This window comes from Nocardia sp. NPDC058705 (assembly GCF_042749305.1).
Taxonomy (GTDB): domain Bacteria; phylum Actinomycetota; class Actinomycetes; order Mycobacteriales; family Mycobacteriaceae; genus Nocardia.
In genome coordinates this window covers 173,015-216,692 of record NZ_JBHYRN010000008.1, presented here as the reverse complement: position 1 = coordinate 216,692, position 43,678 = coordinate 173,015, and the positions used below count along the sequence as shown (strand labels likewise).

The following is a 43,678-nucleotide window of genomic DNA, read 5'->3' as shown; positions in this document are numbered from 1 at the left end:
GGCGCCGGTGCTTGCTCCTTCGTCGCCTACGCACCGGCGCCTAACCGGCGACCCGGCCGCGACCGGCCACTTCGTGGCCGCTGCTCCCTATGGGTCGCAGGTGGGGGTTGGGTTGTGCGGTCATGGCGGATCAGGGGTGTGGTGCGCGCTGGTAGCGCGGGGCAGTGGTCTGGGGTGCGGGGCTCGCTGGTCGCGTGGGTAGGGCTGCGAGTGTGCGGGGTGCCGGGGGGCCGACGGGCGGCACGGTCAGTGTTCGCGGTGGCGGGCTACTACTGCTGCTACCGCGCCGCCTGCTGCGCCCAAGGCTAGGGCGGTGGGGACGCCGATCTTGGCTGCTTTGCGGCCGGTGCGGAAGTCGCGGATTTCCCAGCCTCGGTTCTTCGCTACTTCGCGCAGGTCGGAGTCGGGGTTGATGGCTACGGCGGTGCCGACCAGTGACAGCATCGGGACGTCGTTGTGGCTGTCGGAGTAGGCGGTGCAGCGCTTGAGGTTGAGGCCTTCGCGGACGGCGAGGGTGCGTACGGCGTGTGCTTTGCCGAGGCCGTGCAGGATGTCGCCGACCAGGCGACCCGTGAACTTGCCGTCGACACTTTCGGCGACCGTGCCGAGCGCGCCGGTCAGGCCGAGGCGTTTGGCGATCACGTTGGCCAGTTCGACCGGGGTGGCGGTGACCAGCCAGACCTGCTGGCCCGCATCGAGGTGCATCTGGGCGAGCGCGCGGGTGCCGGGCCAGATCTTGTCGGCGATGATCTCGTCGTAGATTTCCTCGCCGAGCGCGGCGAGTTCGGCGGTGGGGCGGCCCGCGATGAAGCTGAGCGCCTTCTCCCGGCCCGAGACCATGTCCGAGGAGTTCTCCTTGCCGGTGACCCGGAACTTCACCTGCTTCCAGGCGACATCGACCAGGTCGGAGGTCTTGAAGTACTTGCGCGCGGCCAGGCCACGGGCGAAGTGCACGATCGAGGCACCCTGCACGAGGGTGTTGTCGACATCGAAGAACGCCGCGGCGGTGAGGTCGCGAGGGACCTCGGGACCGGCGTCGGTGCCCTGCTCGGCGAGCTCGGCATCGTGGAGCTCGAGCGCGGCGTCGGCGCTGGCCTCACCGGCCAGATTGGCGCGCAGCTCTTCCTCGCTCGGCCCGAACGGGCTGCGAGGCAGCCGTGCGAACTGTTCCTGCAGTTCCTGACCGAGGCGGCTCGGTTGCCACCGCGCAGGGAACTCCCCGAATCGCCCTGCGACGAATCCGGACCTAGTCACCTTCGAACGTTCCGGCACCAGTACCCTCCGCTAGTCGCGCGAACCATGTCCACAGTAACCGGCGGCACCGACAACTCGCTGAGTGCCCGGGGGATTAAATAGGGCTCATGACTGATCCCACACCGACGGTGACCCTGTTGACCCGCGCAGGTTGCGGCATGTGCACCACGGCACTGTCGCAATTACAGACGATCTGTGGTGATTTCGGTCTCCCGGTGGCGACCGTCGACGTCGACGAAGCCGTGGTCAGCGACCCGGGATTGCGCGCCGAATACGGTGATCGACTGCCGGTGGTCCTGTTGAACGGCCGTGAACACAGCTATTTCGACGTCGATGAGCCCCGTTTACGGGCGGACCTGAGCCGGATCGCTGGTCGCGACGGAAAATGAGGCCGAATTCACCGACTTTGTGAACGCCTGCACAAGCGGTTACGGTGGTGACACGCAATCCGCACCGCCGCACTACGCGGCGGCGGTGGCCGGGTTTGTACCGCCCCTATGGCACCGGTCGCGCTCTCGACATCGCAGCGACCCACACCGGTGAACGAACAGAGGAACCGGACCGTGATCAGGCCCGGAACGAGGAGCCGACGACGTGACAGAGCAGCACGAGACGCCGAGTGGCGTCTCCGGCAAGGCTCTCGTGCGGGACATCCCGCAGGCCACGGTGACTCGTCTGGCTACCTATCTCCGGGTTCTCGCCGGCTTGGCCGACTCCGGTGTTGCCATCGTATCGAGTGAGGAACTCGCTGTCGCGGCGGGTGTCAATTCGGCGAAGCTGCGCAAGGATCTTTCCTTCCTCGGACCCAACGGTGTGCGGGGTGTCGGCTATGACGTAGCCAAGTTGCGCACCAGGATCGAAGATGTGCTCGGACTGTCGCAGGGACATCGGGTAGTGCTGATCGGCGCGGGCAATCTGGGCCGCGCTCTGGTCGGTTACGGCGGATTCGGGGTACGAGGCTTCACCGTGGTCGGGATCTTCGACAACGACCCGGCGGTGATCGGTCAGTCGTACGCCGGTCTCGTCGTGCGCGATGTCGAGCTGCTGACCGCCCAGATTCCGGCGCTGGCGCCGACGATCGCCGTGGTGGCCGTGCCCGACGAGGCCGCCCAGGACGTGTGCGATCGGCTCGTCGACGCCGGACTGCCGTCGATTCTGAGCTTCGCGCCGCTGGAACTGCGCGCGCCCGCCCATGTGCAGGTTCGCCGCGTCGACCTGGCGATGGAACTGCAGATGCTGTCGTTCGACGCCGCCCGCAACGACGCGCCCGAGATCGCCCAGGTGGGCTCCGGCCGCATCGCGCGCCGGGTGCCGCCGCCGAACCACCTCACGCATGCCGCGCCGGTCGAACCGGCTCGCGGCAGGCCGTCGCGTCGCACCGCGCCGCATTCGGCAACCCCCCACTCGGCAACGGAGCCAAGCACCAAGGGATCGGTGATCACGCCATGAGCGAGCGTCGGCGAGCGAATCAGCGACACGGTGAGGTGCGGGCATGAGTGTGCTGCTGGTCGGGATTTCGCATCGGAGCGCCCCGGTATCGGTGCTGGAGAAGGTCGCCATCAGTGAGGCCGACCGGCCGAAACTGGTGGATCGGCTGCTCTCCTCGAGCCATGTGTCCGAGGCGATGATCGTCTCCACCTGTAACCGGGTCGAGGTCTACGCGGTCGTCGACGCCTTCCACGGCGGCCTCGGTGAGGTGAGCGAGCTGCTCACCAAGCACTCCGGGCTACCGCTCGGCGATCTCACCAAGCACGCCTACGTGCGCTACAGCGAGGCCGCGGCCGAGCATCTGTTCGCGGTGGCCAGCGGTCTGGACTCGATGGTCGTCGGCGAGCAGCAGGTGCTCAGCCAGATCCGCAGTGCCTACGCCAGCGCCGACGGTCAGCAGGCGGTCGGGCGCACACTGCACGAGTTGGCCCAGCACGGGTTGCGGGTCGGCAAGCGGGTGCATTCGGAGACCGGGATCGACCGGGCCGGTGCGTCGGTGGTGTCGGTGGCGCTGGATCGGGCGCGTGGTGTGGTCGGCGATCTCGCCGGGCGGACCGCGGTCGTCGTCGGTGCGGGTGCGATGGGCGGGCTGGCTGTCGCGCATCTGTCGCGGGCCGGGATCGGGCGCATCATCGTCGTCAACCGGACCCTCGAACGCGCACAGCGGCTCGCCGAAACCGGGCGCACCATGCACGGTGTCGACGCCGAGGCGGTCGAGATGTCGCGGCTCACCGAGGCCATGGCGGGCACCGACATCGTGATCACCTGTACCGGCGCGGTCGGGTCCGTGGTGACCTTGGCCGACACTCATCGCGCGCTCGCGGGCCGGGCGCGCACCGAAGCCGCCGAACGTCCTTTGGTCTTCTGCGATCTCGGCCTACCCCGCGACGTCGAGCACGCTGTCGCAGGCCTGCCGGGTGTCGCCGTCATCGATATCGAATCGCTGCAGCGCGATCCGGCCGCGGGTGCCGCGGCCGACGACACCGCCGCCGCGCGCCTCATCGTCGCCGACGAACTCGCCAAATACCTTGCCGGGCAACGCATGGCGGAGGTCACCCCCACGGTGGCCGCGCTGCGTCAGCGGGCCGCCGACGTGGTGGAGGCCGAACTGCTCCGCCTCGATTCGCGGCTGCCCGACCTGGCCGACCCGGCCCGCGACGAGGTGGCGCGCACCGTGCGCCGCGTCGTCGACAAGCTGCTGCACGCGCCGACCGTGCGCGTGAAGCAGCTGGCATCGACCCCGGGCGGCGACAGCTACGCCGAGGCGTTGCGTGAGCTGTTCGAACTGAAACCGGGTGCGGTACAAGCGGTTGCCGCACCGATGGAGGTCGCCGCGGCAGAGGCTGCGCTGGCCGACGATTTCACCGCAGGCCACTTCGGCGACGGGCCGTCACGCTTGACCGAGTCAAGACCCGACACAGGCAGTATGCGAAACCACGCAGCGCCGCTCGGGCATGCGCAGGAGGAAACCGCATGACCACGACAGTGCAGGAAGAGGACACCGTGACCGCAGGCAGCAGCAGTGCGCCGTGGCGGATCGGCACGCGCGGCAGCCTGCTCGCGCTGACACAGGCGGGCACCATCCGGGATGCGCTGATCGCGGCGGGCCAGCCCGCCGAACTGGTGGTCATCAAGACACCGGGCGACCTGTCGTCGGATCCGGTGCAGAAGATCGGTGTCGGGGTGTTCACCTCCGCGCTGCGCGACGAGCTCGCCGCGGGCGGTATCGACATCGCGGTGCACTCCTATAAAGACCTCCCCACCGCGCAGGACCCGCGCTTCACCATCGCCGCGATCCCGCCGCGCGAGGACCCGCGCGATGCGCTGGTGGCTCGCGACGGCCTTGTCCTCGGCGAACTACCCGCCGGTGCCCGCGTCGGCACCTCGGCCCCGCGCCGCGCCGCGCAGTTGCGCGCGCTCGGTCTCGGCCTCGACATCCTTCCGCTGCGCGGCAATATCGACTCGCGCCTGCGCAAGGTGAGCGAGGGCGAACTCGATGCCATCGTCATCGCCCGCGCCGGCCTGTGCCGGATCGGGCGCACCGACGAGATCACCGAGTCGCTCGAGCCGGTGCAGATGTTGCCCGCCCCCTCGCAGGGTGCTCTGGCGGTCGAATGCCGCAGTGACGACCCGCAATTGATCGAGGTACTCGCCGGTCTGGACGATGCCGCGACCAGAGCCGCAGTGCTCGCCGAGCGTTCGCTGCTCGGTGAGCTCGAGGCAGGCTGCACCGCGCCGATCGGAGCGCTCGCCGAGATCGTCGAGTCGATCGACGAGGACGGCCGGATCTTCGACGAACTCTCGCTGCGCGCCTGTGCCGCCGCGATCGACGGCTCCGACGTCTTGCGCGCCTCGATCGTCGGCGCGCCGAAAGACGCGGCCGAACTCGGTCGCACGTTGGCGCGCGAACTGCTGGACCTGGGTGCTCGCGCATTGCTGAGCGTCACAGACGAACCGGCACCCACCGACTTCACTAATTCCAGCCCGATGGAGAACAACCGATGAGCAGCAGCCGAGCTACCAAGAAGCAACCAGGGCGGATCCTTTTCGTCGGATCCGGCCCAGGCGACCCGGCCCTGCTGACCGTGCGCGCCCGTGAGGTGCTCGAGCGGGCGATGCTGGCGTTCACCGACCCCGATGTCGACAAGGGCGTGCTCGCCCTGATCGGTATCGCCCACGAGGCGGACGAGAACGGCGTGAGCCCGGTCGACGTGCGGCCCGCCCTCGGCGAACCCGCCGAGGTGGCCAAGACGCTGATCGCCGAGGCCCGCAACGGCCACGACGTGGTGCGCATCGTCACCGGCGACCCGCTGACCACCGATTCGGTGATCAGCGAAGTCAACGCCGTCACCCGTTCGCACATGGTGTTCGAGGTGCTGCCGGGCCTGCCCAACGGTTCGGCCGTGCCCAGCTACGCGGGCATCGCGCTCGGCTCCGGGCACACCGAGGCCGATGTGCGCGGCGAGGTCGACTGGTCGGCGCTGGCCGCAGCCCCTGGCCCGCTGGTCCTGCACGCCACCTCCGGCCACCTGGCCGAGACCGCCAGCGCGCTGGTGGAACACGGTCTGGCTCCGCAGACTCCGGTCGCGGTGACCGTGCGCGGCACCACCCGTCAGCAGCGCACCATCGAGGCCACCCTCGCCTCGCTGAACAACGCCGCCTCCGAGCTGGTCGGGCCGCTGGTGGTCACCGTCGGCAAGGAAGTCGACAAGCGCGCCAAGATGTCGTGGTGGGAATCGCGGGCCCTCTACGGCTGGACCGTGCTGGTTCCGCGCACCAAGGATCAGGCGGGGGAGATGAGCGAACGGCTCGTCACCCACGGCGCGATCCCGATCGAGGTGCCGACCATCGCGGTGGAGCCGCCGCGCAGCCCCGCCCAGATGGAACGGGCCGTGAAGGGCCTGGTCGACGGCCGCTACCAGTGGGTCGTGTTCACCTCCACCAACGCGGTTCGCGCGGTGTGGGAGAAGTTCGCCGAGTTCGGCCTCGACGCTCGCGCGTTCTCCGGTGTGAAGATCGCCTGCGTCGGCGAGGCCACCGCGGAGAAGGTGCGCTCGTTCGGCATCAACCCCGAACTGGTGCCGAGCGGCGAACAGTCCTCCGAGGGCCTGCTCGCCGACTTCCCGCCGTACGACGACGTGTTCGACCCGGTCAACCGGGTGCTGTTGCCCCGCGCCGATATCGCCACGGAGACCCTCGCCGAGGGCCTGCGTGAACGCGGCTGGGAGATCGACGACGTCACCGCCTACCGCACCGTGCGCGCTTCGCCGCCGCCAGCTGAGACCCGCGAGATGATCAAGACCGGCGGTTTCGACGCGGTCCTGTTCACCTCGTCCTCCACGGTCCGCAACCTGGTGGGTATCGCGGGCAAGCCGCACGCGCGCACCATCGTGGCCTGCATCGGCCCCAAGACCGCCGAGACCGCGATCGAGTTCGGTCTGCGCGTGGACGTGCAGCCCGAGGCCGCGCAGGTGGGCCCGCTGGTGGAGGCACTGGCCGAGCACGCGTCGCGCCTGCGCGCCGAGGGCCTGCTGCCCCCGCCGCGTAAGAAGAGCCGCCGCAGCAGCAGCCGCTAGGCTCAGTAGATACCCCGAAAGCCCGCCCGCGACGGCGGGCTTTCGGCGTATCAGGGTCACCGGCTGTAGCGCAGCAGCGTGCGCACGAGTCGGCAGGTGGCATCCGAGGGTGGGCGGATGTCGATCTTCTCGGCGGTGCGTCGAATCGTCTCATTGGTGGCTTGATTGGGTAGGTACACACCGGAATCCAGCAGCGCGATCGTCAACCGCATGGCCTTGAGCCGACGATTGTGCGTCACGTACCAGCGACGCGGCCTGCCCGCGGGCAGTCGCTTCTTCTCCAGCGGAACGTACGGCGCGGTGATGAAAGTGGTCTTGGCGGCAATGGCGTTCATGTCGGCGTCCTCCCGTGGCGTGTGGGTTCCGCCCCCGATCGTCGGAACCCTCGAACACGCTTTCGATTATAGCGAGGGGTACCGACAAGTTTCGGCGCTCTCGCGCGGAAGCCATTGAGCTCCACAGCGTTTCGATGTTATCCACAGGTTCGCCGCACTCGGTTGCAGACCTCGCCGAAGCTCTGTGGGTGGCGATTCGCAGGTAACTGTCGGCGAACCGTTTGCGGTTCCGACGCGCTGTAGGCGCTGCGGCGACCGGCGGGGGACAGGCGTATTCTGCGGGCTATGACCGCTTTCGACCGCCCGCGGCGGTTGCGTAGGACACCCGCGTTGCGTCGACTCGTCGCCGAGACCACCCTGCAGCCGCGGCAGCTGGTGCTGCCGATGTTCGTGGCCGACGGGCTCGAGGAGCCGCGCGAGATCAGCTCGATGCCGGGGGTGTACCAGCACTCGCTCGACTCGCTGCGCAAGGCCGCAGTGGAGTCGGTGGCCGCCGGGGTCGGCGGGCTGATGCTGTTCGGGGTGCCGCTGCCCGAGGACAAGGACGCGACCGGTTCCCAGGCCAGCGATCCGAACGGGATCCTGAACCGTGGCCTGCGCGCGCTGGCCGAGGAGGTCGGCGACGCGACGGTCATCATGGCCGACACCTGTCTCGACGAGTTCACCGATCACGGCCACTGCGGCGTGATCGGCACCGACGGCGCGGTCGACAACGACGCCACCCTGCACCGCTACGTGGAGGTGGCGCTGTCGCAGGCCGACGCGGGCGCCGATCTGCTCGGCACCAGCGGCATGATGGACGGCCAGGTCGGCGCGATCCGGCGCGGACTCGACGCGGTCGGCAGCACCGACACCGCCATCCTCGCCTACGCCGCCAAGTACGCCTCGGCCTTCTACGGCCCGTTCCGCGAGGCCGTCGGCTCGTCGCTGGAAGGCGATCGCCGCACCTACCAGCAGGACCCGGCCAACCGCCGCGAGTCGCTGCGCGAACTCGACCTCGACCTCGCCGAGGGCGCCGACATCGTGATGGTGAAGCCGGCGATGTCCTACCTCGACATCCTGCGCGACGTCGCCGACCGCTCGACGGTCCCCGTCGCGGCGTATCAGATCTCCGGCGAGTACGCGATGATCACCGCCGCCGCCGAGCGCGGCTGGATCGACCGCAGGGCCTCGATCCTGGAGTCGTTGATCGGCATCCGGCGGGCGGGCGCGGACATCGTGCTCACCTACTGGGCGACCGAGGCAGCACACTGGCTGTCGTGATCGCTGCACCGAACAAACCCGAAACCCTTCCGATGCCGGAAGACGTCGGCACCGCCCGTCAATTGTGGTGGGCAACCGCCGCCCTCGGTATCGTCTACACCTTCGCCAGCGTCTTCACCATGGCCGGCGAGCGCGGCGAGCTCAGCAAGCAGTTCCTCGACGATATGCGCAAGTCGGACCCGAACTTCGCCGCGTCCACCGCCGACACGATGGTGCTGGTGGGTTTCGTGGTGATCGCGCTGGTCGGCAGCGCGCTGGTGGCCGGGGCCACGGTGGCCTTCGCGCATCAGCTCGGCCGTGGCAAGACCTGGGCGCGCACAGTACTCATGGTGATCGCCGTCTGGTTGGGGCTCGGTGCCGTGACCACGATGTTCACCTTCTCCGCCGTCGCGAATCCCGCGACGATCATCGCGGGTGGCACGGCGATCGTGCAGGGCGTGCTGGCCGCCGGTGCGGCATACCTGAGTTACCGGCCGGAGTCGACGAAGTATTTTCTGGCCCACCGGAAGTGACCCGACACAGTGTATGGTGAGGATTATCACACCCGTTGAGCGGAGGCATTGATGCGCGTGGTGATTCAGCAACCACACAGCCTGCGACGTGACCTGTTGGTCATCGGGTTGATGGTGGTTCTCACCCTCGCTGTCCTCGCGCTACTGCTGCTCCCGAGCCTGGTCGGCTGATTCGATCCTGGCAAGATCGCAGGTATGAGACGCCCGCTGTTCGAACTCGGCTTCGCCGTGCTCTTCGTGGCCTGCGCGGTCCTCAGCTGGCGTGCAGCGCAGCGCACGACCGAATTCGTCGGTACCGAGGAGCATCCCGGTTTCACGGCGGTGCGGTATGTGCCGCCGCTGCTGTTGCTCGCCTGCGCGTTGGTGACGGTGAGCGGGTTACTGGTGATCCACGCCGCCGCCAGGATCTACGCCGGATCTGTAGCGCGCCGCGACGTCGAACCGATGATCTAGCGGAAGCCGAATTCCGATGTGCGCGTGGGGGTTCGGGGCACGAGCTCGCGGTGCGGGCTCCCTCGAGGAGGATTCGATGACCAGACTGACCGCCGGAATCTGTACCGTCGCCGCCGCAGTGGCGACGATCGCCCTGGCCACGGCCCCCGCCCAAGCCGCCCCCGGCCTGCCGCTCACTCCGATGATCGCCGAGCAGGCCGCCGAAGGTTTCGCCCCGGAGACCGGCTCGAGCGCGATCTACAACGGCATCATGTGCCACCTGCACACGATCTCCGCCGAAGTTCCGTGCATGTATACCTAGGAACCCCACTGCTGGTAGACGTCGACGACGCGGCCGCCGCGGGTGCCCGGCGCGTTCAGGAAAACGGAGACGGTGCCGTCGGGATGACCCGCCGCCTCCGTCACCACCTGACGCAGGGTGGCGCGAACGCCGCCGTCGGCGCCGCGGTACAGCTCGGTGTCGGCGTGCAGACCCGCGCCGATCCGGGTGGCGGGCACGAACATCGCGGTGATCGCCGGAATCGGCCCCGATCCGAGCGCTACGGTCTCCTCGTGGCTGAGCTGAACGCCGATCCGATCGGGCTGGGCCAGCGGTGCGAACGCGGTGGCCGAACCCGCGCCGAACAGCACTCCCGCTGTGACGAACCCCGTGCCAAGGGCCGTGCTGGTAACGCCGAAACGCATGAAGAACCCTCTCGCTGATAGCCGAATCACAACCGGCTCAGGTGCTGAGCCGCCCGGAGCGTAGTCGCAGGCCAATGGGCCTAGATCGAATTGTTCGGCCGATAGGGGCGGCGTGTCGGGCGTGTCGTCGGTGGGTCGCTGCGGTCTGGGTCACTGTGTTCCACCCTGTCGTCCGGCGTGCCGAGGCGAACTGAGACACTGGAATCCGTGAGTCTTACGCAGGTACCGGTTTCGGCCCAGCTCTTCGAGCGGGCAGCCTCGGTGATTCCGGGTGGCGTCAATTCCCCGGTCCGTGCGTTCAATTCGGTCGGTGGTACGCCTCGGTTCATCCGCTCCGCGAGTGGCTACACGCTCACCGACGCCGACGGCAACGACTACGTGGATCTGGTGTGTTCGTGGGGTCCGATGATCCTCGGTCACGCCCACCCCGCCGTCGTCGAAGCCGTGCAGAAGGCCGCGACCAGCGGGCTGTCGTTCGGTGCGCCGACCGAGGCCGAGATCGAGCTCGCCGAGGCCATCGCCGCCCGCGTCGATCCGGTCGAACGGGTCCGCCTGGTGAACTCCGGCACCGAGGCCACCATGAGCGCGGTGCGCCTGGCCCGCGGCTTCACCGGCCGATCCAAAATCATCAAGTTCTCCGGCTGCTACCACGGTCACGTCGACGCGCTGCTGGCCGACGCGGGTTCGGGCGTCGCGACCCTCGGTCTACCGACCTCGCCCGGTGTCACCGGCGCGCAAGCCGCCGACACCATCGTGCTGCCCTACAACGACCTCGCCGCCGTCGCCGCCGCTTTCGAAGCGCACCCCGGCCAGATCGCGTGTGTCATCACCGAGGCCGCCGCGGGCAACATGGGCGCGGTCGCGCCGCTGCCAGGCTTCAACGTGGGCCTGCGCGATCTCGCCCACGACAACGGCGCGCTGCTGATCATGGACGAGGTGATGACCGGTTTCCGCGTCAGCGCCTCGGGTTGGTACGGCCGTGAAGGCGTCGCGGGCGACCTCTACACCTTCGGCAAGGTGATGAGCGGTGGCCTGCCCGCCGCCGCATTCGGTGGTCGCGCCGAGATCATGAACAACCTCGCCCCGCTCGGCCCGGTCTATCAGGCGGGCACCCTGTCCGGAAACCCGGTCGCCGTCGCCGCGGGCCTTGCGACGCTGCGCGCGGCCGACGACGAGGTGTACGCGGCGCTGGACCGCAATGCCGATCGCCTCGGTTCGCTGTTCGCGAAAGCCCTGACCGAGGCCGGTGTCGAGCACCAAGTCCAGTTCGCAGGCAATATGGTGAGCGTGTTCTTCGCCGAGCGCCCGGTGACCGACTACGCCGGCGCCAAAGCGAGCCAGACCTGGCGCTACCCCGCCTTCTTCCACGCCCTGCTCGACGCGGGCGTGTACGCGCCGCCGAGCGCGTTCGAGGCATGGTTCGTCTCCGCGGCACTCGACGAGGACGCGTTCGACCGTATCGCCGCCGCTCTGCCCGCCGCCGCCCTCGCGGCCGCGGCCGCAACCCCCGAAGGATCCCCAGCGTGAGCTCCGACCAGCCCGACGCAGAATTCGCCCCAGTCCCGGCGGATAGCGACGAGGCGCCCCATCCTGCCCCCGCCGCCGCGCCGCCCGCCCTCGACGAGGACCCGTCGACCGTCGAAACCATCGTCCACGTGCTGCGCCACGGCGAGGTGTACAACCCCAACGGCATCCTCTACGGTCGCCTGCCCGGCTTCAGCCTGTCGGCGGCCGGTCGCGCGCAGGCCGGTGCGGTCGCGCGGTCGCTGGCCGATCACGACATCTCGATGGTGATCGCCTCCCCGCTGCAGCGCGCCCAGGAGACCGCAGCGCCGATCGCGGCCGCCCACGACCTGATCGTGCGCACCGACGAGAACCTGATCGAAGCGGGCAACACCTTCGAGGGCCTGCGCGTTTCCGTCGGTGACGGTGCCCTGCGCAAGCCGCGACACTGGTGGAAGCTGCGCGACCCGTTCACCCCGTCGTGGGGTGAGCCGTACCTGCAGATCGCCCATCGCATGCTCGCCGCGGTGAACAAGGCGCGCGTCGAAGCCGCAGGTCACGAGGTCGTTCTGGTCTCGCATCAGCTGCCCGTGTGGACGCTGCGCCGGTTCCTGCAGGGTCAGCGGTTGTGGCACGACCCGCGCAATCGTCAGTGCTCGCTCGCGTCGCTGACCTCGCTGGTCTACCACGGCGACACCCTCGTCGACATCGTCTACTCCGAGCCCGCGGGCGCCTCGGATCCGTCGGTACACGGCGCATGACACGCTTCACCTCATCGGGAACCGCCCGTGGCCATCGGCCGCGGGCGCTGACCGCCGTTCTGACCGCGCTGCTGGTGATCGTCGCCGCGGCGGGTTGCTCGACGGGTACCGATGCGGTGGCTACCGGTGGCGGGACCTTCGAATTCGTCTCGCCCGGTGGTAAGACTGATATCTACTACGATCCGCCCGCCGCGCGCGGAACGATCGGCACGCTCTCGGGGCCCGATCTGATGAACGAGGGAAAGACCGTTTCGGTCGGTGATTTCCCGAACCAGATCGTGGTCGTGAATCTGTGGGGACAGTGGTGTGGCCCGTGCCGCGCCGAGTCGCCCGCGCTCGAAAAAGTCTTCGCGGCGACCAGAGATCAAGGCGTCGCGTTCCTGGGCATCAATGTGCGTGATCATCAGCGCGACAAAGCCCAGGACTTCGTAATGGACAACAAGATCGAATACCCGTCCATCTACGACCCGTCGATGCGGACCTTGCTCGCTCTCGGCGGAAACTTTCCCACCAGTGTCATTCCGACCACGTTGATCCTGGATCGTCAGCACCGGGTCGCCGCGGTCTTCCTTCGCTCGCTATTGGCCGAAGACCTTCAGCCCGTGGTCGAGCGCATCGCCGCCGAGGAGAAGCAGTAGTGAGCAGCCGCCGTCGTCCAGGAAATCTGACCGCGTGTCGTCCCCGTCAGGGCGCGCGCCGAATGGGTGCGGGCTGGACGGTCGATGACCGTTGGGCCGGCATCGCGACCGTGCCGCGCAGTGTCGCCGGTGCCGGTCTGTTCGATTTCGGGCCCGCTGAACCGGCCGAGACCGAGCGTAAATTGTCGTTGCCGCGTGACGAGCAGCAGGATTCGGACACCGACGAGTGATGCCGCTCGCCGCAGTCGGGGATTCCTTCCAGCAGACGGCGGCATCGGGTCCGCTTCTGCTGGCGCTGGGAGCCTGCCTGCTCGCGGGCCTGGTGTCGTTCGCTTCACCGTGTGTCGTGCCGCTCGTCCCTGGTTATCTGTCGTATCTGGCCGGTCTGGTCGGTGCCGAGGCGCCGCCTGCCACCAGCAGCCAGGCAGTCCTCACCGCGCAACGTCGTAGCGCGAAGCTGCGGGTCGCCGGTGCCGCCGGGCTGTTCGTCGCCGGGTTCACGGTGGTGTTCGTGCTGGCCACGGCCACCGTTTTCGGCGTGATCCAGACCCTCAATGTGAATCGGGAACTGCTGCAGCGCATCGGCGGTGTGGTGACGATCCTGATGGGTCTGGTGTTCATCGGTTTGGTCCCGGCCCTGCAGCGCGACACGCGGATGGAGCCGCGCAGGCTCACCAGCATCGTCGGCGCGCCGCTGCTCGGCGGGGTGTTCGCGCTCGGCTGGACGCCGTGTCTTGGCCCGACGCTGTCGGGTGTGATGGCGGTGTCCGCGGGCACCGAGGGCACCACCGCCGTGCGTGGGGTGACGTTGATCGTCGCCTACTGCCTCGGGCTCGGGTTGCCGTTCATCGTGCTGGCCTTCGGGTCGGCCGGTGCGTTGCGCGGGGTCGGTTGGCTGCGGCGCAATTCGCGCACCATTCAGGTTGTTGGGGGTGTTCTGCTCGTTGCCGTCGGCATCGCGCTGGTCACGGGGGCATGGGATCAGTTCGTGAGCTGGGTGCGTGACGGGTTCGTCTCCGAGGTGACTCTTCCGATCTGATGACTGACACGCTGACCACTCCGACCACCCCCACCCCGCCCGTCCGGCAATCACTGCCGGGCCGGGCCTGGGCCATGGTCCGGAATTCCTGGCGCGGGCTCACGAGCATGCGCACCGCACTGGTGCTGCTGTTTCTGCTCGCGCTGGCCGCCATCCCCGGCGCGCTGCTGCCGCAGCGCAGTCTCAACACACAGAAGGTCGAGCAGTACATCGCCGACCGGCCGACGTTGGGCCCGTGGATGGACCGGTTCGAGTTGTTCGACGTGTTCGGCAGCTTCTGGTTCACCGCCATCTACGTGCTGCTGTTCATCTCGCTGGTCGGCTGCATCCTGCCGCGCTGCTGGGATCACTACCGGGCGCTGCGCACGCCGCCGGTGCCCGCGCCGCGCAATCTCGGCCGGTTGCCGCATCACTTCAGCGAGACCGACGATCGCACGCCCGACCAGGTGATCGAGGCCGCTAAGGCGTCCTTGCGTGGCTGGCGGACCGAGGTTCGCCCTGGTCAGCGCGATGGCGAGGTGACGCTGTCCGCCGAGAAGGGCTATCTGCGCGAGTTCGGCAACCTGGTGTTCCACCTGTCGCTGGTGGGGCTGCTGGTCGCGATCGCGCTCGGCAAGTTGCTCGGGTACGAGGGCAACGTCATCGTGATCGCCAACAACGGTCCCGGCTTCTGCACCACTTCACCCGCGGTGTTCGACTCGTTCCGCGCGGGCAACACCAACGACGGCACCGGCATGACCCCGCTGTGCGTCAAGGTGAAGGACTTCAAGGCCGACTACCTGCCCACCGGCCAGGCCGAGATGTTCCACTCGAACATCGAGTACCAGGCGGGCGCGGATCTCACGACCGACACCTGGCGCAGTACCGAGCTCAGGGTGAACCATCCTTTGCGCGTCGCCGGTGACCGCGTCTACCTGCAGGGACACGGTTTCGCGCCAACGTTCACCGTCACCTTTCCCAACGGTCAGACCCGCACCGAGACCATCCAGTGGCGACCCGACGACGCCCAGACCTTCCTGTCCAGCGGCGTGCTGCGCATCGACCCGCCCGGCGGCATGTACGCCACCGAGGAGGAACGCCGCCAGAACCAGATCGCGATCGAAGGTCTGTTCGCGCCGACCGCGATGTTCCACGGCAGTCTGCTCACCTCGTCGTTCCCCCGGATGGACGACCCGGCCGTCGCGGTCGACGTCTATCGCGGCAACACCGGCCTCGACACCGGTCGCTCGCAGTCGCTGTTCTCGCTGGACCCGGAGATGATCAAGCAGGGTCGGTTGACCAAGGAAGCGCGCGTCAACCTGCGCCCGGGCGAGTCGACCTCGCTGCCCAACGGGACGAAGGTGACCTTCGACGGGGCCCAGGAGTTCGTCAACCTGCAGGTGTCGCATGACCCCGCCCAGCAGTGGGTGCTGGTCAGCGCGCTGACGATGATGGCCGGGCTGCTGGTGTCGCTGCTGCTGAAACGCCGCCGGATCTGGATCCGGACGTACCCCGCTGATGCTTCGGCAGGTACCGTGGATCAACGACACACCGTAGTAGAAATGGGCGGCCTCGCCCGGAGTGATCAAGCCGGTTGGGGTGCCGAATTCGATCGACTGCGGACACGCCTGCTCGCCGCGGAGAAGGAATCCTGATGCAGATCGACGAAACGCTGGCCCGCTACAGCGACTTCGCCTTCATGTCGGCCATCGCCGTCTACACCCTGGCGACGGTGCTGCTGATCGTGCAGTACGCCTCGGCGCGCGCGAAGGCGGTCGTCGGCCGCGAACAGGGCACCACGGTCGACCCGTCGCAACCGGGCCGCATCGAAACCCCCGCCGGAAAGTCGCGCGCGGAACGCTTCGGCGACATGGCGTTCTCGGTGCTCTCGGTAGGCGCGGTCCTGCACATCACCTCGATCGTGCTGCGAGGTTTCGCCACCCACCGCTTCCCCCTTGGCAACATGTACGAGTTCACCACCATGGCCACCGCGGCCGCCGTGGTGATCGGCCTGATCTTCCTGCGCGACCAGCGCTACCGCTCCATGTGGGCGTTCCTGCTGGTCCCCGTGCTGATCCTGATGTTCCTGGCAGGCACCGTCCTCTACGCCGACGCCGCCCCCGTCGTCCCCGCCCTTCGCTCGTTCTGGCTGCCGATCCACGTCACCATCGTCAGTATCGGCAGCGGCGTCTTCCTGGTCTCCGGCGTAGCCAGCCTGCTCTACCTGTTCCGCATGCGTATACCAGCAGGCGAAGAATCCTCCAACTTCCTCGGCACCATAGCCCGCCGCCTCCCCGAGGCCCGCACCCTCGACCAACTCGCCTACAAAACCACCATCATCGGCTTCCCCCTCTTCGGCGCAGGCGTAATCCTCGGCGCCATCTGGGCCGAAGCCGCCTGGGGCCGCTTCTGGGGCTGGGACCCCAAAGAAACCTGCTCCTTCATCGCGTGGGTCCTCTACGCCGCCTACCTCCACGCCCGAGCCACCTCCGGCTGGCGAGACACCAAAGCAGCCTGGATCAACATCGCCGGCTTCACCGCGATGCTCTTCAATTTGTTCATCATCAACATGGTGATCAGCGGCTTGCACAGCTACGCCGGCCTGAGCTGACCGCATCCAAAGCCGTGAGTCGAGCGTTTGCGCCGGTCTGTAGGACAATTCGGTGTGCCAACGTTGCGAGGGACAGCTGTCCGGTGGGTGTGTGATGACTTCACCTCCGGAGGTGTCATCGAGGTCCAATTTGTCGACGCGGATGACGTCACGCATTCCGTGATCGACAAGCTGCCGTGCTCCTTCGGACCGGACGATAACGCTCTCCGCCCCGACTCACCCTTCCCGATGTCCTGCCCGATCGGAGTGGTCATCGTCGAACACCTCGACAGCGACCGCACCGTCATCGACCTCCGCTGGTCGGAATCGACGAGCGGCCAGGTCCGGTTTACCGTGCCCACCACGAATATCGCGACGTAGTCGGCAAATCGGGGCCTATCCGCGTGGGCCACAAATGCCATGCCAGTCGGTGGTTATGTCGAAATCCCGTGTCCGGAGTGAAGCAGGGTTGTGAGGTGCGCGAGGGCGGTCTGCAGCCGGAGGATTTCGTCGATGGCGGTGCCTAGACGGTCTGCCTGGGTGGCTTGATCCCAGTCTGCGATGCGCTTGTGGGCCTGCTTCTCGGAGTGCCGTAGTTGGGCTGCCAGTTCGAAGTTGCTCGCGTCTACCGCCTGTTCCTTCCGGTGACGCCAGTGGGTGATCTCGGCTAGGACCTCGGCGAGGTCGGTGGGCAGGTTCGCTGTGGGAACGGTGAAAGGTGATGGTCGCGGATCTGCTTCGGCGCATCCGTAACACGTTGTGTCGCCGAGTGCGGAACGTGTGGCTCGGAGCTGATCGAGCGTCATTCCGCTGACTGCGAGCACGTCGGCGGCGGCTGTCCCTGCCATCAGCAGACCGAGCAGCAGGTGATCGGTGCCGAGGGGCCGGGTGGGATTCTCTTGCTCAGCGTGATCGAGGCAAGTGTCAATGGTCTCGGTGGCGGAATCGGCTGATCGCAGGTGGGTGGCGATCGCTCGACGGACTGTGATTGTCGCAGTGTGTCGTTCGAGCAGGATGGCGGCCATGCCTGGGGTGTTGTCATCGATCAATGCCAGCAACAGACCGAGTGGGCTCGTGTGGGCATGTCCCCACTGAGCTGAATATTCGGCGGCGCGGTCCAGTGCGCCGCGTGCGGCTCGGGTGTACGTGCGGCCGTGTTCGTGAGGGGACACGGTTCCAGTGTGCCGGTTCAATTCCGGTGCGAATCAAGGAAATACGTAAGGCCCAGGGCTCGGAAGAGCTTCTGGGCCTTTGACGTGGTGACCGCTGATCAGCAGTAGTAGCAGATTTTGTTGGCGGGGAGTTCTACGTGGCAGTTCAGGCAGACCGGTTTGCGGACCGGTTCGGGCTTGGGGACTGCGGCGGTGCTGCGGCGGGCGGTGGTGGAGCGTTTGACGGCTGCTTCGGCTGCTTCGGCGGTGGCCAGGTCCGCGGAGGTGGACTGGCGGATGGCGGCGACCTTCGGGGGGAGGGTGGGGAGGCCGCCGTCGGCGGGGAGGTCGGTGGCGTAGTGCTGGTAGCACTGCCAGCGGGCGGCGGCGGCGTGCATTTCGAGGTCGTCGGGGATGGGCAGGCCCGCTAGTTCGAGGATGTAGCGGTAGCCGGTGCCGACCGTCTGGTTCTTGCGCACGCACAGGGCGCTCAGGGGTGGCTCGTTGTTCTTGTGACAGTGCTCGGCGACCTTGTCGAGCACGACGGGCAGCCAGTGCTGCCACTTCACCGCGGTCCGGATGCCGGATTCTTCCTGGACCAGTTCGGCCAGCTCGGTGTTGACGATGAAGTTGTTGAATCGGCTGGCGGTTTCGGCCAGCACCTCGTGTGCGGCACGAGTCCACTCCGACCGTGCCTCGGTGAACGTCACGGCGCTGCCGTCGGCCGCGCGCCAGGTGGTCGGGACAGAACCCTGCTGCACATCAATCACCGGAATACGTTATCTACCCAGCTCTTTCGCCGCGCAACGGGGGTATGTGGGTCAGCTCACGGCGACACACAAAATCGAGGTCACTCGGTGGGGCCGGAGTCGTCGCGGGGTTGTTTGCCGAGGCGCCAGAGGAATTCCGGGTCGTCGTCGGGGCCGAGGACCGGTCTGCGCGGGGCGGGTCCGGAATTCGGGCGGGGCCGTTCGGGTCCGAACGCCTTCCAGCACAGCACCGCGATGGCCACGATCGCGATCAGTGCCAACAGGTACGTCACGTCGCTCACCTCCTGCTATCGAGGGTAGCCGTGTCCGCGCCGTGTGCACATCCGCAACGGGAGGGAAATTTTCGGCGAACGCGAGCCCTCGGCGGGCTCGCGTCGGCCTGCGAGTCAGCGGGGTGCTGCCTCGGTGGTGAGCGATCTGAGCAACTGAAGAACCTCGGACTCGCGGAATCGGCGATGTCCGCCCGGCGTGCGAAGCGAACCCAGCCGACCCGCATGGGCCCACCGGGTGACGGTCTTGGGATCTACATGGAACATGGCGGCCACTTGGCCTGGTGTCAGCAGAGTGTCCTGAAGGCCGACGGTGATCGCAGTCATAGCTAACCTCTCCGTTCTCGACAGTTCCCTCATCAGTGGCGTCATCGTCGCACTGCGACCCCCACCTAGTCGAACCACCTACTGTTGGTAAAGGGGAAGTAATAGACAAAAGCCGCGAACGGGGCCGCATCCCGCCAGCGCTAGGCGTACCTCCGCCTTCGCTGCGGCCATGCGCAGCTGATGAACGCTGTCGCGGCGGCGCCCATTAGGCTGTACTCGTGAGTGAAGCAACAGGTCAGCAGGGTTCCGGCGCCGGAAAGCGCCTGGCACGCAATCTCGCGCTCTACACGCTGGCCCGTCTCGGGCTGGTCGTGGTGATCGCCGCGCTGATCGTAGGCGTCGCCAAGTTGATCGGTGTCGAGGTGCCGGTGATCGTCGCGGCACTGTTCGCATTGCTGGTCGCGATGCCGCTCTCGCTGACGTTGTTCAAGAAATTGCGGGTGAAGGTGAACGAGGACATCGCCGTTGTCGACGCGCGCCGCCGCCAGGACAAGGCGCAGCTGCGGGCCCGCTTACGGGGTGACGACGACAGCACGTCGGCATGAAGTACCTCGACCGCAGCGCCCCGCGCGACTGGGTCGACAATGCCGTCCGGCTGATCGACGCCGACACCCAGCGCTCCGCCGACACCCACCTGCTGCGGTATCCGCTGCCCGCTGACTGGCCGGTGCAGCTCTACCTCAAGGACGAGTCCACCCACATCACCGGCAGCCTCAAGCACCGGTTGGCGCGCTCGTTGTTCCTGTACGCGATCTGCAACGGCTGGGTCACCGAGGGGACGACCGTGGTCGAGGCGTCGTCGGGTTCGACGGCGGTGAGCGAGGCCTACTTCGCCAAGCTGCTCGGTCTAGATTTCGTGGCGGTGATGCCAGCCAGCACGTCGCCGCAGAAGGTCGCGCTGATCGAAGCGCAGGGTGGCCGTTGCCATTTCGTCGATCGACCGCCGGAGATGTACACCGAGGCCAAGCGTCTCGCCGCCGAATCCGGCGGGCATTTCATGGATCAGTTCACCCACGCCGAGCGTGCCACCGACTGGCGTGGCAACAACAACATCGCCGAGTCCATCTTCGAACAGCTGGCGCTGGAGAACCATCCGGTGCCGGAGTGGATCGTGGTGGGCGCGGGTACCGGCGGCACGAGCGCGACGATCGGGCGCTACATCCGGTATCGCAGGCACGCGACGCGCTTGGCCGTGGTCGACCCGGAGCATTCGGCGTTCTACGGCGGCTACGAAACCGGTGACGCGGGCTATGAGACCGGGATGCCGTCGCGCATCGAGGGAATCGGCCGTCCCCGTGTGGAGCCGTCGTTCGTCAGCCAGGTGGTCGACCGAATGATCGTGGTGCCCGACGCGGCCTCGATCGCCACCGCCCGCCACGCGAGTACCGCGCTCGGTCGTCGCGTCGGTGGCTCGACCGGCACGAACCTGTGGGGCGCCTTCCATCTCGTCGCCGAGTTGGGGGCGGCGGGTCGCAGCGGCAGCGTGGTGACGCTGCTGTGCGACGGCGGTGACCGGTACGCGGGCACCTACTTCAACGATGACTGGGTGGCTGCCCAGAACATCGATCTGACCGGTCCGACCGAGATCCTGACCGAGTTCGCCACCACCGGCCGCTGGAACGGCTGATCACTTCTCCGCACACCTTTCCGGGACTGTTCGCGCTCGGCGATGTCAATTTTTGTTGACAAACACCTCGGTCGTCAATCAAAATTGACACCATGACCGATGCAACAACGCTCGCCTCAGCGGCAGGCAACCCTGACCCGGCGGTCGGGCTACGCGCGGTGCTCGCACTGCGCAGACTGGCCGACCGACTCGAAACGATCCAGGTAGCCAACGCCAGAGCCAACGGCTGGTCCTGGCAGGCCATCGCCGAGGCGCTCGAGGTGAGCAAGCAAGCGGTCCATCAGAAACACAATCGGAAAGGTGGGACCCGCTGATGTTCGAGAAATTCAGTCGCGAGGCCAAGCTGGCGGTAGTGGGCGCGCAGGCCGACGCCAAGGAATTGGGCGCGAAGCAGATCGGACCGGAACACGTGCTGCTCGGCGCGGTATCCAACGCCGAGCCCGACCTCCGGGCGGTGCTCGACGCGCACGACATCACCACCGACGGCATCCGCACCACGCTCGCCGCCCGCACGGGCGAGCCACCACTTGGCCCCGACGACGCGCAAGCCCTGCGCTCGATCGGCATCGACCTGGACGCGGTGCAGGCCAGCATCGCCGAGAACTTCGGACCGCAAGCCTGGGAGCAGGCCGAACCGGAAGCCAAACGCGGCATGTTCGCCCGCCTGCTCGGCGCCGGGCACATCCCGTTCACCGGCACGGCCAAGAAGACCCTCGAACTCGCGCTGCGCGAGGCGATCCATCGCAAGGATCGCGAGATCTCCTCGACCTACCTGCTGCTCGGAATCCTGCGCGGCGCCGACCCGGCCACCACCGACCTGCTCGGCGGGCGCGACGCGGTGTCGGGTCTACGCACCGACCTCTACGCCATGCTCGACCGCGCCGCGTGAATTGAGCGCGTCGGACCCGCCGCAATGTCCGTTTCCGGGCCTAGCATTGCGTGTATGCAACTAGCAATACGGTTGGTCATCAACGCCATAGCCATCTGGGCCGCGGTCGCGTGGATCGACAAGATCGATGTCATCGTGCCGCCCGAGTGGCAGTCGGAGTGGGGCAACTGGGGCAAGGCGCTGGTCCTGCTCATCGTCGCCCTCGTGTTCACGGCCGTCAACGCCGTGGTCAAGCCGATCGTGAAACTCCTGTCGCTGCCCTTCGTGATCCTCACCCTCGGCCTGTTCCTGCTGGTGGTGAACGCGGGAATGCTGTGGCTCACGGCCAAGATCACCGAGATCACCGATTACGGCCTTCGCGTCGACGGCTTCTGGGCGGCGCTGTGGGGTGGCGTGATCATCATGCTGGTCAACTGGGTGCTCGGCATCCTGGTCCCGGACGGCGACGACTAGCTAGGTCGCAGACGGGTACTCGGGCTGTGCTGATTTGCCGGACGGCGACGACTAGAGGCTCAGCCGAGTCCGACGGCCAGTGCGCTGAGTGCTGACCAAGCCAGCAGTGCCAGCCCGGAATCACGAAGGGCGGGAATCAGTTCCAGCCCGCCCTTGCCGGTGCGCACGGGGGCGTTGGCCCGGATCGCGAGCGGCAACGCGAGCAGTCCGGCCAGCGCCAACGGCGTGCTCGCCACCAGCGCGAGGCTGATCACGAACGGCGCTGCGAGCAGCGCCATGTGCAGGGTGCGGGTGCGCGTGTCGCCGAGTTTCACGGCGAGGGTGACCTTGCCGGACTCGGTGTCGGTGGGGATGTCACGCAGGTTATTGGCCACCAGCACCGCGCTGGAGAACGCGCCGACACCGATCGCGAGCAGCAGCCCGACCCAGTCGACCCGCAGTGCCTGCACGTACTGGGTGCCGAGCACCGCGATCAACCCGAAGAACACGAACACCGCGATCTCACCGAAACCGCTGTAGCCGTAGGGCTTGCTGCCACCGGTGTAGAACCAGGCGCCCGCCAGGCACACTGCCCCGACCACCACCAGCCACCATGCTGTGGTCGCGGCCAGCACCAGGCCCGCGACGGCGCCGATCGCCAGGCTGAGTACCGCCGCGGTGCGAACAGCCTTGGGGGAGGCCAGTTTCGAGCCGACCAGCCGCAGGGGGCCGACCCGTTCGTCATCGGTGCCGCGAATACCGTCGGAGTAGTCGTTGGCGTAGTTCACCCCGACGATCAGTGCCAGCGAAACCAGCAGCGCCAGTGCCGCTTTCCACCACACGGCCGCGTCGAGCGAGGCGGCGGCGCCGGTGCCCGCGAGTACCGGCGCGATCGCGTTGGGCAGCGTCCGCGGTCGGGCGCCCTCGATCCATTCCGCTGCTGTAGCCATGGATCGAAGCCTAATCCGAGAGGGCCGACCCGCGCTCCCGGAGTCCCTTCGCGGCAGCGCCCGAACCGGCTCGGCGCCACTCGGTCTTGCACATTCGGGTCTCCGGCGGGGGAGCGGCGCGGCGTCAGTCCGCGGTGGATTCGGCGATCGTCTTGAGCCGCGCCAGACCCTTGTCGAAGTCCTTGCCGATGAGGTTCTCCATCGGGAACACCTTGCTCACCACACCCATCAGGCCCGAATGTGTGCCCGTCATCTTCCAGGTCACCTCGGTTCCACCGGCAACCGGGGCGAGGGTGAAGGTGACGAAATTGGTGGCTTTGAACGGCTTCTCGAAGCTGAGCTCGACCCCGATCTCACGTTCGGCGTCGGCCTTGATCTCCATCACGCCCGCCCCGGCCTTACGGTTGCCACGCCAGGCGTAGCGGGCGCCGACACCGGATTCCGGTCCGGTGTAGGTGCGGGCGAGCTGCGGGTCGGCGTCTTCCCAGGGCGACCACAGTCGCCACTGCCGGAAATTGTCGATCAGTGCGTGGATTCGTGCCGGTTCGGCGGCGATGGCGGTGCGCCGCGACACCTCGAAGTTGCCCATGTTCGTGAGCCTAATTGCCACAGACACGGCAGCGTTCCTCCCACGCTTGCGCATGGCCGGAGCGAATGCGGAGGTACGCCTAGGGCGAGGTGGGGACAAAATCGCGGGACACTTCGACGGTGGTGCAACCCTGTGCGCGAAGCGGGAACGCGTCGCTGTGCTCGCCTACGATGACTACCGGCATGTCTGTACAGCACCGCGGCCCCGAGGGGCCGCCCTCCGAGGCCCTCTCCCGCGTTGTCGTGGGGGTGCTCGGCGTGATCGCGATCCGCCGCGACGACGTCATGGTCGGGCTCCCCGGGGCCCGCGCCCGGTTGTTGCTCGCCGCCCTCGCGGTGCACCCCGGCCGCGCGCGCAGTGCGCAATCGCTGATCGACGAGGTCTGGGGCGATCAACCACCCCGCGCGCCGATGAACGCCCTGCACACCCAGGTCTCGCGCCTGCGTGCCCTGCTACCCGAGGGCGCACTGGAGATCGGTCCCGCCGGCTACCGGCTGACACTGCCCGCCGACAACATCGACCTCACCGCGGTCACCACACTCGCCCGCAGAGCCGACGAACACCTCGCCGCGGGCAACACCGCCGACAGCCTCGCCGCGATCGCACTGGCCCGCACGCTGTGGCGCGGCGAGCCGGGCGCCGACCTCCCCGATTCCGCCCCCGCCGACGACCTCCGTACGGCGGCCGACGACCTCCGCCGCCACCTCGACCACACCGAACTCGCCGCCCATACCGCCCAGCGCGACTTCACCGCTGCCCTCCCGCTGGCCCGGACGGCCGCCGCAGCCGACCCGTTGGACGAATCCGCCCACACAACCCTGATCCGACTCCTCGCCACCGCCGGCCGAGCCAGCGAAGCGCTCGAAGTCTTCGCCACTTACCGCCTACGCCTGATCGAAGAACTCGGCGCGGACCCGGGCCCGACCCTGCTCGCCCTCAACGCCGCGATCCTGCGTGGCGAGTCGGTCGAACTCCCCGGAACCCGCGCGCAAGGGCCCGATTCGGCGACCACTTCCGCGAACAGCGCCGCCACCGGTTCCGTGCCCGTCGACAGCGATCGGGACGCCGGGTTCTTGGGAGTGCGCGCGGCGGATCCGGCCGGCTCATCGAGGAGATCGACTCGTGTCGATACCGCCGCAACATCCGCCGACCGCGCGGAACTTGGCCGGCAGCGGACGAACACGTCGGCCGACAGCACGCCGAACTCCCCGCCGATTCCCCGCACGGCGGTAGGTCTGCGCGCCGCACCGAATGAATTGCTCGGGCGCACAGCCGATCTCGACGCGATCGAGAAAATGGCGCAGCGCTCCAGAGTGACGACCGTCCTCGGACCCGGTGGTACGGGCAAGACCAGGGTCGCCAACGCGGTCGGCGAACGTCTGGCCCGTTCGGCGCCGGTGGTGCTCGTCGAATTGGCTTCGGTGCAGGCCGAAGCGGAGTCCGGGGCCCAATCGCGCACCGGTATCGAGGTCGCGATCGGGCAGGTGATGGGCCTGGGTGAGGTGGTGCGCGAACCGGGTGCCCTCCGTGTGGGCAGGCACGTCGACGCGATCACCCGTCTGCGGGAGGCGCTCGCGGCGCGGCCGATGGTGTTGATTCTGGACAATTGCGAGCACGTGATCGAGGCCGCGGCCGAGCTGGTCGCCGATCTCGTGGGTAGTTGCGCCCAGCTGACCGTGCTCACCACCAGTCGCTCGCCGTTGGCGATCACCGCCGAATCCGTCTATCCCCTTGCCCCTTTGGCGATCGACCCCGCCGGTTCACCTGCCACGGAACTGTTCTCGGCCCGCGCCAGGGCGGTGCGTCCCGACGTGCGACTCGACCCCGACACCGTCGCCCGGCTGTGTCGCACCCTCGACGGCCTCCCGCTGGCGATCGAACTGGCCGCCGCGCGGGTGCGCACGATGAGCGTCGCCGAGATCGAGACCAGGCTCGAACATCGTTTCGCCCTGTTGCGCAGTGGCGATCGGTCCGCGCCGCACCGGCATCGCACCCTGCACGCGGTGATCGCCTGGAGCTGGAACCTCCTCGAACCCGATCAGCAGGTGACCCTGCGCAGGCTGAGTCGGTTCCCAGCCGGGTTCACCCTGTCCGCCGCCGAGGTCGTCGCGGCGGGACCGGATGTGGCCGCCGCGGTCGACGGGCTGGTCGGCCAGTCCCTGCTCACCGTCCTCGACGACCCCGACGGCGTGGGCATCCGCTATCGCATGCTCGAAACCGTCCGCGAGTTCGGCGCCGAACAGATCACCGCCATCGATGCCGAGTCCGCGGGCGCCGAGTCCGTACTCGTTCGCGACAGAATGTCGTGCTGGGCACGAGAATTCGCGCTGGCATCGTTTCGCACCTACCGCGACGGCGATCAGGTGCCATCGGTGCTCGCGGTGGCCGCCGACCTGGACAACCTGGTCGCGGTGCTGCGCACCGCCGTCGATCGTGGCGACGCGCTCACCGCGTACACGGTCTTTCCGGTGGTCGCGATGGTGTGGGTGATGCGTGGCGCGCACCTGGAATTCACGGGGTGGGCACTGCGATTGGTCGCGGTCGTGCCGCCGCCGTCCTCGGCTGAGACCGCCGACTTGCAGATGATCACCCATCTGCTGACGTTCCTGCACATGCAGTTCCTCAAAGACGCGGGCCTGCGCGCGACGGCGACCGTGCGTCTGCGCGCGCGGCGGCTGATCACCGACCCCGCTCTCGATCCGGGGCTGTCCTTCCTCGGTTCCGTGATCACCGTGCGGCCCGAACGGTTTCGGCTGGGCGCGCTGTTCGCGCGAGGTGCGCGCTCACCGGACCGGCAGGTCCGGATCGCCGCGCTGATCGCGCGGGCCAACTTCTGGGAGAACGGCGGCAACGTCGCGGGCTCGACGCACGATTCCCTGCGCACACTGGACGAGATGGACCCGGCGGAGGTGTGGGGCACGTCGATGGTGTGTCAGCACCTGGCCCAGTTGTCCGGCCAGTCCGCTCACTACAGCGATGCCGTGCACTATTACCGTCGTGCGCTGGAACTGATGGACAAGCTCCGCGTGCACGACGAGATCATGGAGAGTCGCTGTTACCTCGCGGCCGCGCTGGTCGGCAGCGGTCAGCTCGCGCAGGCGCGTGCCGAACTCGATTTCGCTGTGCGACCGGATGATTGCGGCGTCAGCCCTGTCGACGACCCGAGTGTTCGCCGCAACCACCGGCTGGCGAACGCCGCCACCGCCCTGGCCGAACTCGAACTTGCCGAGGGCGATATCGACGCCGGGCTCCGCCATTACCGCCGCGGACTGGAGCTGCTCGGCTGGCCCGATTTCGAACCGACACCCGGTCCGGGTTCGCTGATGGTGGCGGCTGCGACCATCAGCGCACATGTGCTGCACGGCCGGGCAGGCGATGTCATCGGCTTGATGGCGGAGATGATCGAGACCGCCGATCACCGGTTGGCGCAGTACGTGGACCTGCCGCAGATCGGCGCGGTCGCGTGCGCGCTCGGCTCCTACCTGCTCACCATCGAGCCCGGCAGCGCCGAGGGACTCGAACTGCTGACGCTGGCAAGGACATCGGTGGCCAGGCAGGACGGGCCGTCGATGGCGCTGGCCGCGCATGTCGCCCTGCACCGGCGCGCGGTCGGCGCGGAAGCGATGGAGGCCGCGCAGCGTCGCGCGGCGGGGATACGTCGGCTGGATGCCGCGACGCGCATCGTCGAGATCATCGCCGGCCTGCGCGAACACGACAACGGCATCCGACCCGGTGGATCGGATGCCGTTGCGGGAGTTCAGGCCCGGCGCATGTAGGCCCGCACCGCCAGTGGCGCGAAGATCGCGATCACCACGAGCGACCCGACCAGCGACCACACGAGATCGGTGCCGTAACTGTTGGAGTTCATCAGTTCTCGACAGGTGTTGACCATGTAGTAGACCGGGTTGACGTGGTTGAGCCCCTGCATCCAGCCCGGCATGGTGCTCACCGGGGCGAACGCGCCGGACATGAACGTGAGCGGGAACATCACCATCATCGAGATGCCCTGCACCGACGCGGCACTCTTACCGGTGACGCCGACCAGCGCCCAGATCCAGCTGACCGCGAACGAGCACACCACGACCACCAGGCAGGCCGCGACCACACCCACCAGCCCGCCACCAGGGCGGTAGCCCAGTGCCAGTCCGACCAGCACGGTCAGCGTCGAGGCGATGCCGTAGCGGACCATGTCGGCGAGCAGTGCGCCCGCCAGTGCCGAGATCCGGGCGATGGGCAGGGATTTGAAACGGTCGAAGACGCCCTTGTCCATGTCCTCGCGCAACTGAGTGCCTGTGACCACTGACGTCAGCACCACGGTTTGCACGAGGATGCCCGGGATGATCACCGGCAGGTAATCGGTCACGCCGCCCGAGATCGCGCCGCCGAAAATGTAGGTGAACAGCGCGGTGAACAGGATCGGCTGGATGGTCACGTCGAAGAGCTGTTCGGGATTGTGTTTGATCTTCAGCAGGCCGCGATAGGCCATCGTGAATGAAGTGGAGACGGTGTCGCGCAGGCTGATTCGGTCGCTTGCCTGGGGGAGATCGTCGGATTGCGGGGGAGCGGTGAGTACAGCGGTCATGCCGCGCTCCGTTCGGTGTCGTCGGCCGGGTGGCCGGTGATGGTGAGGAAGACTTCGTCGAGCGTCGGCTTGCTGACGGCGATCTCGGCGATCCCGATCTCCCAGTCGCGCAACCGGATCAGCAGGTCGGCGGTGAGATTCGGGTCGGGCAGCGGTGCGGTGAGCCTGCCCGCTTCGGGGCTGATCTGCGCGCCCACGTCGAGGAAGTCGCCGACGATGCGCCGGGCTTCGTCGAGTTGTGCGGGATCGACCAGGGTCAGGTGGACCGAGGCGCCGCCGATGGAGGCCTTGAGCTCGTCGGCGGTGCCGTCGGCGATCACCTTGCCGTGGTCGATCACCGCGATCCGGTCGGCCAGCTGGTCGGCCTCGTCGAGGTACTGGGTGGTGAGCAGCACCGTCGCGCCTTCGCGGACCAGCCTGCGGATGGTGTCCCACATCTGGGCGCGCGTGCGCGGATCGAGGCCGGTGGTCGGTTCGTCGAGGAACAGCAGCGGCGGGGTGGAGATGAGGCTGGCGGCGAGGTCGAGGCGCCTGCGCATGCCGCCGGAGAAGTTCTTCAGCGGTTTGTTCGCGGCCTCGGTGAGGTCGAACTCCTCGAGCAGTTCGACGGCCTTGCGACGGGCGTCGCGGCGGCTCAGACCGAGCAGTCGGGCGAAGATGATCAGGTTTTCGGTGGCGCTCAGCATCTCGTCGACCGAGGCGTACTGCCCGGTCACACCGATCAGCGAGCGCACCGCGTTCGGTTCGGCCACGACGTCGCGGCCGAAGATCCGGGCGCTACCGCCGTCGGGACGGAGCAGGGTCGCCAGCATCTTGATGGTCGTGGTCTTGCCCGCGCCGTTCGGCCCGAGCACCCCGTACACGGCACCGCGCGGCACCGCCAGGCTCACCCCGTCGACCGCGCGCTGCTTGCCGAACACCTTGACCAGCCCGTCCGCCTCGACGGCGAGGGATGAAGTGGGTGTGTAAGTCATGAGCACTACGGTGCCCACCCCGACTTGCACGGCCCTTGCACCGCACTGTCGGCGGCCCTTGCACCGGGATGTCTTTTCCCGTTCTAGGCCTTGGGGCCGAGAACACGCGCGCGCCAGCGCGCCAATTACTCCGCCAGGAGGAGCTTTCGGATCGCGGTGCGGTCGGGTTTTCCGGGGCCGCGCAGGGGGATCTCGTCGAGGAGGGCCAGTTCGCGCGGTGCGGCGATCGAGTCGAGTTCGGCCACCACATGTGCGCGCACGTCGTCGAGTGTCGGCGCGGCACCCACCGCGGGCACGATCGCGACCGCGACCCGCTGACCGAGCCGCTCGTCGGGCAGCCCGAGCACGATGCATTCGCGGATACCGGGATGGTTGGCCAGCACAGCCTCCACCACCTGCGGAATCACGAGCAGCCCGCCGGTCATGATCGCCTCGTCGAGACGGCCCGAGATCGAGAGCACACCGTCGTCGAACGTGCCCGCGTCCTCGGTTCGGAACCAGCCGGGCTCGGCGAAGGCCGGGTGATCGGGCAGATTGCGGTAGCCGCGCGCCACCATCGCGCCGCCGATGATCACGCGGCCGTCTTCGATTCGGATCTTGGTGCCTTCGAGTGGCACGCCGTCGTAGACGCAGCCACCGCAGGTCTCGCTCATCCCGTACGTTCGCACCACGGTGATCCCCGCGTCCTGTGCGCGTTCGAGCACGGGCGCGGGCGTGGCGGCACCGCCGACGAGCACACCGTCGAGTTCGGCCAGCGCCTTGGACGCCACCGGCGAATCCAGCGACTTGATCAGCTGCGTCGGCACCAGGGCGGTATAGCGACGCGGCCCACGCATCGCGCCGACGGCACCGGCCAGCGCTTCGGGCAGGAACCCACCCGACACGTCGAGGACGGTCGGCTCGGTCCCGGCGAGAATGCTGCGCAGCAACACCTGGATACCCGCGATGTGATGGGTCGGCAGCGCCAGCAGCCAGCTGCCGGGCCCGCCGAGTCGTTCGTGGGTGGCATTGCCGCTGGCCCGCAAGGCTTCTGAGCCCAGCAGCGCGCCCTTCGGGATACCGGTGGTGCCCGACGTCGTCACCACGAGTGCGACATCGTCATCGATCGGATCGCCCGGCTTGAGCGCGTCGGAGAGCCTGCGCGCCTCGCGACGATCGGTGGTCGGGATCGGCAACCACGCCGGACCGCTGCCGTCGAGAGCTTGACGCAGGTGGGGCATTACTTCGCTGACCCCGGAACCGGTAGGCATCTGCAGCGTCCGCAGGGTTTTGCTCACGCCTCCGCCTCGCTGGCGCTCGGCTGCGGCGTGTGCATTGCACGCTGGCACATGATTCGCTCGCTGCGCTCACTCATGGCCACCACCTCCGGATACTGCCAGTTGTGCGCCCTCACGGCTTCGATCGTGTCATGCGACCGACAAGACCCGGCCAACGGGTCGGTTTGCCGGGAAACGGGTGGGATATGCCAGACATAGCGACTGCGATTCAGTAGACGGACACAACGCGCGCTGCGGTCCAAACGTCGGTGGTCGGTCGCTTGCTCGCAGTTATCGTGCGCGGCCCCGGCCGCATCGGCAACTCGGCTCGCCCGCTGACACCACCCGCTCACTCCGCTGACCAGCGCGGATCCCGGCGGATCGGATGTTCGGCGGGAACCTGCACAAGCACGATCGCCACCCCGTCGGGATCGCGCACCCACATCTCCCACAGACCCCATGGTTCGAGCATCGGTGGGCGCTCGAGCTGAATTCCCTTCAGCGCCAGCTCCGCCGCCGCGTCGTCGACATCGCGCACCTGCAACCAGATCGCGCCGTCGAAGCTGCCGGACTGCCCGCTGCCACCGTGCGCGGCGACCTCGACCAGCGACTGTCCGGCGAAGAACACCGTGCCGCCCGGGTATTCCCGCGCGATCGCCAGGCCGAGGTCGTCGCGGTAGAACGCCAGCGTGCTTTCGTAATCGCTGGGGCGCAGGATGATCCGGCTGTTGAGAATTTCCATGGGGGTGTCCGTTCTCAGAAGTACCAGGGGCTGGATCAGAAGTACCAGGGGTACGGCGTCCAATCGGGCTTGCGCTTCTCCAGGAACGAGTCCCGGCCCTCGACCGCTTCGTCGGTCATGTACGCCATGCGGGTCGCCTCGCCCGCGAACAGTTGCTGGCCGACCAGGCCGTCGTCGAGCAGGTTGAACGCGTACTTCAGCATGCGCTGCGCCTGCGGCGATTTGCCGTTGATATCGGCGGTCCACTCGAGCGCGACGTTCTCCAGCTCGTCATGGTCGACGACCTTGTTCACCGCACCCATCTGGTGCATCTCCTCGGCCGTGTAGGGCCTGCCGAGGAAGAAGATCTCGCGGGCGAACTTCTGGCCCACCATTTTCGCCAGGTAGGCGCTGCCGTAACCACCGTCGAACGAGCCCACATCGGCATCGGTCTGCTTGAACTTCGCGTGCTCGCGCGAGGCCAGCGTCAGATCGCAGACCACGTGCAGACTGTGCCCGCCGCCCGCGGCCCAGCCGTTGACCAGCGCGATCACCACCTTGGGCATGAAGCGGATCAGCCGCTGCACCTCGAGGATGTGCAGCCGACCCGCGCGCGCCGCGTCGACGGTGTCGGCGGTCTCGCCGTCGGCGTACTGATACCCGTTGCGACCGCGAATGCGCTGGTCGCCACCAGAACAGAACGCCCAGCCACCGTCCTTTTCACTCGGACCGTTGCCGGTGAGCAGCACCGCGCCCACATCGGGCGTCATCCGTGCGTGGTCGAGCGCGCGGTACAGCTCGTCGACGGTGTGCGGGCGGAACGCGTTGCGCACCTCGGGACGGTCGAACGCCACCCGCACCGTGCCCTGCTCGATATGCCGGTGATAGGTGATGTCGGTCAGGTCCTCGAACCCAGGGACGGTCTGCCACAGCTTCGGATCGAAAGTCACGAACACGATTATTGCCCTATGGTCCGACAACGCGGTACGAGGTCGTAACACCGCAGCTCGAGCAGTCGCCGCGTGCGTGCAAGCCTCGATGCGTATAGTTGCGCCTGCTCGTACATCGAACCGATCCGGAGGAACCTGAAAGTGGTTGCAGCACTGTCTGAATCCCTGCTCGACGACGCCAAGCGTCCGGCTTTCCTTGCTGATGCCGTCGAGGTTCTCGACGCCGAGGTCTCGGACAAGGGCGGTGCGTCGGGCCTGGCCGTGAAGGGTGGGTACGCGGCGGTCAAGAAGATCAGCCCGACCATCGTTCCCGACGGCCTCGCCTCGCTGGCGCCGAAACTGCTCGATCAGCTCCAGCCGTACTGGGCCGAATTCACCACCTCCGGCAGCGGCACCTTCGCCGATCTGCTCGCGGCGAAGTCCGACGAGGTCGCCGAGTCGCTGCTGGCCGTCACCGACGCCCGCGCCGAGTCGTCCACCCGGCCGGCGCTGAAGAAGGTGTACTCCTCGATGCGTGGCTCGGCCAAGAAGCACGTCATCGAAGCGCTGCCCCGCGTGGGCGACCTGGTGCAGAAGCACGCAGGCTGATTGTTTCGCGTTTCGGCGGTGAGTCCGGGTTCGGGCTCACCGCCGAGTCGTGAGTGGACGTTCTACAGGCCGCACACCGAGTCGGGTGTGCGGCCTGTAGTGCTTCTGGTCGCGTATCGCTGATCGCTGACTGCCGTTCTGCGGTGTCACATGTCACACATTGACGTTTAACATTCGTAACCTTCCCGGCCCGTCTCCCGGCGACGCTCGCTGCGGGTTTGCCAGAGATATCGCCCGGTGATAGCGGGATTTTCGAATAGTCGGATGCGTACTGATGAATCGGTGAGTTAACGTGCCGTAAATACCCGGGAATCACGCCGTTCACAGTGATTATCAACACGTGTAACGGATTGGAATACTGGTACCTGCATCGATTAGCTTTTGGCTTGTCCGCAGATCGGAGCGGTCATTCGGATCGGTCATATTGCATTCCGCCACATTGCATTACAGCCCTGCGGCGGGCCTGGAAGGAACTCTCATGATTCGCAAGTCTCTCGTCGTCGCTGGTGCCATTGCGATCGCCGTGGCCGGCCCGGCCGCCGCCGCTAACGCCTTCGCCGGCTCGTCCGCAGGTTCGGCCGCTCTCGGCGCCACCGGCTCCGCTGCTCTCGGTGCTGCTGCCGCTGGTGGCACCGGTTCCGCCGCCGTCGCGGCCCCCGCCGCTGCCGGCACCGGTTCGGCTGCCCTCGGCGCCGGTTCCGCCGCGCTCGGTGGCCTCGCCACCGGTTCCGCCGCGCTCAGCGACGGTGTCGGCATTCTCGACACAGGCAGCTCGGCCCTGAACAACATGACCGGCACCGGTGTCAACATCATCGACATCCTGCTCGGCGTGAAGGATCTGAACGCTCCTGCCGAGTAATACCTGGCGGCAAGAGAATTGAAGGCGGTGGCGAATTTCGGTTCGCCACCGCCTTTTTCGTCTGTCCTGACCGCAAGCCTTCAAGATCAATTGCTACACCGATAGCGAATCGATTGCTGGACTTGCATCGACGAGTGTGTGCGAGCTGGGCGCCACGGCAAGGAGTCGTCGTCCGGGGGCGCTCTTTCGGCACAGTCGGGTGACCACGCTCACGTAAGTGGGGGATGCGGTGGCCTCTGTCACTCCGGCTCGGCGGTCAGCGACCAATTCTGTGACCGGTGGTGTGAGAAACGTAACCGCCACGGTTAACGCGGGGAAAATTCCGGGTTGCCGGTAATTCGGCAGATGTTCGCGAGCCGTGCGAGATATTGACAACAGCCCCGCGGTATCGGCTACGTTGCCAATCAAGCGATTCGAATAATTGAATTGCTGACACGCACTGCACAGGTCGAAAGGAAATTCGTTCACATGATCTCTCGTAAGACCCTCGCCGCCACCGGTGCCGCCGCTGCCGCCGCAGTCATGTTCTTCGGTCCCGCCGCCATGGCGAACGCCGAGACCGGTTCCGCCGAGGCCTCCTCGGGCTCGGCTGACGTGCTGACCGGCTCGTCCGCTGGTTCGGGCGTGCTCGAGTCGGGCAGCTCCGCCGCCGACAGCGCCACCTCGGCCGTCCTCAACATCATCGAGTCGGTCACGGGCATCAAGGACCTCACCGCGCCTGCGGAGTGAGCTGAACAATCGTTCGACCAGCCCTTTATCGGGTCGGTATAAATACGGCGGTGGGCCAGCGGGCTCGCCGCCGTATTTCTTTCCACAGTTATTCTCTTTGCGATTTGATGAATATCGGTCGCGCGAGAATTGCGGCGTATTGTCCGTACCTGTCCGCGAGCCGTCCGGCAAATGGTCGTCGGTGCGCGTCGGCCAGGTCCGTGACGCAGGCAACGCGGGCCGGGGGCAGACGGGTGCCCGCTGGTCTGACAGGCTGTGATTGTGAATCCGTCTACTGCGCAGGCACGAGTGGTCGTCGACGAGCTCGTCCGCGGCGGCGTCCGCGAGGTGGTGCTGTGCCCCGGATCGCGCAACGCGCCACTGGCGTTCGCGCTGCAGGCGGCGGATGCGGCCGGGCAGTTGCGGCTGCACATGCGCGTCGACGAGCGCACCGCGGGATTTCTGGCGATCGGGCTCGCGGTGTCGTCGGGGTTGCCGGTCCCGGTTGTGATGACCTCCGGCACCGCGGTCGCGAACCTGGGTCCGGCTGTGCTGGAGGCCAACTATGCGCGGGTGCCGCTGATCGTCGTCAGCGCGAACCGGCCCTACGAGATGCTGGGCACCGGCGCCAATCAAACCGTCGAACAGCTCGGACTGTTCGGTTCGCAGGTGCGCGCCACGATCAGCCTCGGGCTGGCCGAAGGCGAAGCGGGGGAGTCGGCCTATCCGCGCCAGAACAGCGTCTGGCGTTCGACGGTGTGCCGGGTGCTCGCCGCCGCGCGCGGAACCCGGTCCGGCAACGCGGGCCCGGTGCAGTTCGACATCCCGCTGCGTGAACCGCTGGTCCCCGAACTGTCCGACGATCCGCTGCCCGCGGGCCGCGAGGGTGACAAGCCGTGGACGGCAACCCAGTACGCCACGCTCGATGTGCCCCTCGACATCGATCTCACGCCCGACACCGTCGTCATCTCCGGCCACGGCGCGCGTCTGCTGCCCGAACTCGCCGCACTGCCGACAGTCGCCGAGCCGACCGCGCCGATGCACGGGCCCGCCCTGCACCCGCTCGCGCTGGCCCTGCTGAAGCCGACCCAGGCGATCATCACCGGACGTCCCACCCTGCACCGGCAGGTCTCGCGGGTGCTGGCCGATCCGAATGTCACCGTGTTCGCGCTCACCACCGGCCCGCGCTGGCCCGATGTCTCCGGCAATGTCGTCGGCACCGGCACCCGCGCGGTGACCACGGGCGCGCCCCGGCCCGACTGGCTGGCTCGCTGCTCGGAACTGAACCGCCAGGCCGAATCAGTGGTGCGTGACGAGCTCGACATCCACCCGAAGGCGACCGGCCTGCACGTGGCGGCGGTGGTGATGGACGCGCTGCGCGAGGGCGATCAACTGCTGCTCGGCGCGTCGAACCCGGTGCGCGACGCGGCGCTGGTCTCGCATCCGCGCCCCGGCATCCGGGTGCTGTCCAACCGCGGTGTCGCCGGAATCGACGGCACGGTCTCCGGTGCGGTCGGCGCCGCCCTCGCGCACCCGGGCCGCACCGTGGCGCTGATGGGCGACCTGACCTTCCTGCACGACGCGTCCGGTCTGCTGATCGGCCGTGGCGAACCGCGCCCCGACAACCTCACGATCGTTGTCGCCAATGACGACGGCGGCGGCATCTTCGAGCTGCTCGAACAGGGCGATCCGCAGTACGCGGGCGTATTCGAGCGGGTGTTCGGCACACCGCACGGCATGGATCTGGCCGCGCTGTGCGCCGCCTACCGCATCCCGCACCGCCAGGTCGACCCCGGTGAACTGGCCGTGGAACTGGCCGCCGACGCACACGGCCTGCGCGTCCTAGAAGTCGCGACCGAGCGCTCCAGCCTGCGCGAACTACACGCCACCTTGCGCGCCAAGATCGCCGGTTAGGCGTACCTCCGCCTCCGCCTCCGCCTCCGCTCCGGCCGTGCGTGGCTGAGGACGCTGCCGCGTCAGTGCTGGTCAGGCGTATCTCCGCCTTCGTTCTGGCCGTGCGCGGTCGAGGAGCGCTGTCGCTTTGGTGCCGGTCAGGTTTCCTCGGCGACGATGAAACCCTCGCCGTCGTCGAGCGGGACCGGGATGGTCTGTTCGATCACGTCGGCCGGGTTGGCGGTGTCGGCGTCGCGGGTGATATTGGCCGCCATCTCATCGGTGTAGTCGGCGGCGTCGAGGTAGGCCGGGTCATCGGGGTCGCCGTCGCGGAAGGCGGACTGTTCCTGCTCGATGCGATCGGCCTCGGGGACCTCGTCCAGCGGGCGAGCGGCTTCGTAGTCGATCATCGGTGCTCCTGTTCGTCGTCGTTGCCTCGGACGTGGTTGCCTCGGACCTGATGTGTCGCTGATCGGGCCTGCGCTGTCCAGGGTGCGCCGATCCGGTCCGCGCGGCAACCCGCAACCGATGAGTTTCGGGCCACGGTGTCGTCATCATGAGTGCACCCGCCTGTCATCGATGAGGAGTCGCTCATGGAACCGCAGTTCGATTTCGAACCCGCCGCCCGCTCGCTTGCCGCGATCGTCGACGGCATCTCCGACAACCAGCTCGGCGACCCCACACCGTCGGGTGAGTCCACCGTGCGCGATCTGCTCGGTCACGTCGTGGGGCTGACCGAGGCTTTCCGGCAGGCCGCTACGAAGGAAGCGGTCGGCAACTCGGCGCCGCCGTCCAGCGGTGCCGACATGACGCTGCCCGCCGACTGGCGCACCGGCATCGCCGCGCAGCTCGAAACGTTGACGGCAGCCTGGCGGGAACCGCAGGCATGGGACGGCGATACCGAAGCCGGTGGTGTGGAGATGCCTGCCGCCATCATGGCGATCGTCGCGCTCGACGAGATCGTCATCCACGGTTGGGATCTCGCCGTCGCCACCGGACAGAAGCTGCGGGTCGACCCCACCGACCTGGCGATCCTGCACGAATTCCTGCGTGAGACCGATCCCGCGGGTACACCCGGCCTGTTCGGCCCGATCGTCGAGATCCCGGCCGACGCACCCGAATTCGACCGTCTGCTCGGGCTCACCGGACGCGACCCCGCCTGGCGTTCGTCGGCTGTCGCCTAAGTAGTGACGAAAACTCCGGCGGCGGCGGCGACCGTGGTGGCCTCGGCCGAGCGGTCGGCGATGTCCTGATCGATCGGGTCGCCGCTGGCCAGCAATCGGTAGTAGAGCGGGGCGGAGACGGCGGACAGAACAGCACGCGGGTCGGTGCCGACGGGTGCCTCGCCGCGGATCACCGCCTCTTCGACGCACGGCGCCCATTCGTTGAGCCGGGTGTCGTAGAAACTGTGCAGCGCTGCTGCGGTGACATCGTCGCAGGTGGCGGCGGCGATGACGGCACGGAAGAGATTGCTCTGGCGACCGTCGGCGAGGGTCTTGGCGACTAGCCGGGCGTTTGCGGTCAGGTCATCGAGCAGCGAGCCCGTGTCGGCGCGCGGTAGTGACTGCTCGGCCATCTCGACGAGCAGATCGGCGACCAGTCCCGCGGGGGTGCGCCAGCGGCGGTAGACGGTGGTCTTGCCGACCCCGGCGCCGGTGGCGACCTCGGTCAGGTCGAGGTGGGCGAATCCGCGGTCCGCGAGCAGATCGCCTGCCACTTCCAGGACGGACTCGCGCACCCTGGCGGTGCGTCCACCAGGGCGAACAGACCCGGGCCAGGCGATGTCGTGATCCATAACGGAACTCCTGTTTCATTTAGTGCGGATCGGGTGTACTGTCGGTCGCGTTAACGAAACTATAGACCCCTTAGGAGCTCTCATGGAATACCGTCGGCTCGGCGCTTCTGGTCTTCTCGTTCCGGCACTCGGCTTTGGCGCAGGCACGTTCGGTGGCCGTGGTGCCCTGTTCAGCGCGTGGGGTGATACCGATGCCGCGCAGGCCAGGCGCTTGATCGACATCAGCCTGGAGGCCGGCGTCACCCTGTTCGACACGGCCGATGTCTATTCCGACGGTGCGTCGGAGGAGGTTCTCGGCGCGGCGATCAAGGGCAGGCGCGAGCAGGTACTGCTGTCCACCAAATCGGCGCTGCCCACCGGCCCCGGCCCGCACGAGGCAGGTTCGGGTCGCGCCAGGCTCATCCGCGCTGTCGACGCCTCGCTGCGGCGTCTCGGCACCGACTACCTCGACCTGTTCCAATTGCACGCCTTCGATGCGGGCACTCCACTGGCGGAAACCCTCTCGGCCCTGGACGATCTCGTGCGGGCAGGCAAGATTCGCTACCTCGGCGTCTCCAACTTCGCGGGCTGGGAGCTGATGAAAACACTCGCCACCGCCGAGGCGCTCGGCCTGGAAAAGCCGGTGGCGCACCAGGTCTACTACTCACTGGTCGGTCGCGACTACGAATGGGAACTGATGCCGCTCGGTGCCGACCAGGGTGTCGGCTCCATCATCTGGAGCCCGCTCGGTTGGGGCAGGCTCACCGGCAAAATCCGTCGCGGACAACCACTTCCGGCAGGCAGCCGACTACACGAGACAGCGCAGGCCGGTCCGCCCGTCGATGACGAACGCCTCTACGACATCGTCGACGTGCTCGATCGGATCGCCGCGGAAACCGGTCGCAGCGTCCCACAGATCTCCCTGAATTGGCTGCTCACTCGGCCGACCGTTGCCACCGTGTTGATCGGCGCCCGCAACGAGGAACAGTTACGCCAGAACCTCGGCGCCGTCGGCTGGCAACTCGACCCCGAACACCTGGCCGCCCTCGACGCCGCGAGCGTGACCACGCCCCCGTACCCCTACTACCCGTACCACCGGCTGCCCGACTTCGCCCGGCTCAACCCTCCGGCGATCCACGCGGCCTGATCAGTACACGTCGCGCACGTACCGTTTCTCGGCCACGAGCTGCTTCTTGAAGGCCAGCGCGCCCGCCTCGTCCAGCTTTCCGTGTATCTGGGCGATCCGCAGCAGGGTGTCGTCCACATCCTTGGCCATCCGGGCGGCGTCGCCGCAGACGTAGAAGTGGCCGCCGTCGCGCAGCCACGACCACAGCTCGGCGCCGTGCTCGATCATGCGGTGCTGGACATAGACCCGCTCGCGCTGATCGCGGGAGAAGGCCAGGTCCAGGCGGGTGAGGAAGCCGGAGCGGAACATGTCCTCGAGCTCGGTGCGGTAGTAGAAGTTCTGGGCGGCGTGCTGGTCGCCGAAGAACAACCAGTTGCGGCCGGTCGCGCCGATGGCCCGCCGCTCGTGCAGGAAACCGCGGAAAGGAGCGATACCCGTGCCCGGGCCCACCATGATCATCGGGGCATTCGGGTCCAGCGGCGGGCGGAAGTGCGGTGCCCGCTGCAGGAAGATCGGCACCTCGGTGGTGCCACGGTCGGCCAGGAACGTCGAGCACACCCCACCGCGTCGCGAGGACGTGCCCACCGGGTCGCCGTAGCGGACGACACCGACCGTCAGCTGCACCTCGTCCGGAGTGGTCAACGGGCTCGACGAGATCGAATACTGGCGTGGCTGCAGCTTTTTCAGGGCAGCGAGCCAGTCGACGAGATCGGTGCGCACCGGGAAATCACGCAGCACATCGACGGCCTGACGGTCCCAGAGATAGGAGGCGAGCTCGTTGCGGTTGTCGCGGCGCAGCAGCTTGGCCAACTGCGGGTGTGGATTGCGCTCGCCGATGAAGCCGAGCAGATCCTGGCTCACCTTGGTGATGTCGAAATGCGTGCGCAGGGCATCGGTGAGCGTGAGTTCTCGGTCGTCGACTTCGATCATGCGCCGACCGTCGAGGCCGGTGCAGGCGAGCCATTCGTCGACCAGGTCGGGGCAGTTGGCGGGCAGCACGCCCAGCGAATCGCCTACCTCGTAGCCGGCCTCGAGATCGTGGAGGTCGAAACCGAAGCGTCGCACCTCTTTCGGCGAACCCGGCGCACTCAGGATCTCGTTGCGCATGAGGGTGGCTCGGACGGGGGACTGGCGGGTGAACGGCGCGGAGGCGGCCCGCTGGACACGGGCGGGCGCGAGCCGGCGGTCGAGCACGGTAGCGCCACCGCGGCCGACGGGCGATGGCATCGGGCGAGCCGAATTCGTATGTAGGACACCACTATCAGGGAAGGAGCCGTTCGAGACGCCAGCCAAGGTGCCGCCCGGTGAAGTGCTCGTCGGCGCCCTATCTCGACCACGTCGAGCACCATCCGGCGAAGCGGTGCCGCCGAGCGGGAAGTCGCCCGGCGAGCCGTTGCGACCCTGCGCATCGCCAGGGGAGGCATCGGGGGGTCCGCTGGTGATCGCGACCAGGACATCGTCGAGCCACTGTTCGGCGGTGTCGGCGAAATCGGGTTCGCTGTCCACCCGCGGCAGCAGTCGTTTCGCGCCCCGTTCGGCGAACAAAGTGTCGAGCTTGCGGCCGTGGCCACAGAAGTCGTCATAGGAGGAGTCACCGAGTGCGAACACCGCGTAGCGAACACCGTTGAGCCGAATGATGCTGTCTTCGAGTCTGGTCCAGAAGTCGGCACCGTTGTCCGGGGGGCCACCGTCACCGAAGGTACTGGTCACGATGAGGACGTCACCGGTGATCGAGGTCAGCTCGCACGAATCCATGTCGAGTAGCGAGGGCGTGAGGCCTGCGTCGGCGAGCCGAGCGGCGACGGTTGCGGCGAGTTCCTCGGCATTGCCGGTCTGGGAGGCCCACAGGACGGTGATCGGGTGGGGGACCGGGCTGTCGGTGGGTTCAGCGGCGGCGTCGGTATTGCGGGAGTACATGCCTGCCAGCAGGCCGTCGACCCACAGTCGGGACTGTGTCGACAGCGGCGCGCTCACCGGCAGCACCGGCTGCCCGGTCACCGGCAGCGATTGGAGGGCGGCGAGGTAGCCGCCGAGGTAGATGCGCTCGGTCTCGCTGAGCGTGGGCGAGGTACCGGCGTCGAGGCCGAGGATCCCGGCCAGGGGATGCGCGGCAGGTTGCGCCGGCAGCTGTGCGGGTTGGGACGGCGTCTGCTCAGGGGTGGCGGCGGGGCCGACCCGGCGCAGCGCCACCGCGCACGCCTTGAACTCCGGCTGCAGCGAGGCCGGATCCACCGCGTCATTGGTGACCGCGTTGATCGTCAGATATTCGCCCTGTTCGTCATTCCAGTGGAAAGGAGCAAAACAATCACCAGGTCGCACCCGGTCGCTGATCAGCACCGGCAACACAGCACGTCCCCGGCGCGAGGCGATCTCGAGCTGATCGCCCGGCTTCAGGTCGAGTCGCTCGGCGTCGGTGGGATGCACTTCGACGAACGGTGCTCCGTTCAGCTTGGTCAGTTTGGCGACCTTGCCGGTCTTGGTCATGGTGTGCCACTGATGTTGCAGCCGACCGGTATTGAGCAGGAACGGGTAGTCGTCGTCGGGCAGTTCGGCGGCGGGCAGGTGCGGGCGTGGGAAGAACACCGCGCGCCTGCTCGGGGTGGCGAACGCCAGGCGCGGAGTGGTGCCGTCGGCCGCCACGTGCAGTGGCTGGTGGGTTCCGTCGTTGAGATAGCGGATCGGGTTGCGCGGTGTGTCGGCGTCATTGCACGGCCACTGCATCGGGCCATCCGCGAGCCGCTCGTAGCTCATGCCACTCAGGTCATAGCCGGTGGCCGGATTCGTGAACTGCTGCAGTTCGGCGAAAACCTCAGCACTGGAGGCGAATTCGAAGCCGGTAAAACCCATCGCGGTGGCGACCTGGGCGATCAGCAACCAGTCCGGGCGCGCCTCACCGATCGGGTCGACCGACTGCTGCAGCAGGGTGACGTTGCGCTCCGAATTCACCATCACCGCATCGGTTTCGGCCCACAGCGCGGCGGGCAGCAGCAGATCGGCGTAGGCGTTGGTGGCGGTCTCGGCGTAGGCGTCCTGCACCACCACGAACTCGGCAGCCTCGAGACCCGCGATCACGGTCTTGCGATTGGCCACGGTGGCAACGGGGTTGGTGCAGATGATCCACGCGGCCTTGATCTCACCGTCGGCCAACCCGCGGAACATGTCGATGGTGCCGGGGCCTGCCTCGGTACGCAGCGTGCCCTCTGGCAGATCCCATGCGGTTTCGACGAAGGTGCGATCGGCGGGGGAGAGCAGGCTGCGCTGGCCGGGCAGACCGGGCCCCATGTAGCCCATCTCGCGACCACCCATGGCATTGGGCTGGCCGGTGAGCGAGAAGGGCCCGCTGCCGGGCCTGCAGATGGTGCCGGTCGCCAGGTGCAGGTTCACCAGGGCATTGGTGTTCCAGGTGCCGTGCGTGGACTGGTTGAGCCCCATCGTCCACAGCGACATCCACTCGCCCGCCTCGGCGATCATCGTGGCCGCGGTGCGGATATCGACTTCGGCCAGCCCGGTCAGTTCGGCGACGCGGGCAGGCGGGTAGTCGGCGAGGAACTCGGGCATCGCGTCCCAGCCCTCGGTGTGCTCGGCGATGAACGCGGTGTCGATCGCACCGTCGGCGACGAGCAGATGCAGCAGCCCGTTGAGCAGGGCGAGGTCGGTTCCCGGTGCGATCTGCAGGAACAGGTCGGCGCGGGCGGCGGTATCGGTGCGGCGTGGGTCGACAACGATCAGCTTGGCGCCGGCCTTGAGTCGGTCGGCCATGCGCAGATACAGGATCGGGTGGCAGTCGGCCATGTTCGCGCCGCTGACCAGGAACAGGTCGGCGTGTTCGAAGTCGTCGTAGGAACCAGGCGGCCCGTCGGCGCCGAGCGACTGCTTGTAGCCGGTCCCCGCGCTGGCCATGCACAGGCGCGAGTTGGCTTCGATGTGCTTGGTTCGCAGGTAGCCCTTCGCCAGCTTGGTGGCCAGGTACTGGGCCTCGAGGGACATCTGGCCGGAGACGTAGAGGGCGATCGCGTCGGGGCCGTGCTCATCGAGGATCGCGCGCAGGCGGGCGGCCGTTTCGTGCACGGCCTCGTCGACCGGCAGCGGAACAGGCACCTGCCCACGCTCGGGACGCCGGTAGGCCGTGTCCATCCGGCCGGGCGCGGCCATCATCTCCGCGTGGGTGGCGCCCTTGGTGCACAGCCTGCCCGCGTTCGCCGGATGCAGCTTGTCGCCGCTGACCTTCGCGATCAACCGCGCGCCAGACTGATCAGTCTTTGTCTGGACGCTTATGCCGCAGCCGACGCCACAGTACGAGCACTGTGTACGCACAGTGTCCGTGCCGTCCGCTTCCCCTGTCATGACTCGATCATCCGCATTGGTCGTTGCGCTCGATTTACCGAACGTTATGTCCAGGTGACAATCGACCTCACAAGCCAAAATTTCGACGGTGAGGATAAGGCCCGAATATCGCCCCTGATCAGGGCGCATTCCGGGTCGGGCGCACGTGATCGCGCACGCGCCGGGGTGACCGGACTCACCCCGGCCACCGACGGTGTTTCAGCCCAGTTTGTAGCCGCGGTGCAGTGCCACCACGCCACCGGTGAGGTCACGCCACTGCACCGAGTCCCAGCCGGCGTCCGCGATCCGCCGGGCCAACCTGCGCTGGTTCGGCCAGGCGCGGAT

47 protein-coding genes (1 of these 47 only partly in view) are annotated in these 43,678 nt (G+C 67.6%); 29 read left to right on the top strand and 18 right to left on the bottom strand.

All coding sequences use genetic code 11. From position 1 onward, the window contains the following. Positions 1 to 246 precede the first annotated feature (246 nt). A complete protein-coding gene (locus ACFW6D_RS13290; protein ID WP_379327820.1) occupies positions 247 to 1,272 on the bottom strand; it encodes an HAD family hydrolase in 1,026 nt (341 codons plus the stop codon). Between the two features lie 89 nt (positions 1,273 to 1,361). Here ACFW6D_RS13290 and ACFW6D_RS13285 point away from each other — a divergent pair, with 89 nt between their 5' ends. The 5 genes from ACFW6D_RS13285 (at position 1,362) to ACFW6D_RS13265 (ending at position 6,818) form a co-directional block, all read left to right on the top strand. After that, on the top strand, positions 1,362 to 1,643 hold the full coding sequence (locus ACFW6D_RS13285; RefSeq protein ID WP_379327818.1) for a glutaredoxin family protein: 282 nt from the start codon (positions 1,362 to 1,364) through the stop codon (positions 1,641 to 1,643). Between the two features lie 205 nt (positions 1,644 to 1,848). Further along, a complete protein-coding gene (locus ACFW6D_RS13280; protein WP_379232990.1) occupies positions 1,849 to 2,703 on the top strand; it encodes a redox-sensing transcriptional repressor Rex in 855 nt (284 codons plus the stop codon). A 43-nt stretch (positions 2,704 to 2,746) separates the two neighbouring features. Beyond that, positions 2,747 to 4,219 carry a glutamyl-tRNA reductase gene (locus tag ACFW6D_RS13275; protein ID WP_379327816.1) on the top strand — a complete coding sequence of 491 codons (1,473 nt, stop codon included), beginning with the start codon at positions 2,747 to 2,749 and terminating at the stop codon, positions 4,217 to 4,219. Next, complete coding sequence (hemC, locus tag ACFW6D_RS13270) at positions 4,216 to 5,247, top strand: hydroxymethylbilane synthase (RefSeq protein WP_379327815.1); 1,032 nt, start codon at positions 4,216 to 4,218, stop codon at positions 5,245 to 5,247. The genes ACFW6D_RS13275 and hemC overlap by 4 nt, the downstream gene beginning before the upstream one ends. Continuing rightward, on the top strand, positions 5,244 to 6,818 hold the full coding sequence (locus tag ACFW6D_RS13265; protein ID WP_379232996.1) for a uroporphyrinogen-III synthase: 1,575 nt from the start codon (positions 5,244 to 5,246) through the stop codon (positions 6,816 to 6,818). The genes hemC and ACFW6D_RS13265 overlap by 4 nt, the downstream gene beginning before the upstream one ends. 56 nt (positions 6,819 to 6,874) lie before the next feature. On the opposite strand, the gene ACFW6D_RS13260 is transcribed toward ACFW6D_RS13265, so the two are convergent. Continuing rightward, positions 6,875 to 7,153: a hypothetical protein gene (locus ACFW6D_RS13260; RefSeq protein ID WP_379232998.1), complete on the bottom strand. Its 279-nt coding sequence runs from the start codon at positions 7,151 to 7,153 to the stop codon at positions 6,875 to 6,877. 285 nt (positions 7,154 to 7,438) lie between these two features. Between ACFW6D_RS13260 and hemB the strand changes: the two genes are divergently transcribed. The 4 genes from hemB to ACFW6D_RS13240 all read left to right on the top strand — a co-directional run bounded on the left by hemB (position 7,439) and on the right by ACFW6D_RS13240 (position 9,682). Next, positions 7,439 to 8,416 carry a porphobilinogen synthase gene (gene hemB / locus ACFW6D_RS13255; protein ID WP_379327813.1) on the top strand — a complete coding sequence of 326 codons (978 nt, stop codon included), beginning with the start codon at positions 7,439 to 7,441 and terminating at the stop codon, positions 8,414 to 8,416. Beyond that, complete coding sequence (locus tag ACFW6D_RS13250) at positions 8,413 to 8,928, top strand: hypothetical protein (RefSeq protein ID WP_379327811.1); 516 nt, start codon at positions 8,413 to 8,415, stop codon at positions 8,926 to 8,928. Before hemB ends, ACFW6D_RS13250 begins: the two co-directional genes overlap by 4 nt. 195 nt (positions 8,929 to 9,123) lie before the next feature. Then, a complete protein-coding gene (locus ACFW6D_RS13245; protein ID WP_379327809.1) occupies positions 9,124 to 9,381 on the top strand; it encodes a hypothetical protein in 258 nt (85 codons plus the stop codon). A gap of 76 nt (positions 9,382 to 9,457) precedes the next feature. Next, entirely contained in the window at positions 9,458 to 9,682 is a 225-nt protein-coding gene (locus tag ACFW6D_RS13240; RefSeq protein WP_379327807.1) for a hypothetical protein, read from the top strand. Here ACFW6D_RS13240 and ACFW6D_RS13235 read toward each other — a convergent pair. Continuing rightward, the gene (locus ACFW6D_RS13235) at positions 9,679 to 10,065 is read right to left on the bottom strand and encodes a hypothetical protein (RefSeq protein WP_379327805.1); all 387 of its coding nucleotides are present in this window, start codon (positions 10,063 to 10,065) and stop codon (positions 9,679 to 9,681) included. The genes ACFW6D_RS13240 and ACFW6D_RS13235 overlap by 4 nt on opposite strands. A 207-nt stretch (positions 10,066 to 10,272) precedes the next feature. Between ACFW6D_RS13235 and hemL the strand changes: the two genes are divergently transcribed. The 8 genes from hemL to ACFW6D_RS13195 all read left to right on the top strand — a co-directional run bounded on the left by hemL (position 10,273) and on the right by ACFW6D_RS13195 (position 16,956). Beyond that, positions 10,273 to 11,592 carry a glutamate-1-semialdehyde 2,1-aminomutase gene (hemL, locus tag ACFW6D_RS13230; protein ID WP_379327803.1) on the top strand — a complete coding sequence of 440 codons (1,320 nt, stop codon included), beginning with the start codon at positions 10,273 to 10,275 and terminating at the stop codon, positions 11,590 to 11,592. 119 nt (positions 11,593 to 11,711) lie between these two features. Beyond that, the gene (locus ACFW6D_RS13225; RefSeq protein ID WP_379327832.1) at positions 11,712 to 12,329 is read left to right on the top strand and encodes a histidine phosphatase family protein; all 618 of its coding nucleotides are present in this window, start codon (positions 11,712 to 11,714) and stop codon (positions 12,327 to 12,329) included. Further along, entirely contained in the window at positions 12,326 to 12,967 is a 642-nt protein-coding gene (locus ACFW6D_RS13220; RefSeq protein WP_379327801.1) for a TlpA disulfide reductase family protein, read from the top strand. Before ACFW6D_RS13225 ends, ACFW6D_RS13220 begins: the two co-directional genes overlap by 4 nt. Next, complete coding sequence (locus ACFW6D_RS13215; protein ID WP_379233013.1) at positions 12,967 to 13,197, top strand: hypothetical protein; 231 nt, start codon at positions 12,967 to 12,969, stop codon at positions 13,195 to 13,197. The genes ACFW6D_RS13220 and ACFW6D_RS13215 overlap by 1 nt, the downstream gene beginning before the upstream one ends. After that, on the top strand, positions 13,197 to 14,006 hold the full coding sequence (locus ACFW6D_RS13210; RefSeq protein WP_379327799.1) for a cytochrome c biogenesis CcdA family protein: 810 nt from the start codon (positions 13,197 to 13,199) through the stop codon (positions 14,004 to 14,006). The genes ACFW6D_RS13215 and ACFW6D_RS13210 overlap by 1 nt, the downstream gene beginning before the upstream one ends. Beyond that, positions 14,006 to 15,640: a cytochrome c biogenesis protein ResB gene (locus tag ACFW6D_RS13205; RefSeq protein WP_379327797.1), complete on the top strand. Its 1,635-nt coding sequence runs from the start codon at positions 14,006 to 14,008 to the stop codon at positions 15,638 to 15,640. Before ACFW6D_RS13210 ends, ACFW6D_RS13205 begins: the two co-directional genes overlap by 1 nt. Continuing rightward, positions 15,640 to 16,596: a c-type cytochrome biogenesis protein CcsB gene (gene ccsB, locus ACFW6D_RS13200; RefSeq protein ID WP_379327795.1), complete on the top strand. Its 957-nt coding sequence runs from the start codon at positions 15,640 to 15,642 to the stop codon at positions 16,594 to 16,596. The genes ACFW6D_RS13205 and ccsB overlap by 1 nt, the downstream gene beginning before the upstream one ends. 159 nt (positions 16,597 to 16,755) lie before the next feature. After that, positions 16,756 to 16,956: a hypothetical protein gene (locus ACFW6D_RS13195; RefSeq protein WP_379327793.1), complete on the top strand. Its 201-nt coding sequence runs from the start codon at positions 16,756 to 16,758 to the stop codon at positions 16,954 to 16,956. Between the two features lie 53 nt (positions 16,957 to 17,009). Here the strand turns inward: ACFW6D_RS13195 and ACFW6D_RS13190 are convergent, their stop codons facing one another. From ACFW6D_RS13190 to ACFW6D_RS13175, 4 genes are all read right to left on the bottom strand, one after another. After that, positions 17,010 to 17,747: a Clp protease N-terminal domain-containing protein gene (locus tag ACFW6D_RS13190; protein WP_379327791.1), complete on the bottom strand. Its 738-nt coding sequence runs from the start codon at positions 17,745 to 17,747 to the stop codon at positions 17,010 to 17,012. 98 nt (positions 17,748 to 17,845) lie between these two features. Continuing rightward, complete coding sequence (locus ACFW6D_RS13185) at positions 17,846 to 18,496, bottom strand: hypothetical protein (protein WP_379233024.1); 651 nt, start codon at positions 18,494 to 18,496, stop codon at positions 17,846 to 17,848. Positions 18,497 to 18,576: 80 nt separating this feature from the next. Then, complete coding sequence (locus ACFW6D_RS13180; RefSeq protein WP_379233026.1) at positions 18,577 to 18,768, bottom strand: hypothetical protein; 192 nt, start codon at positions 18,766 to 18,768, stop codon at positions 18,577 to 18,579. A 114-nt stretch (positions 18,769 to 18,882) separates the two neighbouring features. After that, positions 18,883 to 19,092 (bottom strand): BldC family transcriptional regulator, encoded by a 210-nt coding sequence (locus ACFW6D_RS13175; RefSeq protein WP_056814442.1) that lies wholly within the window; start codon positions 19,090 to 19,092, stop codon positions 18,883 to 18,885. Between the two features lie 218 nt (positions 19,093 to 19,310). Here ACFW6D_RS13175 and ACFW6D_RS13170 point away from each other — a divergent pair, with 218 nt between their 5' ends. From ACFW6D_RS13170 to ACFW6D_RS13150, 5 genes are all read left to right on the top strand, one after another. Beyond that, complete coding sequence (locus ACFW6D_RS13170) at positions 19,311 to 19,637, top strand: DUF4229 domain-containing protein (RefSeq protein ID WP_379233028.1); 327 nt, start codon at positions 19,311 to 19,313, stop codon at positions 19,635 to 19,637. Then, on the top strand, positions 19,634 to 20,719 hold the full coding sequence (locus ACFW6D_RS13165) for a PLP-dependent cysteine synthase family protein (RefSeq protein ID WP_379327789.1): 1,086 nt from the start codon (positions 19,634 to 19,636) through the stop codon (positions 20,717 to 20,719). Before ACFW6D_RS13170 ends, ACFW6D_RS13165 begins: the two co-directional genes overlap by 4 nt. Positions 20,720 to 20,811: 92 nt before the next feature. Further along, entirely contained in the window at positions 20,812 to 21,033 is a 222-nt protein-coding gene (locus ACFW6D_RS13160) for a hypothetical protein (protein WP_019049431.1), read from the top strand. After that, positions 21,033 to 21,608, top strand: coding sequence for a Clp protease N-terminal domain-containing protein (locus ACFW6D_RS13155; RefSeq protein WP_379327787.1), 576 nt, complete (start codon positions 21,033 to 21,035; stop codon positions 21,606 to 21,608). Before ACFW6D_RS13160 ends, ACFW6D_RS13155 begins: the two co-directional genes overlap by 1 nt. 54 nt (positions 21,609 to 21,662) lie before the next feature. Beyond that, positions 21,663 to 22,061 carry a phage holin family protein gene (locus ACFW6D_RS13150; RefSeq protein WP_379327785.1) on the top strand — a complete coding sequence of 133 codons (399 nt, stop codon included), beginning with the start codon at positions 21,663 to 21,665 and terminating at the stop codon, positions 22,059 to 22,061. A gap of 59 nt (positions 22,062 to 22,120) precedes the next feature. On the opposite strand, the gene ACFW6D_RS13145 is transcribed toward ACFW6D_RS13150, so the two are convergent. After that, positions 22,121 to 22,990 (bottom strand): 1,4-dihydroxy-2-naphthoate polyprenyltransferase, encoded by an 870-nt coding sequence (locus tag ACFW6D_RS13145; protein ID WP_379327783.1) that lies wholly within the window; start codon positions 22,988 to 22,990, stop codon positions 22,121 to 22,123. 124 nt (positions 22,991 to 23,114) lie between these two features. Continuing rightward, on the bottom strand, positions 23,115 to 23,579 hold the full coding sequence (locus tag ACFW6D_RS13140; protein ID WP_379327781.1) for an SRPBCC family protein: 465 nt from the start codon (positions 23,577 to 23,579) through the stop codon (positions 23,115 to 23,117). Positions 23,580 to 23,761: 182 nt separating this feature from the next. Between ACFW6D_RS13140 and ACFW6D_RS13135 the strand changes: the two genes are divergently transcribed. Continuing rightward, positions 23,762 to 27,355, top strand: coding sequence for a BTAD domain-containing putative transcriptional regulator (locus tag ACFW6D_RS13135; RefSeq protein ID WP_379327779.1), 3,594 nt, complete (start codon positions 23,762 to 23,764; stop codon positions 27,353 to 27,355). Here the strand turns inward: ACFW6D_RS13135 and ACFW6D_RS13130 are convergent. The 5 genes from ACFW6D_RS13130 to ACFW6D_RS13110 form a co-directional block, all read right to left on the bottom strand. Further along, the gene (locus tag ACFW6D_RS13130) at positions 27,337 to 28,161 is read right to left on the bottom strand and encodes an ABC transporter permease (protein ID WP_379327777.1); all 825 of its coding nucleotides are present in this window, start codon (positions 28,159 to 28,161) and stop codon (positions 27,337 to 27,339) included. The genes ACFW6D_RS13135 and ACFW6D_RS13130 overlap by 19 nt on opposite strands. Next, positions 28,158 to 29,135 (bottom strand): ATP-binding cassette domain-containing protein, encoded by a 978-nt coding sequence (locus ACFW6D_RS13125; protein ID WP_379327775.1) that lies wholly within the window; start codon positions 29,133 to 29,135, stop codon positions 28,158 to 28,160. The genes ACFW6D_RS13130 and ACFW6D_RS13125 overlap by 4 nt, the downstream gene beginning before the upstream one ends. 125 nt (positions 29,136 to 29,260) lie before the next feature. Beyond that, positions 29,261 to 30,385 carry an o-succinylbenzoate--CoA ligase gene (menE, locus tag ACFW6D_RS13120; protein ID WP_379327830.1) on the bottom strand — a complete coding sequence of 375 codons (1,125 nt, stop codon included), beginning with the start codon at positions 30,383 to 30,385 and terminating at the stop codon, positions 29,261 to 29,263. A 355-nt stretch (positions 30,386 to 30,740) separates the two neighbouring features. Further along, the gene (locus tag ACFW6D_RS13115) at positions 30,741 to 31,133 is read right to left on the bottom strand and encodes a VOC family protein (RefSeq protein WP_379327773.1); all 393 of its coding nucleotides are present in this window, start codon (positions 31,131 to 31,133) and stop codon (positions 30,741 to 30,743) included. A 35-nt stretch (positions 31,134 to 31,168) separates the two neighbouring features. Further along, positions 31,169 to 32,062 carry a 1,4-dihydroxy-2-naphthoyl-CoA synthase gene (locus tag ACFW6D_RS13110; protein ID WP_379233050.1) on the bottom strand — a complete coding sequence of 298 codons (894 nt, stop codon included), beginning with the start codon at positions 32,060 to 32,062 and terminating at the stop codon, positions 31,169 to 31,171. A 141-nt stretch (positions 32,063 to 32,203) separates the two neighbouring features. Between ACFW6D_RS13110 and ACFW6D_RS13105 the strand changes: the two genes are divergently transcribed. From ACFW6D_RS13105 to menD, 4 genes are all read left to right on the top strand, one after another. After that, positions 32,204 to 32,650: a DUF6918 family protein gene (locus ACFW6D_RS13105; RefSeq protein ID WP_101465549.1), complete on the top strand. Its 447-nt coding sequence runs from the start codon at positions 32,204 to 32,206 to the stop codon at positions 32,648 to 32,650. Between the two features lie 478 nt (positions 32,651 to 33,128). Then, positions 33,129 to 33,509: a hypothetical protein gene (locus ACFW6D_RS13100; protein ID WP_379327771.1), complete on the top strand. Its 381-nt coding sequence runs from the start codon at positions 33,129 to 33,131 to the stop codon at positions 33,507 to 33,509. Positions 33,510 to 33,977: 468 nt separating this feature from the next. Then, positions 33,978 to 34,238, top strand: a complete 261-nt coding sequence (locus tag ACFW6D_RS13095; protein WP_379327769.1) for a hypothetical protein — start codon at positions 33,978 to 33,980, stop codon at positions 34,236 to 34,238. Between the two features lie 261 nt (positions 34,239 to 34,499). After that, positions 34,500 to 36,131: a 2-succinyl-5-enolpyruvyl-6-hydroxy-3-cyclohexene-1-carboxylic-acid synthase gene (gene menD, locus ACFW6D_RS13090; protein WP_379327767.1), complete on the top strand. Its 1,632-nt coding sequence runs from the start codon at positions 34,500 to 34,502 to the stop codon at positions 36,129 to 36,131. 137 nt (positions 36,132 to 36,268) lie between these two features. Here menD and ACFW6D_RS13085 read toward each other — a convergent pair whose 3' ends face one another. Next, a complete protein-coding gene (locus ACFW6D_RS13085; RefSeq protein ID WP_379327765.1) occupies positions 36,269 to 36,520 on the bottom strand; it encodes a hypothetical protein in 252 nt (83 codons plus the stop codon). A gap of 183 nt (positions 36,521 to 36,703) precedes the next feature. On the opposite strand from ACFW6D_RS13085, the gene ACFW6D_RS13080 reads away from it, so the two are divergent. Beyond that, entirely contained in the window at positions 36,704 to 37,294 is a 591-nt protein-coding gene (locus ACFW6D_RS13080; protein ID WP_379327763.1) for a TIGR03086 family metal-binding protein, read from the top strand. On the opposite strand, the gene ACFW6D_RS13075 is transcribed toward ACFW6D_RS13080, so the two are convergent. Beyond that, positions 37,291 to 37,905 (bottom strand): TetR/AcrR family transcriptional regulator C-terminal ligand-binding domain-containing protein, encoded by a 615-nt coding sequence (locus ACFW6D_RS13075; protein ID WP_379327761.1) that lies wholly within the window; start codon positions 37,903 to 37,905, stop codon positions 37,291 to 37,293. The two genes, ACFW6D_RS13080 and ACFW6D_RS13075, sit on opposite strands and share 4 nt — an antisense overlap. A gap of 82 nt (positions 37,906 to 37,987) precedes the next feature. Between ACFW6D_RS13075 and ACFW6D_RS13070 the strand changes: the two genes are divergently transcribed. Continuing rightward, a complete protein-coding gene (locus ACFW6D_RS13070) occupies positions 37,988 to 39,031 on the top strand; it encodes an aldo/keto reductase (protein ID WP_379327759.1) in 1,044 nt (347 codons plus the stop codon). On the opposite strand, the gene ACFW6D_RS13065 is transcribed toward ACFW6D_RS13070, so the two are convergent. Next, positions 39,032 to 43,354 (bottom strand): molybdopterin-dependent oxidoreductase, encoded by a 4,323-nt coding sequence (locus tag ACFW6D_RS13065; RefSeq protein ID WP_379327757.1) that lies wholly within the window; start codon positions 43,352 to 43,354, stop codon positions 39,032 to 39,034. A 198-nt stretch (positions 43,355 to 43,552) separates the two neighbouring features. Further along, on the bottom strand, positions 43,553 to 43,678 hold the end of the coding sequence (locus ACFW6D_RS13060) for a demethylmenaquinone methyltransferase (RefSeq protein ID WP_378901924.1). 588 nt of this gene lie beyond the right edge of the window; the window shows 126 of its 714 coding nt (coding positions 589–714); the start codon falls outside the window, past its right edge — the gene reads right to left on this strand; the stop codon is at positions 43,553 to 43,555.

Excerpts from the sequence above, each read along its gene's own strand:
- ACFW6D_RS13285 (WP_379327818.1), top strand. The coding sequence starts at position 1,362 with ATGACTGATCCCACACCGACGGTGACCCTGTTGACCCGCGCAGGTTGC.
- ACFW6D_RS13275 (WP_379327816.1), top strand. The coding sequence starts at position 2,747 with ATGAGTGTGCTGCTGGTCGGGATTTCGCATCGGAGCGCCCCGGTATCG.
- hemC (WP_379327815.1), top strand. The coding sequence starts at position 4,216 with ATGACCACGACAGTGCAGGAAGAGGACACCGTGACCGCAGGCAGCAGC.
- ACFW6D_RS13265 (WP_379232996.1), top strand. The coding sequence starts at position 5,244 with ATGAGCAGCAGCCGAGCTACCAAGAAGCAACCAGGGCGGATCCTTTTC.
- ACFW6D_RS13260 (WP_379232998.1), bottom strand. The coding sequence starts at position 7,153 with ATGAACGCCATTGCCGCCAAGACCACTTTCATCACCGCGCCGTACGTT.
- hemB (WP_379327813.1), top strand. The coding sequence starts at position 7,439 with ATGACCGCTTTCGACCGCCCGCGGCGGTTGCGTAGGACACCCGCGTTG.
- ACFW6D_RS13245 (WP_379327809.1), top strand. The coding sequence starts at position 9,124 with ATGAGACGCCCGCTGTTCGAACTCGGCTTCGCCGTGCTCTTCGTGGCC.
- ACFW6D_RS13240 (WP_379327807.1), top strand. The coding sequence starts at position 9,458 with ATGACCAGACTGACCGCCGGAATCTGTACCGTCGCCGCCGCAGTGGCG.
- ACFW6D_RS13235 (WP_379327805.1), bottom strand. The coding sequence starts at position 10,065 with ATGCGTTTCGGCGTTACCAGCACGGCCCTTGGCACGGGGTTCGTCACA.
- ACFW6D_RS13220 (WP_379327801.1), top strand. The coding sequence starts at position 12,326 with ATGACACGCTTCACCTCATCGGGAACCGCCCGTGGCCATCGGCCGCGG.
- ACFW6D_RS13210 (WP_379327799.1), top strand. The coding sequence starts at position 13,197 with ATGCCGCTCGCCGCAGTCGGGGATTCCTTCCAGCAGACGGCGGCATCG.
- ACFW6D_RS13205 (WP_379327797.1), top strand. The coding sequence starts at position 14,006 with ATGACTGACACGCTGACCACTCCGACCACCCCCACCCCGCCCGTCCGG.
- ccsB (WP_379327795.1), top strand. The coding sequence starts at position 15,640 with ATGCAGATCGACGAAACGCTGGCCCGCTACAGCGACTTCGCCTTCATG.
- ACFW6D_RS13175 (WP_056814442.1), bottom strand. The coding sequence starts at position 19,092 with ATGACTGCGATCACCGTCGGCCTTCAGGACACTCTGCTGACACCAGGC.
- ACFW6D_RS13165 (WP_379327789.1), top strand. The coding sequence starts at position 19,634 with ATGAAGTACCTCGACCGCAGCGCCCCGCGCGACTGGGTCGACAATGCC.
- ACFW6D_RS13160 (WP_019049431.1), top strand. The coding sequence starts at position 20,812 with ATGACCGATGCAACAACGCTCGCCTCAGCGGCAGGCAACCCTGACCCG.
- ACFW6D_RS13155 (WP_379327787.1), top strand. The coding sequence starts at position 21,033 with ATGTTCGAGAAATTCAGTCGCGAGGCCAAGCTGGCGGTAGTGGGCGCG.
- ACFW6D_RS13150 (WP_379327785.1), top strand. The coding sequence starts at position 21,663 with ATGCAACTAGCAATACGGTTGGTCATCAACGCCATAGCCATCTGGGCC.
- ACFW6D_RS13145 (WP_379327783.1), bottom strand. The coding sequence starts at position 22,990 with ATGGCTACAGCAGCGGAATGGATCGAGGGCGCCCGACCGCGGACGCTG.
- ACFW6D_RS13140 (WP_379327781.1), bottom strand. The coding sequence starts at position 23,579 with ATGGGCAACTTCGAGGTGTCGCGGCGCACCGCCATCGCCGCCGAACCG.
- ACFW6D_RS13135 (WP_379327779.1), top strand. The coding sequence starts at position 23,762 with ATGTCTGTACAGCACCGCGGCCCCGAGGGGCCGCCCTCCGAGGCCCTC.
- ACFW6D_RS13130 (WP_379327777.1), bottom strand. The coding sequence starts at position 28,161 with ATGACCGCTGTACTCACCGCTCCCCCGCAATCCGACGATCTCCCCCAG.
- ACFW6D_RS13125 (WP_379327775.1), bottom strand. The coding sequence starts at position 29,135 with ATGACTTACACACCCACTTCATCCCTCGCCGTCGAGGCGGACGGGCTG.
- menE (WP_379327830.1), bottom strand. The coding sequence starts at position 30,385 with ATGCCTACCGGTTCCGGGGTCAGCGAAGTAATGCCCCACCTGCGTCAA.
- ACFW6D_RS13115 (WP_379327773.1), bottom strand. The coding sequence starts at position 31,133 with ATGGAAATTCTCAACAGCCGGATCATCCTGCGCCCCAGCGATTACGAA.
- ACFW6D_RS13100 (WP_379327771.1), top strand. The coding sequence starts at position 33,129 with ATGATTCGCAAGTCTCTCGTCGTCGCTGGTGCCATTGCGATCGCCGTG.
- ACFW6D_RS13095 (WP_379327769.1), top strand. The coding sequence starts at position 33,978 with ATGATCTCTCGTAAGACCCTCGCCGCCACCGGTGCCGCCGCTGCCGCC.
- ACFW6D_RS13085 (WP_379327765.1), bottom strand. The coding sequence starts at position 36,520 with ATGATCGACTACGAAGCCGCTCGCCCGCTGGACGAGGTCCCCGAGGCC.
- ACFW6D_RS13080 (WP_379327763.1), top strand. The coding sequence starts at position 36,704 with ATGGAACCGCAGTTCGATTTCGAACCCGCCGCCCGCTCGCTTGCCGCG.
- ACFW6D_RS13075 (WP_379327761.1), bottom strand. The coding sequence starts at position 37,905 with ATGGATCACGACATCGCCTGGCCCGGGTCTGTTCGCCCTGGTGGACGC.
- ACFW6D_RS13070 (WP_379327759.1), top strand. The coding sequence starts at position 37,988 with ATGGAATACCGTCGGCTCGGCGCTTCTGGTCTTCTCGTTCCGGCACTC.
- ACFW6D_RS13065 (WP_379327757.1), bottom strand. The coding sequence starts at position 43,354 with ATGACAGGGGAAGCGGACGGCACGGACACTGTGCGTACACAGTGCTCG.